Source organism: Candidatus Neomarinimicrobiota bacterium, from assembly GCA_022573815.1.
Classification (GTDB): Bacteria; Fidelibacterota; SORT01; order SORT01; family SORT01; genus JACZTG01.
Map to the genome: position 1 here is coordinate 1 of JACZTG010000015.1, position 53,614 is coordinate 53,614.

A 53,614-nucleotide genomic window follows, 5' to 3' on the forward strand; every position below is an offset into this window, starting at 1 on the left:
TGCGACTATAGAAGAAATGTTCTTAACTCAATGGTCAGATCCTGATCTTGGTGATTTTGGAGATGATTTTGCAGGAAGCGTTCCGGAACTCAGTCTCGGATATACTTACAACTCTTCATCGATAGATGTTGCCTTTAGAGACTTTGGCCTCCCGCCTCCGGCAGTTGGATATGATTTCTTCCAGGGTCCGATTGTTGACTCTCCGGGAGATTCCGCAATATTTAATTTGAAAGTAGTTCATGATAAGAGAAATCTACCAATGTCCTCTTTTGTATTCTTTGCGGCGGGCAGCTCAATCTCCGATCCGCCTCTTGGTACTTATGAAGGAACTATTCAATGGTACAACCTGATGCACGGTTTAATTCCTACGTCGGGTAACCCCTTTGTAGATCCAAATACGGGAATAGCAACAAAATTTACTCTATCCGGTGATCCCAAAACCGGAGAAGGCTGGGTAGATGGTAATCCGTTAGGACCGGGCGATAGAAGATTCCTGCTTTCAGCAGGTCCATTTACAATGGCGTTTCAAGATACACAGGAACTTGTTATTTCTCTAATAGCAGGTATAGGTGGTGATAGAATATCAAGTATTGATGTTTTGAAATTTTATGATATCACCGCTCAAAATGCTTTTGATAACTTGTTTGACCTGCCGACTCCACCGGCAGCGCCAAGGGCTACTGCTATTGCTTTAGATAAACAGATAGTTATTGCGTGGGGTAATGAAGCCGGCAACGTTGAAAATACTGAAGTCAATTCGGATAGTAAAGGATATACATTCGAAGGATATAACGTTTATCAATTGCCTTCTGTGACATCCACATTGGCTGAGGCGACCAAACTGGTGACATTCGATGTTGCAAATGAAATTACAACAATTCTTGATCCGACGTTCGAGCCGGTTAGTGGGCAGATACTGCTTCTTCCTTCCCAAATAGGCAAGAATTCAGGTATTGAAAGGTCACTGATAATTAACACTGACTCAGATGGAAACGGGATAACCAATTATCACGAATATTATTACGCGGTAACGGCGTATAACAATAATTCAAGCGCTGATGTTCCTGTTCATGCGTTGGAAAGTCCGCCTGTAATTCTTACGGTAATTCCACAGCCTGCAGATGCAGGAGTGAGATATGCATTCACTGCAGGTCAGATGCTTACCAGTGCGGGAGATGACTCTTCAATTACACATACCGGAACTGCAAATGCTACCGCAGAAGTCCAGATTCTGGATCCATCCTCGACAATCACCGCTGATTGGACATTAACTATGAATGGTGATGGAGCCGGTTCTTTCTGGTATAATCTTGAAAATCCGGTTGACGGTGTTGTTCTTGGCAATTTGACAAACCTTTCAAGCGATGATGACAGAATTATGCGGAAAGGTATGACTGTAAAAGTATTGGGTAGTTTTGATGCTCCTGTTACATGGTTCGATGATAACACTGTTGGCGCAAACTTAAGCTTCTGGGGCGACTCTCAGTTATTCGGTTCCGCAACAGGTTTCTGGTTTGAATTTGGATCACCAGTTCCAGTACCGACAATTAACCAGGCACAGATTGATCTCGAATACAGGTTCACCGGCGTAGCTTCTGATAATGACAGCCCTGTCACTTCTGGCGGTTCATTTTCCACTCAGTGGCCACGGGATGCATTTGGTGGAACTGGAACAGAACCCAATGTACAACTGCGAATTCCGTTTGAGCTCTGGGACATTGAAAGTAATGACGGTGCCGGAAGACAGTTAGAAGTAGCCGTTATAAACAGAAATGCTGATGCAGGTGCTCCTACTGATTATATTCCTTATGATAGTGGCCAACCCAACAACAATCCCGGAGCATCAGATGGTTTTGGAACATCAGCCAATGCACGCTGGCGGATGGCAGGTAGAGACTATATAGTCGTTCTCAATAGGGATTATCAAGATGACGCAAATTTTGTGCGCTCCATAGTAGATCCATCTGCAACATGGATGCACTTCTTTGAACAAGGTGGCGCGTCTGTCTGGGCAACCGGAGATGTGCATACTATGAATTTTGCTAATCCATTACAGGTTGGTCTGGATACATTTACATTCTCAACCACTGCGCCGGCAGCAACTGATGCGGCACAGGACAAGGATCATAAGGCAATAAATGTTTTCCCGAACCCATATTTAGGAGTTAACAACTTTGAAGTTACAAGGAGTGTTCGTTGGGTGAGGTTTACGCATTTACCAGCAAAAGCAACAATTAGGATATTCAATTTGGCTGGAATACATGTAGCCACAGTAAATAAAAACGATAACTTGCAACACGTTGATTGGAATTTGAATAACTGGAATAGTCTACCGGTAGCTAGTGGCATATACTTAGCCCATGTTTCTTTAGAGAATGGTTTTGAGAAAACTCTAAAACTGATGATTGTTCAAGAGCAACAATTCCTACAGAATTTCTAAGGGTGACCAATAATGAATAAAACCATAGAAATTCTAAAAACAACAGTAGGTAGGAGAAATATTATGAAGGGTAAATTTGTAAATATTTTATCAGCTGGAATTCTGATACTGCTGCTGTCTCAATCGATAGCGTTTGCAGGCGGCAGAGCCAGGGCTGGAACATCAGCTGGCGCTCAGCTCTTGATTCCGGTGGGAGTACGTGGAATCGCAATAGGCGGTTCAAACGTCGCGAGCATTGGCGGAATAGAAGCGATGTTCTGGAATCCGGCCGGTATGGCAGTCAACAACAATAAGACAACCGCGCTCTTCTCACGAATGTCATATATTGCTGATATGGACATGAGTTATGGCGCTATCATGACCAATGTAGCCGGCGTAGGTACGTTTGGATTTAGCCTAAAAAGTCTTGATGTTGGAGATATTGCCGTTACAACCGAAAATAATCCTGATGGTACAGGCGAGATTGAATCTCCCAGTTTCTTTATTTTGGGAGTATCTTTCGCGCGTAATCTTAGTGACCGGGTATCAGTTGGTCTGAATACAAAAGTAATTAACGAAACATTTGCTAATGTAGGAGCTACCGGTTTTGCAGTGGACATCGGTGTTCAATACAGCGGATTAGGCGGTGTTGAAGGCTTGACATTAGGCGTAGTAATGAAGAATTTTGGTACGCCGATGAGCTATTCGGGATCAGGGCTTTTGACAAGAGCGGAGGCTGACGATTTTTCTCGACCAAGTTCTTTATTCGGGATTCAAACACAATCAGATGAATTGCCTTCTACACTTGAATTAGGCACTTCTTATACTCTGCGATCAGGTGAAAATAATACACTGAATTTATCGGCTACTTTTGTTAACGATAACTTCCAATCTGACTTTGGTAGGATTGGCGCAGAATATGTAATGAATGATATGATATCGCTTAGAGGTGGTTTTCAAACAAACATTAGCGAGATCGACGTCGAAAGTGGAGACTCAAATAAAGACATTTTTGGATTAACACTCGGCGCAGGATTGGAGATCGAATCCGGTGGTCTTGATTTGACACTTGGTTATGCATTCAGAGACGTTGATGTTTTTGATGCCAACCATGTGTTCTCATTGGAAATTGGTTTCTAATTTCAGTCTAAAAATATATTAATAAAAATACCCTGCCTAATTTGGCAGGGTATTTTTATTTTCTCGGTCATTATTCAGAATTAATTGGAGAATACCATGAAACAAATACTCTATCTACTATTCTTTTTGTTACTGATTACATCAAACCTGTATGCTCAGAATTATCCCTCGGCGATTCGCAAAGCTAATACCTATTCAATTGTGGCTTATGACAAAGAAAGCAATCAAATGGGTGTGGCGGTTCAATCCCACTATTTCGGTGTCGGATCAATAGTAACATGGGCTAAGCCGGGTGTGGGTGCAGTTGCGACACAATCAATAGTGGAGGTTAGCTATGGACCTCTTGGATTAAGTCTTATGGAGGCGGGTAAAACGGCTGTACAAGCCCTTAGAGGTCTTTTAGCGGCAGATCCAAGCTCCGATGTACGGCAGGTGGCTATGGTGGACGCTAATGGTATCGTATCTGCTCATACCGGGGCTAATTGTATAGCCGAAGCCGGGGATCATATTGGTGAACATTATTCTACACAGGCGAATATAATGCTCAAGAATACGGTGTGGGAAGCTATGGGAAAGGCATACGAGAAGACGGATGGAGAATTTGTTGACAGGTTATTAGCTGCGTTAGATGCTGCTCAATCTGAAGGCGGCGATTTAAGGGGAAAACAGTCAGCTGCTTTGATTATAGTATCAATTGATCCGATTGGAAATGTTTATTTGGATCGGCCATACGATTTGAGGGTAGAAGATTCGAGCGAGCCGCTAAAAGAGCTAAGGCGTTTGGTTTATGTAGCAAAGGCTTATAATCATGTCAGCAGAGGAGATGATTATGCGGCTGAGGAAAAATTTGATGAGGCGTTGGAAGAATACAAATTAGGAATGCAAATGCTGCCGGACAATGTTGAGCTGCGGTTTTGGTATGCAACTACTCTTGTAATGGTTGATAAAGTCAAAGAATCATTGCCGGAATTTAAGTGGGTATTCAAAAGGGAACCAATATGGAAAAAGCTTGTCCCGAGACTTAGCGCCAGTGGATTTTTGCCTGATGATAACAAAATTATTAAAAAGATTCTGAAGCAGTAGAAAAGTCTAGCTAATTTTAATATATAATGCGCTTAACTTAAATATATTGGTAATTATATGAGGTGTGCCGGGAAACAGCTGGATTTTAGCTAAAGCATTGATTCTTACAGTTCGCTCATCCCCATTTTCTAAATAAAAATAATCCCACATTTTGACAGAATTATCAGTCTCATGGAACCATTCGATTTCAACATAGAAAGTATCCCCCGGGTCTAAGGTAATATATGACGAATCAATGTGAGAAGGGATTCCGATCGGAGGGAATTCACTATATTGAGAAAGTAAAAAAGTTTTTCCGACAGAAGGGTCTTCTTCTAACCATATTTCGAAAGTGCCGTTGATTGAATCCGCCAGGCCTTGCAGAGTTTCATCAAATATGTTTATCAACTGTAAATGATATACTATGGGGGGAGGGTGTTTTGTACTTATATTTAAAGGGTCTCGTGTGAAAGTAAATGTTGTTCCGCTGTCAGCAGTCTGGAAAATAGTCTCGAATAATTGAACCGGTGTTGCTTCTCTGGTAGGAAGAGATTCCTCGCAGCTCATTGAAAGAACAGTTAAAGTAAAAAAACTGAATAATATTGAAAAAATAGAATTCATACGATATTTCAACTATTTTTAATGTAAAGGATATGAAGTTGGAGTAATTCGGATACTATTACCGGTAGCTCTCTAAAAAGTTGGATTTTTACTAATACACTTATATTTACAAGTTTAGAGGAACCGTTAACCATTCCCAAATATTCCCATACTTTGTCCGTGCCCTCGACTTCGTGAGGCCAGGAAATTTCGACAAAAAAAGTATCGCCTGGATCAATTGTCAAGAAAGAATTCTGTATCAGAGATGGTGTTCCAGTAGTAGGAAATTCGTTGTCTTTAGTCAATACATACGTATTGCCAGCGAGATTTATATCGTCGGCAATCCAAATATCAACTGAGCCGGTGATATTTTCCGAACTACCCTGTAATGTTTCATCAAATATGTTAATCAAAGCAAACCGTATTCTAACCGGAGCAGGATGTGGAAAATTAAATGCCGCAGGGTCTCTCGTGATAGTGAAAGATGTTCTACCGTCAGCAGTACTAAGATATGTAGAAAATAAATCAACAGGAATTTCATTTCTGCTCGGCAACGATTCCTCGCAGCTGATCATAGTTATGCTTGATAAAAATGAGAGCAATATAATTTTAAGGGATTTATTCACTAAATTGTAAGTGATGAAAATTATAAATCTACAGTGATCCCGATGAAAGATCTTCTGCCAATATTAAACGCTGAAGGGTCATCCAATTCTCCTCCGAGTTTTCCGGAGGAATCTGCCCAGATAGCGTTCTTCGAGTCCAGCAGGTTCCGGGAAGTGAAATAAACCATCACGGATCTGCCTGAAAGTTTGCCTTTAGATCTTGTTAAAATAAATCGTTTGGATAGTTGTATATCGACTATTTTAGAGGAAGGAAGTCTTCTATTATTGGGAATGAATGGTTGATCGGGATTTTCAGCGGTAACTCCATCAGATGAAGGAAAAAACGTGAATGGTCGGCCGGAATGCACCTCCCAGAGAAGTGAAAAAAGGTAATTGTTTGATGTTTCAAATAGAAGATCACCCTTAAAGGTATGTCTTTGATCCCAACTCATAAAATAAATTTGTGAGGGTACTTCAAATCCCCATTGCGCGAAGTTCAGCCCCTGATCAGTGTTTTCGCTCAGACCCTTTGCTCTACCGAGGACATATGATATGTTGCCATTTAGTCTTTTGGCGCCTTTTCTAGAAATGATAAATTCAAATCCCGAAGATTTGGCGAATGGATTATTTACGAATTCTGAAAATCCATAATCTCCTGCGATTCTGCTGTTTGTGGGTATTAAAGTCCGGGAATCAATTTGGTTTGTTGTCTCTTTCTGATAATAAACAACCGAAAAACTTGAATGGGACGGTAGACGATATTTAAGACTGATTTCGATAGCTCTTGTTGTCTCGGGTTCAAGATCCGGATTACCTCTCAAAACACTATTTCCAAATCGGAACTGGGTGTTGGAGAGTCCCGAGTAGAGTTGCTCAAACAGCGGGTTTTGGAAATATTGACCAAAAGTCAGAAACATAACCGCTTTATCGGTCAACGGGGCAGAAAATCCCAATCGAGGACTTATGTTATATTTTACAGATGCGGGAACAAACGAAGAAACATTTTGTTCAAATTCGTTTTCACTTATCGGTATCAATTCGATAGCAGGCCGACTTGCGCGAGGATCAAGAAAATCTAATCGCACTCCGACGCTCACGGTTGACCCGTCGTAACCGGAGACTATCTTATCTTGAATATATATACTTCCGGACCTTGGGCGGTATTCATAACTATTGCTGTAATTAAGTAAATCTTCACCTAATTTCGGTTTACCGAAATAGGTTTTTCTCGGTTCGAGTTTTATGATTTCCGAGTTCACATTGAAGAGATTGAGATTTACCCCCGCTTTGAATAGATGGCGGTCAAAGAGCTTACTCTGGATGTCAGATTTAATTGTGTAGTTTGTTTGATTTGTTTTTTCCCACCAGTTTCGATTACCGGAAATAACGTAACGAAGGAGAATATCATATTGCCACGGCTCTACGCTTAATTGATCGGGACTTCCTTCGCCGATGCGAGACTGAATATCGTAACGCGACAGGGAAATAGTGTATAAGATTCTGTTTGAAAGCGAATGAGACCAAAATAAAGCCAGCCTTAGGGAATCTCTCTTCCGTTTTGGTAAGCCGCTTAGATTAAATCGCCAGCTGAATTCGTAATCACGCCATTTTCTGCTTGAATATATTCCCTGGATAGCTAATGTTTTATTCCTGCCGAAATTCATTTCTAATTTTGATAATAAATTTCCGGCGGATGAAGTTGGTGAATCGAAATATAAATCCATATCCTGCCACCATCTTGTACTTGAGGAGTTAAAATTTCCCGACACAAGATAACTCAAATTAGAATTCCTCAGAGGACCGCTTAAATACAGCTCCGCTTCAGATTCCTTGCTGTGTTCTGTCCCACCCTGAAGGTTATCCGATTTAAATCGAAATGATCTAACAGTTTTATCCTTACTTGTGGATGTTGAAATATTGATTACACCCGAAAGGGCATCGCCGTATTCGGCGTCAATACCACCGGTTTGGAGAGTGTATCTCTCTATGGAACTCTTAGGTAAATCGGTGCCGAGACCTCCGGTTATCAAGTCATTGGCCGGCAAGCCGTCTATTAGGTATAAGACTTCATTTCGTCTGCCGCCTCTGATATAACCATCACGAGTCACTCCTACCTGCAAACCCGCAATTTCTTCGAGTGTATTAACCGGAATATTCTGAATTTTCTCTCTGCCCAATTCATGTAAAGAGCCGGTAATATCCCGTCTGATTAAAGGTGATGCGGCTTCCACTACTACTTCTTCCATTGAAAGTGTTGATTGTTTCAATATTATGTCCAAAGAAGAGATTATATCAGGTAATATAGTAACATTCTGATAGATGACGGCCTGATATCCAATCATAGAAAATCTGATGTCATAGGAGCCGTATTTAATGTTGAATATTAAAAAATTACCTTTGCTGTCGGTTGCCGCACCCATTGATGTGCCTGTCAGTACCACTGAAGCGCCTATAAGTGGTTTCCCATTTTCGTCCTTTATGCTGCCGTTGAGGGCACCGGTATCTCCCGCTGTGGCGAAATCAGGTAATATTAACGACACAAGTAGAAGGGTAAGGGTAACTATAAAAATGTGCCTGATGATATATAGCGACAAAACAGGTGTTTCCCGCTTCACGGTAAAATTTGTGTGATTCAGTAACATCCTACAATCTAAATGCTGGATATATAAAATGTTGACTTTTTTTGCTTTTAATAAATATGTTAAGAAGTCGATATGTTAAGAAATTCACATATGTAAACTTGGTGTTCGGATTATAATAACCGCTTGACAAGTTTTTTAATTGATTATATATTTACTCCGCTGTAAGGGCGATTAGCTCAGTTGGTTAGAGTGCCACGCTCACATCGTGGAGGTCACTGGTTCGAGTCCAGTATCGCCCACGGAAAATGGAATATATGCTTAGAATAATAAAAGGAATTGGAAAGTGAAGTCACCGGGAAATCGGAGACTGATATTTTTACCACTTCGAAAAATAAAATTTTAATATAAATGCCCCTCATATTTAGGGGTATTTTTTTATGCTGTGAAAGTAAACGACGCTATAAAAATATTGAATGATTGGGCTCCGGAAGAAACAGCTCAGGAATGGGATAATGTAGGATTATTGATTGGTTCTGAAAGTGATGATTTATCAGGTATATTAGTCGCATTGGATATTACGGAAATGGTGGTGAAAGAAGCTGTTAAAACGGATTCTAACCTTGTAGTTACACACCATCCGATTATATTTGATCCCTTATTCAAGTTGAAATCAAATGAATATCCTGCTTCAGTAATTATCAATATTATTAAAAATGATATTTCCGTTTACTCAATGCATACGAATTTAGATGCCGTTAAGGGTGGAGTAAACGACCAGCTTGCAAAAAAGTTAAATTTAACCGAAGTGGAACCAATAGGGAGTGATGCCATTGGTCATTTAGGCAGGATAGGAAAAACAGTTGAGAAGATAAAATTAGGTGATTTTCTTGATATGGTAAAAGTCGCTTTAAAAGTGGAAGCGCTTAAATATCAAGGTAATTTGGAGGATAACGTTAAAAGTGTGGCTATCTGTTCAGGCTCAGGGGGGAGTTTCCTTGAAAGCGTGATTGAATTAGGCGCCGATGTGTTTGTCAGCTCCGACATCAAGCATAGTCATTGGCTTCAGGCCAAGAACAGAATAAGTTTAGTTGATGCGGGACATTATGAAAGTGAACAGGTGATTTTAGATTTGATTGTATCGCAATTGAAATCAGGATTAGCGTCATCAGACATTTCTGTTGCAAGGTCTGAAACAGAAACTAATCCATTGAAATTGTTTAATGGTAACTCAGATATAAATTAAATTACATTTTGAATTCAATGTCATTTAGGAGAAAGTAAATGCGGGAATCGTTGGACAGATTGATAGAACTTCAACAAGTAGATTCAAAACTAAGCGAGATAAAAGAACTTCGTGGAAGCCTTCCTCAGGAAGTGGAAAGTCTGAAGTTAGATCTTGAAGAGACTAAAAAAAGTTTAAAAGAAAGTGATGCTCGAATAGAGGAAATAAATAAGAGTATTCGGGATATCGAGGCTAATATCGCACAGGCTAACACAAAACTTAAAAAATATAAAGAACAGCTGTATGCAGTAACTACTAATAAGGAATATGATGCTCTTACACATGAAATAGAGACGCTCCAAAATGCCATTGACGAAAGTGAAAATCAGACTCTTGATTTAATGTCTGAACGGGAGACAAGCGAGGAAGAAAATAAAAATTCACAGGCATTGTCAGAGGAAATACAACAAGATCTTGAATCAAGAACAAAAGAATTGAATAAGAGGATTGACGAAACAAAGAGTGATGAAACCGAGTATCTTAAGAAGAGAGATAAAATTACTCCTAATATCGCGCAATCAATGATTTCAAAATATGAACGGATTCGTGAAGCGAAAAACGGTCGTGCCGTAGTACCGGTTGTCAGAGGTTCATGCGGCGGGTGTTTCCATAGGCTTCCGCCTCAATTAATTGTGGAAGTGAAAAAAATGGATAAAATTATTAATTGTGAATCTTGTGGTCGGGTCCTGATTCATCAGGAAGTCAAAGTTGAAAATTAAAATTAATGTTTCAAGCAGATCGGGCGATCGCCTTTCGCTAATATTAGCGGGGGGAGGAAAGTCCGAACTCCATACAGCAGGGTGCTCCCTAACGGAGAGGTTTCGCGAGGGACGGAAAGTGCAACAGAAAGTATACCGCCGATTTCCGATTTTATCGGAAAGGTAAGGGTGAAAAGGTGGTGTAAGAGACCACCAGTTCCGGGGGTGACCCCGGAAGCTTTGTAAACCCCACCTGGAGCAAGATCATGCAGGAGAGAGCGTGGCTGGCGCGTTTCGGTGCAAACCGATTAATTTCCGGGTAGATCGCTTGAGTGTTGTGGTAACATAACGCCTAGATAAATGATCGCCATCCCGATTTTTCGGGATACAGAATTCGGCTTATAGATCTGCTTGAAGCTTATATTTTTAAATAATGGTGAACAATGAATAAATTATGGTCCTTTCCTGAAATAGATAAGAATAAATCTAAGGCTCTTTCAGCTGAAACAGGGCTTTCAAGAATAATCGTTGAATTACTTCTTAATCGCGGAATTCAAACGCTTAACGAAGCAAAACTATTTTTTAATCCTTCCGAAGAGCATTTTCATGATCCTTTTTTACTGAATGATATGGAGAAAGCGATTGAAATAGTTTTCAAACATATAGAAAAGGATAATCGTATTCTTATTTATGGCGACTATGATGTTGACGGGACGACTTCAACTTCTATTCTATACCTTACTCTCAAAAAAATGGGAGCTCGTGTGACATATTATATTCCGAAGCGTGAGGAAGGATATGGTCTGTCAATAAAAGGTATTGAATCCGCTAAACAGGTAGGCATTAGCTTAATAATTTCATGCGATTGTGGTATCACCGCTCATAAAGAAGTTGAATTTGCAATGAGCAACGGTATTGAAGTTATAATTACCGACCACCACGAAGCCGTTGGGGAATTGCCGAATGCAGCGGCTGTAGTCGATCCTAAAAGACCTGATTCATCATATCCATTTCGTAATCTGTCCGGCGCCGGGGTGGCTTTCAAATTTGTTCAAGCCATACGGAAACATCAAGATAAAGAAAATTGGTATGCAGAAGAATTCTACGATTTGGCGGCGCTCGGTACAGCCGCGGATATAGTTCCCATGACAGGTGAAAACAGAGTAATCGTTTCTCTCGGATTACCTGCCATTTTCAAAGGGGGAAGAGTGGGTTTGAAATCGCTCTTGCGCTCTTCAGGGTTTAAAAAAAACCGTCTCACAGTGAGCGATGTAATATTCAAATTCGGACCGAGAATCAACGCTGTAGGCAGAATCGGGGATGCGCGGGAAGCTGCTGAACTTTTTACTACGAATAATTTCCAGCGTGCAGAGGAATTGGCGAAAAAGTTTGAGATTCTAAATACGGAAAGACGTGCGATAGATATGAAAACATTTAAGGAGGCTGAGGAACAGTTACTTGAAAGATATGATCCTGATCAATTTTCCGGCGCTGTTCTTTATGGGGAGAACTGGCATCAGGGAGTAATCGGCATTGTCGCTTCGAGAATAACGGAAAAATATCATAGACCGGCAGTTATGATTTCGCTCAATAACGGTATTGGGAGAGGATCGGGACGAAGTATTCCGGGATTTAATCTACACGAAGCGCTAAAAGAATGTTCAGATCTTTTAATCGGATTCGGCGGTCACGAACAGGCTGGAGGCCTGACCATAGAAAGGTCAAAGCTACAAGAATTCGTTGACACATTTGATGATGTTGTAGCGGCCAAGCTGACAGACGAAATGATTAAGCCGACCCTCAAAGTAGAAAGCAAAATTTCATTCGGTGAAATTGATAAAAAACTGTTGGAAACTATTCGAAGGCTTGAGCCTTACGGAGTTGACAATGCACAACCGATTTTCGTATCAGAAGGAGTTGAAATAGAGGGAAAACCGCTTATAGTGGGAGATAATCATCTGAAAATGAAGGTCAAACAGGGTGGTATTTTGTTTGATACCATTGGATTCAATATGGCTGAAGATCTGGTAAGGATTCTCAACCCGCCTGAAGCGGGTATTAAATTAGCATATGAAATCGAAGAAAATGAATGGAACGGCAGAAAAAACACTCAACTGGTATTAAAGGATATTCAACTTTAACTTTTAAACGATAAAGAAAAATATCAGATGAAAATTTTTGAATCAAAATTAGATACCAAATCAAAAGAATTTAAAGAACGTAAAAAGTTTCTCAAGATTCTCCTCGAAGAATTGAATTCAAAATCAGTTGAAACAAAAGAGCATGATAAATCGCGCCTTGCTAAACTCGCCGAGAAAGGGAAACAGAGTGCGAGAGAAAAAATAAAGCGTGTACTTGATAAAAACTCACCCGCTACGGAAATTGGATTGTTTGCCGCTGATGGTATGTATGAAGAGATTAAAGGCGGTTATAAATCCGCAGGCGTGGTCACGGTTATCGGCGAGGTTGCCGGTAAAAAGTGCGTCATAGTAGCGAACGATCCGCTTGTTAAATCAGGAGCCTGGGTAGAAATTACATGCAAGAAAAATCTTAGAGCTCAGGAAATCGCAATGGAGAATCATCTGCCCATCATATATATGGTGGATTCAGCGGGCGTCAACCTTGAACGTCAGGCTGAGATTTTTCCTGATAAAGAGCATTTTGGAAGGATATTCAGAAATAATGCCAAGCTTTCGGCGATGGGTATCCCGCAAATATCGTGTGTGTTCGGATTTTGTGTTGCGGGAGGGGCTTATCTTCCCGCTATGTCCAGCGAATTAGCGATGATAACCGGAAACGCTAATATGTTTTTAGCCGGCCCGTTTCTCGTAAAATCGGCATTGGGACAGGATGTCGATATGGCAACATTAGGCGGGGCAGAAATGCATAACGCCGTCAGCGGAGTAGCGGATTACCAATTCGATACGGAAGATGAGGCTTTCGATTGGATACGCAATCAGATGGCTCTTATCGGCGCTCAGAAAAAATTAGGTCTGGCGAGAGAGAAAGCAATAGAACCGAAATTAGATCCCGATGAGTTACTTGGGATTCTCCCCGCTGACTTAGGCGGCAAGTACGATGTGAGGGAGATAATCGGACGAATCGTGGACGGAAGTGAATTGGAGGAATATAAGAAAAAATACGGGAAGACGATAGTCACCTGTTTTGCCAGGATCGGAGGATTTTCTGTCGGCATTGTAGCCAATCAGGGGATGTCGGTAAAAAAAGAAATGCCGCTCGATCATACCGGAAAATCCCAACCCCCGCAAATACAGATGGGAAATGTGATTTATTCGGATTCCGCGAAGAAGGCTGCCAACTTTATAATGCTGTGCAACGAACGGAGGATACCACTCGTTTTTATGCAGGACGTAACAGGATTTATGGTAGGAACAAAAGCTGAGAATGAAGGAATTATTAAGGATGGCGCTCAATTTGTTAATGTTCAGGCAAATTCGGTTGTTCCGAAGTTTACTGTTATCCTGCGGAACTCTTTCGGTGCGGGAAACTATGCGATGTGCGGAAAAGCTTACGACCCCCGCTTGATAGTTGGCTGGCCCACGACTCGACTTGCGGTAATGGACGGCGGAATAGCGGCAAACACGGTCCTATATACAAAGAGGGATTTAAGCGATTCAGAGAAAGAAGAATTTTATGAACGGATTAAAGCAAAGTACGAAAAAGAAATGTCTCCATATTATTTAGCTGCCCGAATGATGTTAGATGCCGTAATTGACCCTCGTGATACCCGAAACTTGTTGATTCAGGGATTAGAAATGGCAGACCATAATCCGGATATGCCCGCCTATCTGACGGGAGTATTAAGGACTTGAGCGCGGATATAATCCGAATTGCCAACGCTCAGGGCTTTTGGGGAGATTCCGTAGATGCTCCTCTGAATATGGTCAGGGGTGGACAAATAGATTACCTGACGTTGGATTATCTGGCTGAAGTGACTATGTCAATTATGCAGAGGCAAAAAAGTAAAAATCCACAGGCTGGTTACGCCAAAGATTTTGTGGATGTAATGAGAGAAATTTTCCCCGACGTATTGGAAAAAGGAATAAAAGTTGTTACGAATGCGGGAGGAGTGAACCTTGATTCCTGTTTAGAGGCGCTGAGAAGTACCGCCAATGAATTAGGAATCTCGGGTTTAAAAATTGGCATCGTAAAAGGTGATGACATATTGGATAGGCTTGATGAACTGTTGGATGATGGGGCACCGCTGTCCAATATGGATACCGGGCTTTCACTGAAAGAGATTAGGGACAGCATTGTCTCCGCTAATGTTTACCTGGGAGCAGCTCCAATTGCGGAAGCGCTTTCGAAAGGCGCTGATATTGTGATTACCGGAAGGGTTACCGATACGGGGTTAACGCTCGCTCCGATGATATATGAATTTGGCTGGAATTCTGATGATTTTAATCTTCTGGCTGCGGGAACGGTGGCGGGTCACATTCTTGAATGCGGGGCTCAAAGCACAGGCGGTAATTACTCGCGCTGGTGGGATGTTCCCGATTATTCAAATATAGGATACCCGATTGTTGAAGCTTCTTCTGACGGTTCATTTGTCATAACAAAACACGATGGGACAGGGGGGCTTATCAACAGAGAATCGGTTAGCGAACAGCTGTTGTACGAAATGGGAGAGCCGACGAATTACATCACACCCGATTGTGTTGTAGATTTCACAAGTATTGCTTTGGAAGAAGAGGGGAATAATCGCGTTCGCGTCACCGGTGTGAAAGGGGGTGCGGCTACTGATACATTCAAAGTATCTATCAATCATTTCGTCGGATATAAAGCGTCGGGAAGTTTAACTATTTCCGGTCCGTTCGCGGTTGATAAAGCAAAAAAATGCGCTGAAATTATTTGGAAAAGGCTCGAGCAAGCCGGATATGAATACGAAGAAACGAATACGGAATTTTTGGGATTGGACTCAAGTCATGGAAAGATAAATCCAATTCCGGAACAGGTCAATGAGGTTGTGCTCCGACTCGGTGTGCGGGATTCAGATAAATCAGCGGTTGAACGATTCGGGAAAGAGTTGGCTCCTGTCATTACTAACGGCCCCCCGGGTATTACCGGATTTGCAGGCGGAAGACCGAAACCACAAAATATTTATGCGTATTGGCCTGCTTTGTTAAGTAAAAAACTGATAAAACCTGAAGTAACGGTGGAATCAATTTAGCTGTGAGAAAAATCAGACTTTTGGATATTGCCCACGCAAGATCAGGTGATAAAGGTAATTCAAGTAATGTCGGGCTAATTGCAAAGAACCGGGAAGCTTATGATATCATCGCAGCTGCGGTGACCGCTGAAAAAGTCAAATCACATTTTGGGGATATTGTGAAGGGAGATGTTGAACGATACGATCTGCCGAATCTTCTTTCGTTGAATTTCATATTGCATGATTCATTGGGAGGCGGAGGTTCACAATCGTTGAAAAACGATGCGCAGGGAAAGACACACGGGCAAGGGCTGCTGCTTATGGAGATCGAAATTCCTGACGAGTTCACTATTGGGATGGATGAAAATCGGCCAAGCAGTTGAAAATGACGACTTTTGTTTCAAAAGACTTTGGATTTAATTGAAATAGCAGAGCTGCGAGATCTATCCGAGAATACTTTCCCCTTGCTGATATAGGCTAATCTGATTAAGTTTATCGTTGTTAATACTTGTTTATTAACGAATATAGGATAATTATTGGAAAAAGAAGATACTCTTTCACTTCTCAAAAAACTAAGCTCGCCATTAGACCTCTCAAAAGGCTCTGTGGGCATCATACTTGCAGCAGGACACGGAAAGCGAATAAAATCCGAAAAGTCTAAAATGCTTCACGAAATCTGGGGTAAACCGACTGTTTTGCGTGTTCAAACAGCTTTGGAGCAGGGACTGGTCAGTTCGGCTCAGATTATCGTGGTCGGCATTAAGGCGAATGAAGTAGCGGATACAGTCAGTAAGAAGGAGAATCTTGCTTTTGTTTTTCAGGAGGAACAAAAAGGAACGGGAGACGCTGTCAAAAGAGCGTTGAATCTTTTAAGCGATGAGGATTTCGATGGGGCTGTTTACATAGTTCCGGGCGATATGGGACTAATAGACAAGGATACTATATCTGATTTTAAAGAATCATTTCAATCATCAAAAGCGGATATGATGGTATTGACGGGACTCTACGAAGGAGATACGAAACGCAATCAATATGGCAGAATTGTTCGAGTACCGGATGGTAAGCATAAAGGTGAGGTGGTTGAGATCATAGAGCATAAAGATATTCTCGCAATGAGCAATGCTCAAGCCTATCAAATAACTCACAAAGGAATGAAATTTGAGGTCGGCAAAAACGATCTTTTGAACATTCGCGAATTTAACACGGGAATATTTGGCTTCAAGGCAAAGTCGTTGAGAGAAAATCTTGGGGAATTAACTACAGATAACGTTCAGGGTGAATTATATCTCACGGATCTGATAAAGATGTACAATGAAGATGATAAGAAAGTCAGCGCGGTAAATGCTGAGAACAGCAGATTAGTAGAAGGATTCAATGAAAAAAGTACTCTATTGGAAATGGAAGCTATTGCAAGGGATAGAGTCTATGAACTGCTGAAAGATGTGATTACCATTGAAGACAGGTATGATTTTTTCATTGCGGAAGAAGTAGTAGAACGGATTTTGAAGCTGGATAATTCAGGGAAATCCGGAGACATAATAATACAAAAGGGTGTATCTCTTGGACCAAATGTGCGGCTCTCGAACGGCGTTGAAATATGCACAAACAGCCAGCTAACAGGCGAAGTGCAAATAGGAGCTAATACTTTTATCGGGAAAAGAGTAACGATGAGTAACTTCCCCGGACAGTCCATAAAAATCGGTGAAGGAACGGAAATTCTTCACGGAAACGAAATTAAAGGGGAGGTAAAGATCGGTGATAATTGTATAATTGAATCGCGCGTATCTATAACCGGCAATGATGAATTTCCTGTAATTATAGAAGACAATGTCCATTTGAGAGGTGTTACATATATATTCGGAAGCAAAATTGAGAAAGGCGTTCATATAACCCATTCGGTGCTGAAACGTAAACATGTGAGAAATTTGGAATCAGAAAGCGGAAATACTTTTAAAATAAGATATGTTTTACCTTCCCCTGAGGGAGAAGAAGCGGTGACAGACATTTGAGCGGCAAGGTCAGATTAAAAAATGATTCTTTCATAGCGGAAATAGTACTCGATAATCCACCTGTAAATGCGCTGGGGTCGGAGACCGTAATCGAACTGTTTGAAGCTACCGAACAAATCAGTGATTGGATCAAGAGTCGTCAAACACGAGTCGTGATTCTTCGGTCAAAGGGTAAACATTTTTGCGCCGGAGCAGACCTTAAAGAGAGACTAAAACTTGATGATTCGGAAGTATCGGTGGCAGTGAAAAAGATACGGAAGGCAGTTGATGGGATTTGGAATATCAGGGTTCCTGTGCTGGCACTTATTCACGGTGTCGCATTGGGCGGAGGGATGGAACTTGCGCTTGCAGCGGATATTCGCCTTGCAGCGGATGATTCGAAAATGGGACTAAAAGAAGTTTCGCTGGCAATAATGCCGGGCGCCGGAGGTACTCAAAGACTGCCGCGGATTGTGGGCATGGGGAAAGCGTTAGAATGGATAACCACAGCAAAAGATATAAGTCCGGAGGAAGGGCTAAAATCAGGGCTGTTAAATGAAATAATGCCGGCAAATATTTTATTGGAGCGAGGACTCGAATTAGCGAAGTCAATAGCAAGTAACGGTCCTATCGGAGTTCAGTCTGCAAAAAAGGCGGTTCGGGATGGATTTGACAGAAAATATGAAGATGCGATGGAAATCGAATGGTCTGAATACTTAAAGACGGTTCCCACTCAAGATAGATTAGAAGGTCTGAATGCATTTAAGGACGGCCGGATTCCGAAGTATGAAGGTCGGTAACACTTTACTCACTTGAACGGAGTGAAGAATATGGATATATTGGTTTAAGCGAAAACTTAAAGGAAAACGAAATTGGATTTTTTTACAGATGATCATAGGCTGCTGCAAGAGACTATAAGGGATTTTGCGCTTAACGAAGTAGCGCCTATAGCAGATGAGATCGACGAAGAAGAACGCTTCCCGCTTGAGACAGTTGCTAAAATGTTTGATCTCGGTCTCATGGGCATACCTTTTTCGCCTGAATATGGCGGAGCCGGAATGGATTATGTATCCTATGCCATCGCAGTTGAGGAGTTGTCAAAAGTATGTGTTTCAACAGGCATAACTTTGGCGGCACATATCTCTCTTGGAGTCGGTCCCATCTATTATTTCGGAAATGAGGAACAGAAGAAAAAATATCTTCCTAAACTTACGCAAGGAGGGAAATTAGCTTCTTTCGGACTGACCGAAGCGAGCGCCGGAAGTGATTCAGGAGCAACGCAAACAACAGCTGTTCAGGAGGGCGACCAGTGGGTGATAAATGGGTCGAAAATGTTCATTACCAACGCGGGATTCGCGGAAACATTTGTGCTGTTGACGGTGACAGATCGAAATAGCGGGAAGCCCGAACTCACAAATTTCATTGTAGATAAGGGGACACCCGGCTTAATTATCGGACCTCCGGAGAAAAAAATGGGGTGGCGAGGATCAGATACGCGCGCTTTAACATTTGAAAACTTAAAGGTTCCGGCTGAAAATATGCTTGGTAAAAGAGGCGAGGGTTTCAAGCAATTTATGCAAACTTTAGACGGAGGAAGAATTTCTGTCGGGGCGCTGAGTCTTGGATTGGCAGAAGGAGTCTATGAGTTATCGCTGAAGTATGCGAATGAACGCACCGCCTTCGGAAAGCCGATATTCGAATTTCAGGGGATAAGTTTTAAATTAGCGGATATGGCGATGAGAATTGAAGCGGCGCGTCATTTGGTTTATAACGCTGCCAGATTACGCGACGCAGGGAAGGACATCAAAAAAGCCTCCGCCATGGCGAAACTTTACGCTTCGGAATTAGCAATGTGGGCAGCAGGTGAAGCAATTCAGATTCACGGAGGCTATGGCTATCTTAAAGATTTTCCTGTGGAACGGTTTTATCGAGATGCGAAGGTATGCGAAATAGGAGAGGGTACGTCAGAAATCCAAAGAATCCTGATTGCGAGGGAGATAAGAAAAGAACTTCACTAAATAATATCCTATGGCAAAAACAGATTCAAAGAAAATTGATTTAATAGTAAGGGTGGGCACTATAGCAGTGCTGTTAACATCGAGTTTATTCTTTTTCCCCCGGGAAAAATCACTCGAATACGCTTACGATGTTGGACAAATTACTACGGAAGAAATAATTGCTCCATTCGATTTTCCTATCTTAAAAATGAAAAAGGAACTTGAAGAGGATAGGGCGGCAGCTCTTGCGGAGATTTATCCTCTTTTTGTGCGAAGAGATGACTTGATGTTGGCTCAGCTGGAGGAGATGAATCAGTTTTTTGATATGCTTCGGAACGTAAGAAGTTCAAAAAGTGAGTACGGCAAGAATCTGGTCGCAAAAGTGTTACGTGGAACGAGTCTCGATTCTGTGTTTATGGCGCAATTAAACGCCGATTCAGCCCAACTGTTTGGTTTAATTGAAAAAGTCGGTGACGATTACGGTTTTGATATATCAAAACCGCTCTGGAATTTTATGACGGACTCTGATAAACAGCCGACCGGCGGCGTTGATGTTTTGGAGGCGTTTAGCGCAAATATAGAGCGTATAGCGCGGGATTTATTCAGGGAAGGTATCCTTGATATGGCACTGGATGATATTAAAAAACAAGAGATAGCCGTATTGGAAAAAGGCGAGGAAATCGTTGGTGATAAAGGGTATTACATGAGTCACCTTGATGTCGGCGGACAAGCGGATATTCGACTGAAGGCAAGCTTGGGGATTGAATCGGGTGAAGAAATAGATGCGGGTGTCCGAATATTAAGGAAATTCATAAAGCCCAATATTATTTATGACGAAATAACAACTACTAATCGGGAACGGGATGTCATTGCATTAGTTCCTATCAGTCGCGATATAGTCCGGCGAAATGAACGAATAGTTGACAGGAATGAAAGAGTGACCCCTGCCATTCAGCAGAAACTCGAATCGATGTTTTCTGAGAAAGCAAGACGGGGAGGAGAAAAGGGAGGAATAGTAACTCTTTTACCCCAAATCGGAAGATTACTTTTAGTATCGGTAATACTCTTTTTCTTCGGCGCTTTTATTGTGGCGTACCGTCCTCAAATTTATAAAGACAACAGGCTGGTACTGCTTATCGGATTGATATTTTTATCTCATATAGCCTTTTCATCATTGGTAATCTATAGATATGGTCTTTCAGAATATTTGATTCCAATAGTCATCGCTTCAATGGTATTTACTATTTTAGTCGATGCCCGCATCGCCTTCATCGGAACTGTGACACTTGCGCTTCTCATCGGAGTGATTCTCGGCAATAAACTCGATTTTGTAATAGTGTCGGTATTCGCGGGAACAGCGTCAATATTTTCCGTTACCCGGCTGCGGACGAGAAGCCAGCTTTTCAAATCTGTAGTGTTCGTTTCGGCTGCATATATTATTGCGATAACGGCGGTAGAATTATTAAAGTTCAGCAGTACGGATGTGTTATTGGAGAGTTACGGCTACGCATTTGCTAACGCACTTTTTTCGCCGATTATCGTATATGGAATTATCGGATTTTTGGAAGTAGCTTTTGGAATTACAACCGATTTAACGCTATTAGAGCAATCTGACCTCAACAGACCGCTATTGAAGCAGTTAGCTATAAAAGCGCCCGGAACCTATCATCATAGCGGATTAGCGGGTAATCTGGCGGAAGAAGCCGCAGACGCTATAGGCGCAAATTCTTTGTTGGCAAGGGTAGGATCATATTATCATGACATTGGGAAAATGAACAAACCGGAATATTTTGTGGAAAATCAGATGGGCGCGGAAAACAGGCATGAGATGTTACGACCGAACTTGAGCGCCCTCATACTTGCTTCCCATGTTCGGGATGGGATTGATCTGGCAAAAAAACATAAATTACCTGACGTGATAACACAATTTATATCCTCTCATCACGGAACAATGCGGATGGAATATTTTTACAAAAAAGCTACTGAACTAGCTGGAGACGAGTCCAAAGTAAATGAAATGGATTTCAGGTATCCCGGTCCGCTACCGGTCTCGAAAGAAGCCGGAATAGTTATGATTTGTGAAGGGATAGAAGCCGCCACGAGGTCTATAAAAGAAAAAACTTCCAACAGAATTACCGATATGGTGGAATTAATAATTCAGAGCAGACTAAACGACGGGCAGTTAGATGAATGTGAACTGACACTCGCTGAAATCGGCAAAATAAAGGAAGCGATATTGCCTATGTTGATCGGCATGTATCATGTAAGGGTTGAATATCCTGATGATACTCAGAAAGATGAGGAAAAACCTTCCGAAAACGGAGACACGGAAAAGGGTTCAGAAAAGACTACCTTAGAAACTGAATCTATTCATGGACATGACGCTTAATGTAGAGAATGCTGAAGATGCGGGAATCCGACCTGATTTAGTGAAATCAGCGGTCAACGAAGTTTTTTCAGGTGAAGCAGTGACTATCAGCTCTATATCCGTACTATTCATATCAGATGATGAAATAATGAAAGTGAATAAAAAATATCTCAATCATGATTTTACAACCGATGTTATTACTTTCCCGCTCGGCGAAGAACCGGATTCTATTGAGGGTGAAATTTACATTAGTATAGATACAACTCGACGAAATTCGGCAGAATATGGAGTTACGCACAAAAGTGAATTACTTCGGGTAGCAATTCACGGCGCATTACATCTTGCCGGATATGATGATTCAACCTCAATATTAAAATCGAAGATGAAGGCCAAAGAAAACTATTACCTGAACCTAATCGGGGAGTTTACGGCTATGGAAGATCATCGGGAGGCGCAGTAACACGCTGGACAATTATTTCTGGTATAAGATAGCAGGTTTGGCGCTGTTGATGCTGATTTCAGCATTCTTTTCGAGCAGTGAAACGGCGTATTTTTCATTGAAAGATAAACGTATCAAGGAGCTTGCCACAGAAGGGGGCAAGCGGAAAAAGAGATTGTCCGCTCTATTAAAAGAACCCCGGAAACTCCTGATAACCATCCTGACGGGCAATACAATTATTAACGTAATAATCGCAAGCCTCTCAACTCTGATCGCTCTTGACATTGCTGTAGAAAAGGGGATCAACAGAAACACCGCGGTATTGGTTGAAGTCATAATTGTAACATTACTGGTTTTGATTTTTGCGGAGGTTTCCCCAAAATTAGCGGCTGTTAAACATTCGGAGGCGATCGCGAAACTTTTCGCGTATCCTCTTTCTTTTGTACACGTTATCCTGCAACCTATCTCAAGAGTTTTATATGGACTGACAGATTTTGTAATGCGAATCTTCGGTATAGAAAAAAGTAGGATTAGTTTTAGTGAAGAAGAAGTTAAAACGTTAGTGGACGTTGGGGAAGAGCAAGGTACTCTTGAAAAAGAGGAACACAAAATGCTTCACGCTGTCATCGAGCTGAGTGAAACAATGGTTAGAGAGATAATGGTTCCCCGGACAGACGTTACAATGATGCACGAGGATACCACAATAGAAGAGGCGATAGAAATAATACGCCAAAACCGCTATTCCCGTATTCCGGTTTACGGCGAAAGTGTAGATGATATCGAAGGAGTTCTTTATACCCGGGATCTGATTCAATTTCTAACAAAGAATCCTAAAAATCTTGTAATATCGGAACAACTCAGACCTGCTTATTATGTCCCGGAAACTAAAATGGTGGACGATCTTTTGAGAGATTTTCAGGAACAACGGAAAAAATTCGCCCTCGTCGTTGACGAATACGGAGGATTGGCCGGTCTTGTCACGCTTGAGGATATACTCGAAGAAATTGTCGGCGAAATACAGGACGAACATGATAACGAGCAACCGATTTTCAGAAGGATAAACGCTAATACTCTTAAAGCGGATGCGAGATGGGACCTTGACGATGTGGAAGATGAGATAGGAATCTCATTCCCAACAGGCGAGGGTTATGATTCTCTCGGCGGATTTCTATTCCATCAATTCGGCGAGATTCCCGCCGAAAATCAGGAAATCAGTTACAGCGGCGTAAAATTCAAAGTGTTAACTGTCAACTCAAACCGCATAATGGAAGTGGAAATTGACAGTACGAATAAAAAAATAATTGAAAAAGACGACTAGACTTTCCATCCATATAACAATCTTTTAATAACAACACTGTAGCAATTCATAAACCCCGTGTGCGCTAAAATGTGACCGGGTATTTCCGCCGGGTTCCCAGCCCGACAATCTGTCTGGCCTGTCAGACAACCAGGCGGGCGGACATTTGTCCTAATAGTAAGTAAGGAATTCCTTTAATCGCTCCATCGCCACTGACCGGTTATGGAAAGCGGTTCTTTAAGTTTGTGCTTGATAAGCATATCTCTAATTTCGCTGTCTGAATAAAGCCTGCCGATCCTTTCCGGTTCGTCCGCAATACGAAGCAGAGTGGTTGCCGCGATAACGGCTGCATTATTCAAAAAAGTCTCGGATGCTTTATCGAACGTATCACCGGCGCTATGGTAATAACGCCACATACTTTCAGGTAAATTAGCTGCAAGACTCATAGCCGGAACTCCCGCTAACATAAACGATTCGTGGTCGCTGTGTAAGCCCGCTTTAGATACAACTTTATCGGGTTCCATACCAAACCCCTGTAAATCCGCTGCAAGATTTTTTAGAAATGGCAGAGCTTCATCGTGACCATATACTTTATAGCTGAACGGATCACCTATCATATCCATATTGAGCATCATTACGATATTGCCTAACTCGGCAGAATGTTGCTTGATATAATTTGAAGATCCGTACAGACCGAATTCTTCTCCCATAAAGAGTATAAAGCGGATTGTGCGTTTTGGTTTTGCTTTCAGTTTTGAAAGAACCCGCGCTGTTTCAAGCAATGTGACGGAGCCGACTCCATTATCAATTGTTCCCTGACCTAAATCCCACGAATCAAGGTGAGCGCCGACTATCACTACTTCATCCGGTAGCTCCGAACCGCGAATTTCTGCAATGATATTATTCGCGTAAGTTTTTTTGGTTTTGTTCTTCATATCAATTTTTACTTTCACATCAGGATGATTCTTTAGATATCTTCTCAGCCAGGTACCGTGTTCGGCAGAGACACCAACTGCGGGAATTTTAACATAGCCGCCTCTTTTAACCGTTCCTGTGCGTGGTAAATTGCCCGGAGCATTAGTTATCAGAATAAATCCTGCCGCCCCATATTTCATTGCGAGTTGAACCTTTTCAGTTCTGTGTACCGAGCGTTTGTCGGGTAAGGTTCCTACTTCAGCGAGTACGATCTTTCCTTTTATGTCATCGGATAATTTTTCGAATTCATCCGGATGCCCAAAGCCGACATCAATAACCATCTCGGTAATCTTTGATTTTGAAGGAGTATTTGCCAACGCTGCGGCAGAAAGTAGTTTTTTATCGGGTGTGGCGACTTCAACTTTTAAAGAACCTCGTTCCCATCCGGGCATTTCAAACCGTTCAAAATGAGGATTTTGTAAACCGTAAGAATTGAACTTATTCAGCGCCCATCTTTCCGCCTCGTAACCGGATTTAGTGCCAGATACTCTTCCACCTATGTTATCAGAAAGTTCACGTAAATTCGAGTAGGCGGCTGAGTTATAAAAAACTTCGCCGAATATCAGATGATAAATTCCTTTTCGTTCGGCATTGACCTGCGCGATGAATCCGATGGCAATAGGCAAAAATGCGAATAGTAAAATGTACATATTTCGATTCATATTATCTCCGTAGTAAAACAGTATTGAGAAAGATATAATTTAGCGAAGTCACAATCAAGTTCTCCAATATTATCGGGATTTTGCGTTGTATGTTGAAATTTTCAGTCTAAAGAGATATATTCAGTTCAGGATGCGCGCTGAAGGGGATTAATTGTATTTCGGCGAAACCATCCTTTTATTTATTTTAAGGAAGGAAGAACACCATAAACAGCTCGAAAAAAGAATTGTACAAAACAGAATTTTCTAACTTGATAGAAATTATGGAAGCATTACGCGCAGAAAATGGATGCGAATGGGACAAAGCTCAGACGCACGAATCTCTAAGACAATATTTGGTCGAGGAAGCATACGAAACAGTTGAAGCGATTGACTCTGGTGATATGACGAGCCTGAAGGAAGAGCTTGGGGATTTGCTTCTGCATGTGGCGTTCCACGCTAAATTGGGAGAAGAAGCGGGAAATTTCGATATACACGAAATTCTGAAGAGCATTAATGATAAGTTAGTGAGACGGCATCCCCATATATTTGACAACGAAAATGTGAATGGTACAAATGCGATTAAGGATAATTGGGAGGAGATGAAACAATCTGAGGGAAGGGAATCGCGGCTTGATGGTACGCCAAAAACCTTACCCGCTTTACAGCTGGCTTACAGATTGCAGGAGAAAGCCGCAAGCACAGGATTCGATTGGGAAGATATTTCGGGAGTGTGGGAAAAAGTCAATGAGGAATTGACCGAACTAAAAAAAGCGACTGAATCTGCCGACCGCCAGGGTGAGGAGGAAGAAATCGGAGATCTGATATTCAGCCTTGTAAATCTTTCCAGATATTTGGATATTAATCCGGAGGACGCTCTACGTAGAAGCATTAGAAAATTTGATTACAGGTTTAAGGGTATTGAAAAAGAGGCTAACAAATCCGGACGTAATTTGAAAGAGATGTCTCTAAAGGAAATGGACGAAATTTGGGATGGGCTAAAGCATAAGAGGATTTTATGAGCGACAAATATTTTTTTAAACAGGAAGAGTATGACGAGCTGATGGCGCAGCTCAAAGAGATGAAAGGACCTGAAAAAACTTCTGTCCAGAAAGCGATCTCCAGCGCCAGAGCGCAGGGAGATTTAAGCGAAAACGCAGAATATCACGCCTCCCGCGAGAGGCTTTCTATGCTTATGACGAAAATTCAGGATTTGGAAGATAAGCTTGCTAATTCGGAAGTTTATGACCCGGCGGATCGTCCGAAAGGTCAGGTCTTTGTCGGTTCGAAGGTAGTAATTGAGAATGTGGATTCAGGCGTAGTTCTTGAAGGGGAAGTTGTATCTATGCCTATGTTTAAAAGTGAGATGATGGAAATTTCCACAAAGTCACCTGTGGGTAAGGCAATCTTGGGTAAAAGCGTGGGGGATGAGGTTACTGTCGAATCCGAGCGGGGTACGAACAGGTGGAGAGTCACAAAAGTCGAATAAGATTACTTGGCTCTTTATTTTCCTAATACCTGCACGACAACTCTCCGATTTCGTGGGCCGTCAAATTCGCAAAGAAAAATCGCCTGCCACGTGCCTAAGCTGAGACGACCGTCCTCCACCGGAATCTGAACGGATGATCCAAAGAATGTTGTCTTCAGGTGGGCAGCCGAATTTCCCTCTAAGTGCTTATATCCGTCTTGAATCGGAACGATTTTATTTATTTCCATTATCAAATCGTCCGCTACATCGGGGTCTGCCCCTTCGTTAATGGTTATTCCAGCGGTAGTATGCGGTACAAAGACCGTGCATATTCCGTTTTTTATTTCAGCTTTGCCGAGCTCATTTTGAACCTGGCTTGTAATATTGACCATCTCTGTGGAAGAACGTGTATTTATAGAAAACTGTGACGGCATTTGGAACCTCAGGTTTTTTGTGGTTTTTTCCGTGCTGCGGGAAAGAGAACATTGTTTAATATCAGCCTGTAACCGGGTGAATTCCGGTGCAGATCAAGATTTGTGGGCGGATCGTTTACGTAGTGTCGCGGGTCCTCCGGATCGTGCCCTCCGAGAAAAGTGAATGTGCCCTTTCCGCTATTTCCGTGAATATATTTTACTTCGTCAGACGATTCCACATCTCCCATAATGACCACGTGATCCTTTATAAGAGACCTTCGGAACGAAGTGGTCTGTCCCATAAATCCCTTTAGCACTCCCACATGGTTTTGTGTTAACATTGTAGGTACAGGATCATGTTTGGCGGAAAATTCAAAGAGCGAAAAATAATCCGTTTCAACGGGACGCGGAGCGGCGCCGCTTCCCGGTACGGCGTCAATGTCGGAAAACTCATAAATCATAGGGTCGGTAACAAGTTTGAAATCTTTGAACGCTAATGTTTTATCATAATTCAATTTAATGTCGGAATCAACCGGGCTCATATCGAATGGCATGCCGACGATGTCTATTCCTTCGGCAGCCAATGCAATGTCATAGCTGTCGGTGGCTGAACACATAGCAAAAAGAAACCCGCCATCTGTTACGTATTCATTAATCGTTTTTGCTACAGCTTTTTTCTCCTCTGAAACACTTGAATATCCAAAATCCGATGCCAATTTTTCATATTGAATTTGTTGCTGTATATACCATGGCGCATTGTGATATGATGCGTAAAATTTACCGTATTGTCCGGTAAAATCTTCGTGGTGGAGGTGAAGCCAATCGTATTTCGATAAGCTTCCTCTGAGTACATCCGGGTCCCAAAGTTTATCGTATTCAATCTCAGCATAAGCGAGAGCGAGGGTCACGGCGTCATCCCAGGGTTGAGCGTTCGAAGGAGTATATACTGCTATTTTCGGCGCTTTTTCCAGGAGAATAACTTCCATATTATTGGCTTCGATATCAGAGTAAATATTGATTATATCGTTAGCGGAAGGTCTTTCGAAGCTGACTCCACGGACTCTGCATTCGCGGGCAATTTTATCCGAATAGTCAAACATAAATGAACCGCCTCTGTAATTCAAAAGCCATTCGACTTCCAAGCCCCTTTCGAGAGCCCAAAACGTTATTCCGTAAGCTTTTAGGTGGTTGGTTTGGGACAGGTTCATCGGTATAAGTATTTTCTGAGCTGAGAGATTCGAGAAACTTATCAGAGCGAATGCGAGTGTAAAAATAAGTCTCATTTTAATTTGCGCGCCTGAGTTGGGTTAATTTTCGGACTTTATTCCTCGCTATCTTGCCGTAAAGACTTCGGGGGTGTTCTATGAGAAGCCGTTCATAATACATAATGGCGCCGTTGGAATCTTTCATTCCCCTTTCGCTTACTTCTCCTGCCGCCAATAAAGCTCTATCGGCTAATTCGGATTCGGGAAACAGAATTAAAAAATTGTCAAATTGACCGAGTGATTCCTTGAATCTGCCCATTATAGCGGACATTTCAGCAGCCTTGAAAAGGGCATTGTCTGAAACAGGCGAATCAGGATAATCCTCCAGCAGCGTAAGGTAAGCCTGCCTTGCTTCCGAACTGCGCCGCCGATGAGATAACAGATCCGCTTTTGCGTATAACAGCAAAGCGTTTTCTGATTCTGCATTTTTACTGTTTCTACTTGATTCAATTAAGATACTAAGTTCGAGAGCGTCGTTCATAAGAGGATCTTCAAAATTTGATTCGAAGATAAAGTCATTTAAATGATATAGCGCGCTGTCGAATTCACCTTTGTAATATTCAATCCGTGAAACTGATAATTGCGCATTAGCACGAATTTCTTTTGATACCGCGGATTCGGAAAGCTGCAAATATTCATTTTCCGCTTTTATCAGGTCGCCCCGCTCAAGGGAAATATCCGCTAATTTAAGCAGTGCAGGCTCAACGATATATAATCCTCCATGGGATTGAATGGATTTTTTAAATGAGGATTCGGCTTCGTCAAGGTTTTGCAACCGGTCAAAGTATATTCTGCCGATATTATAATATGCTTTTGCGGAAATCAGACTGTTCCCGTATATAGTGGCGACCGAATCATACAACAAAATGGATTTAGGAACACCGGGTGACTCGTTTATTTTCTGCATTTCGAATAATGGAAACAGCGGAGAGTAATTAATCTCTGAAAAGGGTGGAGCTGTTTCGCTCAGTTCGGTGAGCTCTGCAAGAAGAAAATGTACTTTAGGGTAATACTTGCCGGCGGGATGGAGAGCCATTAGTTTTCTTGAGGCGAGTATGGCTAATAGATACTGCTTATCCTCTTTTAGATTTTCGATGAAGTTCAAAAGAAGTCTGCCGTCCGAATCATTATTTTCCTCAAGCAGAATAAATTCTTCATACGCCTGACTGAAATTTCCAGTCCTGTAATGATAGTCGGCGACTAAATGCCTAAGATTTTGATTCTCAGGTCGCCTATCAAGTCCTAATTCAAGTCGGCTTAGCACTATGCTTACTGTGACAGAGTCAGTGTTAAACCGTGAAAGTCGGCGACGAACGTAATTATAGTTATTCGGGTCTGCGTCAAGAAACTTCACGAATTCGTCAGTGGCGTTTGAATAGCTCAAACGCGAACTGTAGAAATTTGCCAGATCACGTGTGACTTGAGACGGATTTTTCAAACTTTTTTGAGCGCTTTTGTATATCTTCACAGTTTCATCATAAAGTCTGTTATTGTTCATCACCAAAGCGAGGGTTTTATATACCGAATAGTTATTCGGACGAGCGGCGATTAGCCGATTCGCAAGAGTGATCGCCTTTTCCCGTTTATCCAGCTTCAAATATACATCAACAATTTCAGTTTCTATCCGCCAATTCGCGGGATTAAGCGATAACCCGCGGTTAAGAAGGGAAAGAACTTTGTCATAATCAGCTAATTTGAGATATGTATTTTTTAAAAAATTAGAGATAGCAATATTTGAAGGATAATCATTATTGAGATTTTCGAGTATTGCCACAGCTTCATCGAGTTTCCCTGCACTTTGAAGATCTCTCGCCCGCCGCAGCTGAACATCGGTTTTACCTGTCTGAGCTGATAGAGATAAGGAAAAACTCATTAATAGAAATAAATAGACCGCCAGTCTGAGAATCATTTATTTTCCTGCCCGACTTGATTGCCGCGAAGCAGATCATAATATCCTCTGATAAGCTCTTGATAATCTCTTGAATAGCCTTCGCGCATCGCATTGATGAGTTCACGGTTAAGTAACTCACCCCGTTCACCCAGGTTTTCCGGAAGCCCGAGTGGGCCCTGATGTGCCAGATCAACCGCTGATTTTGATTTTCGTTTTTTGCTCTTGTCTCTTTCTCTCATGGATTTTTGCGAGTCAAGCATACGTGATAAAATCCGCTGTTGCCTTTGGATTGTTTTTCTCGTTACTCTCCGATTCTGAAGCTCTCTGATTATCTCTTCCATTTCGCTTGCAATGCCGTCGAGTCTTCCGGGAACTTCATGCTTGCCTGCCATCTCTTTTCTCATTTTCTCCAAAGAGCGTCTTATTTGCTCCTGACGAGCGGCAAGTCTTCTCATAGCGCCGGAAATGCCGGCGCGTCCCTGCCCTTTACCCTGCATCAGATTGAGAGTTTCAGCGTTAAGCCCGCCCTGAGCGTTAGCCATCTGCTGCATTTGCTGCATATACTGCTCGAAGCCTGTTCCTGAGCCTGAAGCGGAAAGCTGAGACATCGCGCCGCGAAGGGATAATATCGTTTCATTCAATCCGCCCAGCGCATCCTTTTGCGATTTGGAACTACCCGAAACATTTCGCTGACTCAGATTCTCGACTGCCTTGGTCATTGCTCCTGAAGTTTTGCCAATGGAACGAGCCACAGAGGGACTTATTCCAAAAGTCTTATTCGACAACTCAACCAAATCTTCGACAATATTAACCAAATCACGGCGAAACGATTCCTGACGGCTTGCGATCTCGTCAAGATTCGGACTGTTACCTTTCAGATTTTTGCTTTCTAAATTGAGCTCTTCTTGAAATTTCGAGAGTTGAATCGCTTTTTGGGTGATTTTTTGAAATCCTGCCAGAACCTCTTCTAACTGTTTAGCTCGAATTTCCGCGCCGAGTGCGGAAAGTTTTTGCAGCATCTTCTTCATTTCACGGCTTGCGGATTTAGAATCATTTTTCGAAGCGGAAATGTTTTCTTCCGACATTGACCGCCGTGCGTTCTCAAGCTGCTCCGATAGTTCGCCTGACTCCATATCTTTTTGCAATTCTGCGATGGTTGATGTGGGTATTTCGGGGAATTCCTCACTGAGTTTTTCTAATTCTTTCATTACATCGGAGATTTCGCTGAGTTCTTCCGAAACGTTCTTTTCTTTCTGAGCGAGTTCTTTTAGAGAATTCTCATCGCCATTTTTAAGGGAATCTGTCTCCTTAGAAATATTTTCCTGTAGTTCGCTTAGTTTCTCCATCCGTTTGATGATCTCGTCAATTTTCTGCTCGATTTGCACACGCTTGAAAATCTCTAATGTTCTCTCAAGTTCCCTCGCAAACCGTTCCTGAGAAATTTTGAAGTCTTCTATCGCACGCGCCATATCATTCTGGTCGAGGGAGAGCGCCGCTTCCCGCATTTTTTCCATAGCCGCTAACAGCTCGGGTGATGATATATTCTGAAAAAGATTCTGCAGTTCGAGATACATCTCCAAAGTCTCCGGGGAGAGGAGATCGTTATTTTCCGCTTCATCGATAATTTCACCGAGTTTTTCTGAAATAGAAGAAAGTTTCTCTTCTAAATTTAGCTGTTTATTCAGAGTTTCTTCTATTTTTTGCTGCTTCGCCCAATCAATTTCAGGGTTTTTCTTGAGATCATCGCTTAGTTCTTTTATCGCTTCCTGTAATTCCTTTGCTTCACGGACGGTTTCTTCGGCGATTTCCTCAATGTCATTGTTGTCTTCGTCTATACGATTGAATAATTCTGCAAGAGAAGGGAATCGGGCAAAAAATAGTCGTGTTCGTCCCATCTTTGGTCCCGTAACAGCATCGTTATCAAAAGCAAAAGCGTAATATTCCACTATATCGCGTGGAGCTAAATCAATATCGGATAAATTCATCAGGTGGAAAAATTCAAGGCTGTTTCCGGAAACGGCAGGCAATGGAACATCTATCATCCGGAACAATGAGTCGGAAAAATCGGTGAATTCGTTCCTGATTCTAAGGGCGATTCCCGCCTCGTTTATGCCGAAGTCATCGTCAATACGCAGCACCATAGGGATTTGCATTGACGCATCAAGGTCAAACTGCTCGCTTTGTTCGAGCAGTGAAATTACGGGTGTTTCGTCTCGCAATGCCGTAATGCTGTAGTCAATTGGATTTAAGTTGAATATGCCCATTTGATCTTCTAAATCAATATGAAATTCGGAGTTATTGGAGATAGTAAACGATCCTTTAGCGGAACTTCCTTCGATCTTGAGCGATACTCCGCTTCCCCCTGAAAACGAAATGTCGGCAGAGTTGAGCGATTTGCTTGATATAATTGAAACCGATGCTCTTGTACCTTTAAGTGCGGTTATTTCACCTATATTGCCTTCAATAACCCGTGTTTCTATTTTTGCGTAATCAGGGTAATCGAGACGAACTCTAAGATGCTGAATAAAGGGTCTGTTAATCACATTGACGTTATACACATCGGAGGAATAATTCACCCAAGACTTAAGCACTTTAGGGTCTTCGGCGTAGAATCGGTAGCTGAAACTTTCTGCTACTGCGGGAATTTCAAATTGGAACTGATTATTTTCTCCGGCTTTAATCGAATATGATTTAACGCCGAATTTATCTTCTATTTCGATATACATTTCAGATGGAATCAGTGTTCCTGAGGCAGTAGCAGCCAATTGAAGAGTGTCCCCTTTAATAACCTCCAAATCTCCCGGCAACACACTGACTTCGAATGGAAGTACCGGAATAAAACTTTTATTTGGCAATGTGAGCCTTAGAGCCGCTTCGCTCAGCCGCTGCGGCGACAACCAAAAAAACATTCCGATAATCAATGATACAACCATTAAAGCTCTTGCGAGTTTATTCTGAACGGCTTTCTCTATGGAGTTATTCACGTATACTTCTGAAAGCGAATTCTCAACTCTGTTAATTGATTCGTTAACAAGCTCCTTCGAGTATCCGTCTTCATCGGTCAAGCTCATCAGCTGTAACGCATTCAGAAGGTTGTCTTTGATTTGCGGATTATCCGTTCCGATTTTTCTGGCTATATCTTCATCAGAACTGCCCGCAAATTTCCCCTCTTTTGTCTGTTTAAGAATCCTGAATATCACTGCCATCGAAAAAAGTAGTCCGAGAACGAAACTTGTCATAATAGTCCATCTGATCAAGTTTCCGAACCAGAATACGCCCTCAAGGAAGAGGAGGAGAAAACCTGATATGAAAAGCAGGTTTAAAAAAACTAATGTCAATAAACGCAGACGGTTACCCGCTAAATCAGTTCTAAATTCGCTTATTTTCAGTGATATGGCGCTATTTCCGTTCATCGTCTTAATGTGTTAATGCCCATATAATAACATTCGTTCCCATTCTTAAAGCTGCGTCGCGACGTTCCTCGGAGTCACCGTGAACCGAGGCATCTTCCCAGCCGTCTCCAAGGTCACTTTCGTAACTATAGAATAGTACGAGTCTTCCTTCGTGAAAGATTCCGAAAGCCTGCGCGGGTTTATTATCATGCTCATGAATTTTAGGTAATCCGTTTTGAAAATTGTAATGTATCCGAAAGATTCCATGAGATTTCGGAAGTTCAACTAAATCTTTGTCAGGGAATATTTTCTTTATCTCCCTGCGGAAGGACCTGTCCATACCGTAATTGTCATCTGCAAATAGAAATCCGCCGGAGGTGAGATAGTCCCGTAATCTCGCCGATTCGGATTTTGTAAACCTGATGTTTCCGTGACCTGTCATATAAAGAACAGGATATCGGAACAAGTTTTCATTCTCCACCTTGACTCTTACCTCTCTAAAATCTGTTCTCAAAGTTGTATTGGCGTCAATAAACCGCAGTAAGTTCGGAAGGCTGCTTGGGTCGGAATACCAATCACCACCCCCGCCGTATTGCAATCGAGCGATAGTGAACAGTCCGGGTTTTGAGCCGTTAACGATTACCGCTGATAGATTAAAATAGAGAAGATAAGCCAGTGAAATTGTGAGGAATCTTTTCATATTCTAAAAGTAATAAAACCCTACTGTGACGACCATTGCAAGGGCAGTTATTGTTTTCATCGTTTTTCCGCCGACTGCGCCGACGAATGCTCCGATGCCTGCAAGCAACGAACGGTCGAATTCGCGGGAAAGGAAATATTCACCAAGAAATGCTCCGATGAACGCGCCGAGAAAGGCTCCTAATAGAGTGCCGATTACCGGAAAAATCATTGTTCCCCAAATGGCGCCGATCAATCCGCCTGCAATTGCGCCGAATATAGACAACTTTGAACCGCCGAACCGCTTTGCCATATAACCCGATAACGTGGCTTCAAGGATTTCCATCAGGACTGCGAGAACGAATAGAAAAACTATCAACGCCGAATTAAAGCCCTCGAAATCGGTCAGAACATCAAAAATCAAGACAGATACCGCAATAATGAATGTGCCGGGTAACCCGAGAGGAGTAACCGCCACACCCGCAATCAACACGATCCAGAACAGAATCCCAAATAAAATGTTCAATAGTGAACCTAATATTATTCTACACAATTGTCAGTTCAAGTTATCCGATTGGGCAGATTAAATCAAGACCGGCAGGATAAAAGTTGTATATTTTATGTTAAATGCTGATATTACTAAGGATAGGTCGAATAATTAGGGTCAAAGAACAAACAGTGAATCAACGTATTTCCTATATTTTACTCGCTTTAGTTGCTTTTACATTAATTTCGTATTCGTCGGCGAAAGCTCAATTTTTCGGGTTTAAGCGGCACACCTACCAAACACCGTTCACTCTGACGGTGTTTGACTTGAAAGTGGGAGTGGAGAATTTCAACTATTCCAACCCGGTTGGAGTAAGCGGTTCCAGATTGGCTTCTGTATATACGCTCGATTTCGCGAAATTTAATTTTATGAGATATATCTGGAAGCAGAGTATGGTTGATATGCTCACCGGGTTTTCCATCAGCTACATAACGTCATTAGGCTTTAGTGATCTTTCATCTGCGTTTCCTCAACCGACTGTTGATTTCAAGGGAACAGCTGCGCTCTCTCCGAGAGTGGTGGAATTCAACATTAACGAGACATTTAATTATACATTGGGCACCCGGATGATTCTTTACGGTCAGATTTCTTACGGGTTCGCCAACGCTGATATGTATCGCAGTAGAGAAGGTTCTTCGTATTTGAAAGGCTCCGCCAATCCGCTTGGTATCGGATTCGGGGCGCAGCTGTTGCTCAGAAGCCATGAATCGTCCCGGGTAGGCTTGGGATTTGAATTCAAATTCACTGATTTAAGGGTAAAAGACCTTGAAGACCCGGAAGGTATTGCTCGATTCACCGAGTTAGATCTTTCACATTATGGCGTTGCTGTTACACTTGCAATGATATTCGGAGGTAGAAAGTCAGTTGGGGATGATGCTGAAAAGCTATATAAAAGCGGAAGGTTTATAGATTCGAGGAGTAAATATACCGAATTTTTGAGGCTCCACCCAAGTCATCCGAGAGCAGAACGGGCTCGGCGACAGATTACCGAAGCGGACAAGCACATTCCATCCGAGCTTTACGATAAAGCGACTGATTCACAAAGAGATAAAAATTTCGATGGAGCGCTCCGGTTATACGACAGAATAGATGTGCTGAATCAAAGAGATTTTGATTTAGCCCGAAAGGTATCTACACGAAAGAAAGAAATTGCGCAAAATTATTTTGAAATGGGATTAAAGGCGCATGCCGAATGGGATTTCAGTAATTCGGAGAGATGGTTCCTTAGAGCGGAGTTTATAGACAGTAGTCTGTCCGACGCGGCAGGAATCGCTATATCTGAAATGCTGCTGACTAAGTCCAAACTCTTAATTGAAGAGGAAAAAGTACGGGTTGCGGAGGCGATACTGATCAGGGTTATAGAGATGAATCCGGCTCTGAGCCGGGAAGTCGAGATAGCCTACAGCAAGATAGCGAGGATAGCATTTCTGGAAGGAGTAGAGGCGCTCAATAGAAACTCCTACATTTACGCCAAAGAATCGTTCGAGCGAGCGGGAAAATATAACCGTGAAATGCGAAAAAAAGCGGACCTCCAAATCGCTTTCGTGGAAGAAGCAATCGCCAAGGAGAAAATCAGCGCGGGAAAAATACGGCATGCTGAAATAATGGCTCAAAATAAAAGACATCTTACCGACAGGCTAATTGCCGGCGTAGATAAAGAGAGAGTATTACGGCTGTGGGGAATGCCTTCATACAAATACTATGTAACCGACGGGCCAACGAATTATGAGCTATGGGTATATCAGTCCGCCAGAAATCAATACTACTATATTTACTTTGCAGAGAACAGGCTGCACAGCTGGGAGATAGCGGAGTTTTAACTATTCAGACTATTCGGTAACTCTTGAGACTCTTTACCAATTCCTCTATAACTACCTTGAAGATGCTCGTGAGTGGAATAGCAAAAATCAATCCGGTTACGCCGAGTAAACTGCCTCCGATGAGGACAGCTATCATTACTACAAGCGGATGAAGGTTGACGGCATTGGAAACAACGATCGGTGTAATGAATATATTATCGATCAGCTGAACAACAGCAAATAAAAGAGCTATCCAGAGGATGATTGCTAAACCGGCAGGGTGGCTTGTCATCAGGGCGACTATAATTGCCACAGTGGCTCCAATGATCGGCCCCATATAAGGTATCATATTGGTAAGCCCTGCAATAATTCCTACTATATAGAAATAGGGAATCCCGAGGATAGCTAATCCGATTGAACTAAGAATGGCCACTATAAGTCCGTCGAGAAGGACGCCCCTGATATAGCTTCCAAGCTGGTTTTCAATCCTGTAAACCATAACGAGAGACATCTCGAAGAACCTGTTAGGTACCATCCCGATGAGATTCTTTTTTATAATCCGTTGGTCTTTTAGAAAGAAGAACGTCATGAACAGGACTATCAGCGTCGATGTAAAAACAGAAACAAGACTGAACACAATTCCGATTCCTTTTTGCAGCGATGTGGAGAGATAGCTCCCGAGTTTGCTCGTAATCATTTTTGCGTCCAGCATGGGAAAGCGGGATTCTATAAATTCACTCATGTTCTGAAAAACTTTATCAGGTCCCTGTGTCGCAATGGTAGCGCTTAGCGACTCCGCCTCCGCTCTGATTGGAGGTATGATCAAATTAAATACAAGTCCTACCACGAGGAATCCTATTAGAAAAACTATGATTATAGATAATGCTCGGGGTATTCCTTTGCTCTCGAAGTTATTGACAAGAGGTACGAGAAGCGAATAAAGCAGGAGAGAAATCAAGAAAAGAATTATAATATCTTCCAAACGGGGAAGGAAATAAAATAAGGCGGCAATGCTGCCTAAAGTGACAATCAATCGGGTAGTGTATTTTAAAGCTGATTGCTGTTCCGCTACTTGTGGTATCATTTACTTGAATCGCTGTTATTTTCCAATGAGGCTACTATCTCACGAAGTTGCTGAGCATTGGCGTTCGAATGCCTGAGACGTTCACTGACAACCCTGGCAAGATTAACAATTATTTTGATAGCAAGCTTCGGTCGGCGTTCCACAAGTTCATAAAGGTCTGTTCGATAAAAACCGAGGATGCTTGATTCCTCTAAGCTGATTGCTGTCGCTGTGCGCGGCGATTCGTCCAGAAGCGCTATTTCCCCGAAAAAATCACCGTCCTCAAGAGTTGCGAGCGTTTCCTCGGTAGCGCCGCCATGATTTTTTATGATAGAAACCGAACCGTCCATAATGATATACATACCGCCGCCGGGGTCCTTTTCCCGGAAAATATCTTCGTTTAAGCTGTACTGACGCTTATGAATAAGCTTTTCAACCGCCGCAATTTCTTTTTTGGAAAGTGATTCAAAAATGGGAACTTTTCGAATCGCACTGGCTGCCTCGGATTCGCCTTTTCCGAGATTAAAAATGTTACTCCAAACCGAATCATTATTCATTCTGTTTAAACCTCCAATAATGAAGATATTATAATAGTTAGCGGGGATTTTTATGTCAAGCGAAATAGGAATGACACGAATCATCTTTAATTCAATTGAATATCATCGATTGTTAAATTAACTTTAATTTCAATGATCTCAGTGATGAAAAGAATGTTAAAAGTTTACTCTGTCTTAATTATAGCATACGCTTTATTAATCGCGGATCCATTGTATTCCCAATCATCCAATAATATTGAAGATAAGATCTATGACAGGGGAGAGGAATTGGAAGATCTGAGAACTACGATAAATGACCTGAAACAAGAGCTGAGACAAAAAAAATCCACCGAAATAAACGTGTTGCATCAACTTGGTAATCTCGGGAAGAAGCTCGATTACACTAATCGTCTGATAGCAAGACTTGGGCAGGAGATCCAAATCAGAAACAGAGGTGTGACCGAATCGAGAATGGCGGTGAATGCATCAAAAAATCACATTGTTAAACTGAAAAAAAGATTCGCCAAGCGTGCCGTGAAAATGTATAAGACAGGAACTTACAGCGACTTTGAATTGTTATTGACATCAGCCAGTGTCAGCCAGTTTTTCTATCGGCTGAAATATATGAAAATCATCAACGACTATGACAGGAAATTGTATTCTTCAATCGGTGCGGCTATTAAAAATTTAAATGAAAAAGAGAATTTTTTATTAAGGGAGATTAGCGAACGAGAAAAAATTATTGACGAAAATGAGAATGAAAAGCGAAATCTGTCCAAAAACAGAAAAGACAGGCGGAAGTTGCTGAAAAGAGTTCGGAAAGATAAGGGAGCGTTGACGCAACTTGTACGGGAAAAGGAAATTGCCGCGAAACAGGTGGAAGCAATTATTACCGCTTTGGAAGATGAACGAAAGCGGTTAATAGAGCTTGCCCGGTTACGTAAAGTACCTATCGAAGAGCTCACATTTGATGCGGAATTCGCGAGTCACAAGGGGAAATTAATCTGGCCGATAGTCGGAAGAGTAATCGCAAAATTCGGCAGAAGAAGACATCCGCAGCTGAAGACTATTACCCAGAATTCAGGAATAGACATAGCGGGAAAAGACGGTGCGGAGGTTGTATCGGTTCTCAGAGGAAGAATTACGAGTATTACATGGATTAGGGGTTTCGGAAATACGCTTATCATTGACCACGGAGCCGGCTATTATTCAGTTTACACTCATCTCGGAGAGATTTATGTTATTCCGAACGAAATAGTGGCAGCCGGTCAAAAAATCGCCACGCTGAGTGATTCCGGTTTAGAAGACGTTGTAATTCTGCATTTTGAAATCTGGCATAACCGCGAAAAGCAGAATCCTGCGTTATGGCTAAGGAAACCGCTATAATTTTGGATATTAACGCTCACATTTCCCGGAATAAGTCTTTAAAACTTCTCGCTCAAGCATTGCGAAAAGACCGGTTGGCGCATGCCATATTACTTTCAGGAGTTCCGGGCTCGGGTAAAGAAGCCGTCGCTTTGGAAATGGCGAAGATTTTGAATTGTACCGAAGAAGAATATACGGCATGCGGAAAATGTTCTGCTTGCAGGCGAATAGCTTCGTTTGAACATCCCAACTTCCAATTTATATATCCGCTGCCCGGCGGGTCAAAAGACAAAGATAATCCTGCGGCAAGCCTGAAGGACGAAATCCTTGAAATTATTCAATCGGAATTAAGTAAAAAGGCATCAAATCCATATTACAGAATTGAAATTCCCGGCGCAAATTTCGTGCGGATTGATAGCATACGTTACTTAAAGAATAACAGTTATTTAAAAAGCGCCGAACAGGGTAAGCGGGTTATATTGGTTTCACGGGCGGAGAAAATGAATGACGAAGCAGCTAACGCTTTCCTGAAGTTATTAGAAGAACCGCCTGACGATACTTATATTTTTCTCACATCGTCTAAGCCGGACCTGATGGTATCCACCATTCGTTCGCGATGTCAGGAGGTTAAGCTTAAAAGATTGGCAAAAAGCGAAGTAGAAGAAATTCTGGTCTCCGACACACTGTCCCGCGAAGAGGCGGCAGCTTATGCGAAATCCGTAAATTGGGATATCGGGAGTGCGCTTAGACTTATTGACGAAGGTGAGTTTGAGAATCGTATGTCGCTGGCAAATGAGATTGTTACCGTGATAACATCGGGAAAAGCGCTTGATATTTCCGGAATGAACAGGAAAATGGCCATTGTGGCTAAAGAGGGAAAAGAAAAAATAGCAGCTGTTTTTCATCTTGCGCTTAGCTGCCTATTAGAAAAGAAAATCAATGATATTCAACGGATTACGGAGCTGAAAGTCGCTGAATGCTTTGATAAAGCAATTGATTTGGTCGGTCGAAATATTTATATTCCGATGATTTTTTCCTCGTTGGTGTTCGAAACGCGGAATATATTAAAGGGTAAAAAAATCGGGGGCGAGGGATATAAAGTAGTTGGATAATGTTGTAATACTAAAATTTAAAGGCTCTCGAAGAGAATTCTATCAAAATTATCTTGATCTGCCATTCGGTATCGGGGATTATGCCGTCGTTGAAACGGCTAACGGTGAAAATATGGGACTGATTACTCAGAGAAATCTGACCGTGGATAGCGAAAGCATAAAAAAAGAGCGAAAAATCCTTAGAAAAGCCAATTCTGCTGATATTCAGGCATTATTTGATAATGAAATAAAAGAGAAGGAAGCGTATCAGGTTGGAATAGAAAAAGCTTCCAAGCTCGGACTTGATATGAAGATAACCGATGTGGAAATGCAAATCGACAGGAAGAAACTCACCTTTTATTTTACCGCCAAAGAGAGAGTTGATTTCAGACAGTTGGTAAAAGAGCTTGCAAGCAAATACAAGACTCGGATAGACTTACGGCAGATAGGACCTCGGGATGAAGCGAAACGTCACGACGGCTGTGGAGTGTGCGGCATAAGACTTTGCTGCTCCTCATGGATGTCGGATTTCGAGCCTATAAATACGCAAATGGCTAAAGAGCAAGCGCTGCCTATAAATCCGTCCCGGCTTGCGGGTGTATGCGGCAGACTGAAATGCTGCTTGAGATTCGAGCATGATTTTTATAATGACGCCTTAAATTATTTCCCTAAGGTCGGTACAAAGTTGAAGACAAAAGATGGGGTAGCAGAGGTGGCGAAAATTGATATATTCAGCGAAGTTGTTTACGTGCGATATCCGACTCAGGAATGGGCTGCCCTTAAACTTGCTGAATTCAATACAAAATTCAGCGATTTGAGTGTTAACTGAACTGATGGGGGAATTCAAAAGAACTTTAGTCACAGCTGCTCTTCCATACGCCAACGGACCGCTTCACATCGGGCAAATAGCAGGAGCCTATCTCCCTGCGGATATCTTTGTCAGATACAGCCGATTAGTCGGGACAGACATAATATTCATGTGCGGTACTGATGAATACGGTGTGCCTATAACCATTACAGCGGAAAAAACAGGAAAGACCCCTCAGGAAGTTGTGGATTATTATTATGCGGTCATAAAAGATAGTTTTGAAAAATTCGGTATCAGTTTCGATAATTTTTCCCGCACATCGGCTCCGATACATACGGAAACAGCGCAGGATTTTTTCCTGAAGATTTTAGAGCAGGATTACCTCGTAAAACGCGATTCGGAACAGTGGTTCGACACTGATAAAAAGATGTTTTTACCTGACCGGTACGTCACGGGGACGTGCCCTCAATGCGGAAATGAAGACGCAAAGGGCGACCAATGCGAAGTATGCGGTAAATGGTATGAGTCGGTTGATCTTATAAATCCGGTGAGCCAGCTAAGCGGCGAGACACCGGTGTTGAAAAAAACCACCCACTGGTATATGCGATTTGATAAATTTCAGGATAAACTTTCCGAATTTCTTGATTCCCGAAGTCATTGGAAAGCAAATGTCCTGAATTATTGCAGGGGATGGTTGGAAGAAGGACTTGAAGAACGAGCGGTGACCAGAGATTTGGATTGGGGAGTTCCTGTTCCACTTGATGGCGCAAAGGGAAAGAAAATATACGTTTGGTTCGAGGCGGTTTTAGGCTATATCTCGGCGACAAAAGAATGGGCTATACAACAGGGAAAACCGGATTTGTGGGAAGAATATTGGAAAAGTAACGATACCCGCCTGATTCACTTTATTGGAAAAGATAATATATATTTTCACGCTCTTATGTTTCCCGCTATGCTTATGGGATATGAGGGATTTGTTCTTCAGGACAACGTTCCCGCTAATGAATTTCTGAACCTCAAGGGACGAAAATTATCTACCAGCAAAAATTATGCAGTTTGGCTGCATGAATATCTCGAAAATTTTGAGCCTGACCCACTCCGGTATGTCCTGGCTGCCAACGCGCCCGAAGGGAAAGATGCCGATTTTTCATGGTCGGATTTTCAATCAAAGAATAATAATGAATTGGCGGATATATTCGGCAATTTTGTTCATCGGACGATAACGTTTGCCCATAAATATTTTGATGGTAAAGTGCCTGCCGCATCAGAGCTTACTGAAATTGACAGCAAACTTTTGAAGAGAATAGAAGAGTCGGCGATATTGGTGGGAGACGCATATAGCCGATTTAAAGTAAAAGAAGCTCTCCGAAAATTGATGGATTTAGCGAAGGAATGTAATAAATATTTTAATGAAAATGAACCATGGCTGACGCGCAAAAGCGATATTAAAAAGTGCGCGACTACGATTAATATCTCTCTTCAGGCGGTAAAAACTCTCGCTGTGCTGGCTGCGCCGATTCTTCCGACTACATCCGATAAAATACGGCAAATGCTGAAGATTCCGGAAGAATTCAAATGGAGTGATGCCGGTGTAGCTGATTTGAAGGAAGGGGATGAACTTGGAGAAGCTGTTGTTCTGTTCACAAAATTCGATGATGAAATAATTGAAGCAGAGGAGTTGAAATTGAGCGGTAAAGACGTTCCTGAAGAACAAAATAAAATTAGTATTGAAACACTGAAGAGTTTAGGATTGAAGATTGCCACAATCATTGAAGCAGAAAAAATACCCGATACGGACAGGCTTCTGAAGCTGAAAATATCCTTAGGCGAAGAAGAGAGGCAGATAGTGGCCGGTATTGGTGAACAATACGGCACGGAAGATCTGATCGGAAAGAAAATCGTGGTGGTTTCTAACCTTAAAGCGACAAAAATTAAAGGTGTCGAATCCGACGGAATGCTGCTTGCTGCCGAATCAGAGTCGGGCCTCGTTCTGCTAACTGTCAAAGATGAGGTCCCGAACGGCTCACCGATAAACTAACTCCGAGAACGGCTCTATTGCTGCTTGTTGATTCACATATACATCTCGATTCAAAAGTTTATTCCGAAGACTTGCCTCTACTGATTTTCAATGCTAATGCTTCGGGAGTTGATGTTATGATTACTCCCGGTACATCAATTGAATCAAGCAAAAATTGCGTTAAAATCGCAACTGAATATGACAGTGTTTATTCCGCGGTTGGAGTACATCCGCATAATGCGGACAATGCCGAAGACGAATTTATTGTTTCACTGAAAGAACTGGCTAAAGATAAAACTGTCGTCGCAATAGGTGAAATAGGGTTGGATTTTAACAAGAATTATTCAAGTCTCGAAGCACAATCGAAAATTTTTAAGGCTCAGATAAAACTTGCGCAGGAACTCGATCTGCCGATGATAATCCATAACAGGGATTCGGATGAATTGATGGAGGAAATCCTGCTGTCAGCAGGTTATTTTAAGGGTGTGATTCACTGCTATACCGGAGGACCGGAATTCGCAAAAAAACTGGTTGAGATGGGATTTCAGATCGGCTTTACGGGGATAGCCACCTTCGGGAGCAAGGAAATAGAAAAGGTAATAAAATGGATGCCGTTGGATCGAATTTTAGTGGAAACAGACGGACCTTATATGACGCCCGTGCCGCATCGAGGAAAACGAAATGAGCCGTCTTACGTAAGGTATGTAGCAGAAAAAATCGCCGAGCTGAAAGAAATCTCCTTTGAAGAATTGGCTGATATGACCACAAAAAATTGTTTAGACCTGTTTGAGCGAATTAATGTCGCCTCGTAACCAAGGATTTCGTCATAAGAAACGTTTGGGTCAAAACTTTATGATGGACAGGAATGTGGCCGCTAAAATAGTAGATGCCTCGGAAATTGGCGAGAATGATGTAGTGCTTGAGATTGGTCCCGGAATGGGGAGCCTTACAAAGGAGTTATTGAGTGTCGCCAAAAATGTGACAGCGGTAGAAATAGACGAGCGATTAGTTGAAAATTTGAAAGTGGATTTTGAGGATAATGATAACTTTAAAATCGTTCATAAAGATTTTTTGGAATTTGATATTTCCGGTTTCGCCGCTGCAACGGGAAGAAAAATAAAAATTGTCGGTAATATCCCTTATAATATTACGAGTCAAATTCTTATTCATACCTTTGATCATTTCAGCGCTGTCAGCAGCCTCACGGTGACGATGCAGAAGGAGGTAGCCGACAGAATTCTGAGTAATGCCGGAAGCAAGAATTATGGAATACTTTCGGTATATGCAGCGTTGTTTTCTCATCCAAAGAAGCTGTTCAACGTTTCACGCGGCGTATTCAATCCTAAGCCGAAAGTTGAATCGTCGGCGGTTATGTTCAAAATCAAAAATAGACTGCCTGACGATTTATTAGACTTAGATTTGTTTAAAAAAGTCGTTCGCAAGACATTCGGCAAAAGGCGTAAAATGCTTAGAAACAGCCTCAAAGAAATTGGCGAGTGCACAGAATTTCTTGCGGAAAATGGATTTGATCTCCGGAGACGTCCTGAATCCCTTGATGTAGAGGAGTTTATTGAACTTTCCAATGCTATTCATAGGTGGCAAAAGAGCGATAGCGATTCCTAAGTTTATAATTATAGACGGTAAAGAAGGCGGAGATAATCAACTCTGCCTTTTACATTCATTCAAATAAATCTTATTAAATTGATTACAAATGATTTGACTTGGATAGGTGATAATTCTAAATTGATGTTCGTCTTTTTTTCGGACGTGCAAAATTAAATAATGAAGAAAACTTTTGAAATAAATATTGGAGTGATTGTCGCTGGCGGCGTTTTAATACTGTTTTCACTTCTTTTTTATTTTTTACTGATGACCGGTATTCAGCTTCCAAATGATGATGAAGAGTATTACCTCCTGACAATTCCTATGGGAGCGAGTTTGGGTCAGGTGGCAGACAGCCTGTTATCTTTAGGAGTTACCGATTCTCGAAGAGAAGTTACAACGGCGGGTAGAATGCTTGGCGCTGATAAACTCATTAAAGCCGGTAGATATAAACTCAAGGCAGGCTCAAGGCTTTATGAAATATTTAATCTGATAACTTCGGGCGATGTGGAGCCTATCGTAGTGACTCTTTTAGAGGGCTGGAGCGCCAGAAGGATTGCCGAAGAACTGGCTGATAAACTCGATATAAATAAAACGCTATTTAAAAACCATCTGTCGGACTCTGCATATATAAGGAGTCTTGGTATGGATGTTCCTCATTTAGAGGGCTATCTGTACCCCGACACATATCATTTCAGTTTTGGTATGAACGAAAAATCGATGATACAATGGATGGTGACTCTCTTCTTTGAAAAATTCGGTGAGGCGGAAAAAAAGAGAGCAGAAGAACTTTCTATGTCAGTAAGAGAAATTATCACTCTTGCTTCAATTATTGAAGGCGAGGTAGTTCAGGATGAAGAAAGACCGATAGTATCATCTGTATATCATAACAGACTTAACAACGGTATGCGGCTTCAGGCGGATCCGACTATACAATATATATTAACTGACGGCCCCCGAAGGTTGTCAAGAAAAGATCTCTTTATCAAATCACCTTATAATACTTACAGGCACAGCGGACTTCCGCCCGGACCGATAGGTAATCCCGGTTTTCCGTCAATACAAGCGGCTCTCTGGCCGGCAGAAACTGACTTTATTTATTTTGTAGCAACAGGTGACGGTTATCATACGTTTTCCAATACGCTGGAAGAACATAATATAGCGAAACAAAAATTACGGAAATTGAGACAAGAATATGATAGACAGCAGTTGGAGAACACAAAGTGAGCGGGTTAAATCTCCAAGAACTGTTAAATCCGGAACAATTGGCAGCCGCCACAACGGTGGACGGCCCGATACTGATATTGGCCGGCGCCGGGAGCGGCAAAACGAGAGTTATAACTCATAGGATTGCCTACCTTATTAAGGAGGCGGGCGTAAGTCCTGAAAATATTCTGGCTGTAACTTTCACGAATAAAGCAGCGGAGGAAATGCGTGAAAGGATGAAAAAGATTTTAGGCGCGAAAGCGGCGAAAGTGCAGCTAAGCACGTTTCATTCGACCTGCGCAAGGCTACTCAGACAGGAATGTGAGTTATTGGGTATGCCGCGTAATTTCAGCATTTATGACAGCTCGGACCAGATTTCGGTCATCAAAGAGGTAATGGAAGACTTGGGAATCGAGTCCGGCGATTATAAACCAAAGCAATTCAGGTCGGCTATCAGCCGTTCAAAGAACAATATGCTGACTCCGAGAGACTTGATGGAAAAGGGAGGTTACTTTAACGAATTAACCGCAGAAGTACTCTCCGCGTACAATGTAATTTTAAAGAGATCGTCTGCGCTCGACTTTGATGATCTGTTACTCAAACCGTTAGAGTTATTCAGAAACAATGAGGAACTGAAAACAAAATACAGAGATAGATACAAATATCTTCTCGTTGACGAGTTTCAGGACACGAACAGGGCGCAATTCGAGCTGCTGCTCTATCTCACAGGAGAAGATAAAAACCTGTGCGTGGTCGGAGATGACGATCAGTCAATCTATGGATGGAGAGGCGCCGACATCTCCAATATATTGAATTTCGAGAAACACTTTCCTGATACCAAAGTATTTAAATTAGAACAGAATTACCGCTCTACTAAGCACATACTCGGAGCCGCTTCCAGCGTTGTTAAAAACAACAAGAAGAGAAAAAAGAAGAAGCTGTGGACAGATTCCGCTGAGGGTAAAGTGGTGACCTTTATTAAAACTTCTGACGACAGGAGTGAAGCAGCCCAGATTCAGGCGTATATACAGGAAGAAATTTTTAACGAAAAGAGAACTTTCAAAGATTTTGCCATACTTTACAGAACTAACGCTCAAAGCAGGGTTTTGGAGGAAGCGCTTCGGTTGGAAGGAATTGCCTACGTTATAGTCGGCGGTGTGAAATTCTATGATCGTAAAGAAGTCAAAGACCTGTTGAGCTATCTCAGGCTGATTTCTAATCCGAACGATTCGGCAAGTTTGAAGAGAGTTATTAATTATCCTCCCCGTGGCTTAGGTGCGGTGACTTTAAGAAAAATCAAGGAGTTCGCCCTCAGCAACAAACTGTTGTTCTGGGAGGCTTTAGAACGTTTAGATGAGATAGAAATCGGGACGAAACAGAAAAAAAGCTTGACCGGATTTAGAAAACTGATCGAAAAATATACCGAATTAAAAAAGGAACTTCCCCTTGAGGAACTTGTAAGAGTGTTAGATGAGGAGCTTGGGATAAGAAAATTGCTGAAACAGGAAGGCACGGAAGAATCGCTGCAGCGGGAAGCAAATATCAGGGAACTCTTTAACAGCATTTCCGAATTTTGCGAACAGAACCCGGGAACCGATCTTGACGGTTTTTTAGAAAATGTAGCGCTCGTATCCGATATTGACAGTTTAGATTCGGCGCAGAATGCAGTTAAGCTAATGACTCTTCACTCTTCAAAAGGATTGGAATTTCCTGTAATATTTATTGCAGGCTGCGAAGACGGACTTCTTCCCCTTATTCGTGAAGCCGATATAAATGGCGAGAGCGAAAATATCGAAGAGGAACGAAGACTGTTTTACGTAGGAATGACGCGGGCTAAAGAGAAGCTTTATCTTACAAGCGCAGCAGTTCGTCGAACATACGGAAATTTCACTCCGTCCAAAGAATCACCCTTTTTGTCTGAAATTGATGAAAAAAATATTGAAACTGTTCAGCCTGAGTATAGAATTAATCAATTAAAAGCCGCCTCTGTTTCAAGAGCGAGAAAGCCGTATCGTTCCAAGAAAGGAACAGCTGATTCAAAATATAAAATTGTAGCCGGAAATATAGTATCGCATAAACTTTTCGGCAAAGGGAAGGTTTTGGAGGTAACTCCCGATCATGGCGACCTGAAACTCGTCGTGGATTTCGGCGAAGTAGGCACCAAGAATTTACTCGCCGGTTATGCCAAGTTAGAGGTTATTTCATAGCGGAGGCATATTTGAATCGATTCAACTGTTCTCTTATCTTGCTCCTTCTGTTCCTCAATTTCGGGCCTCTTTATTCCCAAACTGATGATAATGAAAAGTTTATTTTCGCTTCCAAACTGTATGAAGATAAACTCTATGATGTTGCCGCTTCCCAGCTGAACGAGTTTTTGGAGAGCTATCCTGATTCCCCGCTTAGAATGAATGCGCTGAGTTTATTAGGAAATTCATATTACAGCCTTGAAAATTTCAGTGACGCCCGGAGAATATATTTTCAGATAGAAGAGGAGTATCACGGTACTCCCGAATCGGAAGAGGCTTTCAAGCGTGCCGCTCTCTCAAGTGAGCAGCTGGGAGACTTTATTCCTGCGGCTGTTACGTTTAAGAAATTCACTGCCTATTATCCCAAGAGTAAGTTTGTCGAGTCGGCATATCTTGCAAGCGGATTCAACTATCTGAAAGGGGGGATGGATGACCTGACCTTGTCAATACTTCAGGAACTCCTCACTCTTAACCCGGAAAGTGAAAACTCTCTGGTCGCCTTGACCGTCCGCGCGACCGTCTATGAAAATAAAGATAGGTATGTTGAGGCTTTGAGTGAGCTTGAGCTCGCAGTAAAGCATACGCATTCGAAAAAACATCTATCTCTCATATTGCATTCGAAAGGGAGAATACAAACTAAATTATCGGATTATAAGGGAGCGGCAAAAACTCTCCAACGTCTCGCCAAACTATCAAGAGATGATGAAGAAGTTCAGAAGGGTTTATTGCTGCTGGGAGACCTGGAATTATCAGGAAGAAATTATAATTCCGCGTATAAAAGATATAAATCCGTTGAGGAATTGACCGGAAGAGAACTGAAAAATGAGGCGTTATTGCGGATGGGCGATGCTAAAACGCTTTCGGAAAATTATGATGAAGCCTTAAAAGAATATCGGAAAATAGACGTGCGATCGTTATCGGAAAATGAAAAGACTTTATTGGATTTTAGATTCGGTTATGCGTCCGAACAAGCGGGAAAGCCTTTAGAGGCGCTGAATTATTATGATAAGGTGCTGCGGCAGGGCTCCGCCGATGATATGAAGTTGAACGAAGAAACACTGAAAAGGCTGGTTGACTTGTCGTTGGAGCTAAAAGACACTCGAGCGGCGCTGAACTATTCTGTCGGCTATCTGAGAAATAATCCTGCCGGAAATGAACGGACATATTTTGCGTTCCGCGCAGGAGAGCTATATCAGCAGCTCGGCGAATATGAATCCGCTGTCACCTATTACAAACTCGTGACTGAAAAATCCGTGAAGAATCCTATGTCCGACGATGCTTCTTTCGGTCTGGCAAAAAGCTATTTCGAGCTCGGATTGATCGAAGAATCGTTGCAAGAACTCGAACGGTTAGCGGCTTTCTTTCCGGGAAGCAGCAGCGGGAAAAATGCTGAAGTCTTATCAACGCACATCGAAGAGCAGATTAGGAAAGAAAGCGAAATTGGTTTTGAGCGGCTCGCCGGGCTGATGGGTGACCTGATAAGCGGTAAGCCGCGCGAGGGTCTTCAGATGGAGCTGGCTTCGATTTATTACGAAGAGATGAAAGATTTCGAGAGGGCGGAGAGGATGCTGAAAAATATATTAAAATCCGCCGCCTCAGATTCTGTTAAGGCCACGGCTCTGTTTATGCTTGGAGATATAAACCTTAAACTTGCCGCTAAAGCAAGCATCGAACAAGATAAGGAAATGGAGAAGTTTTATCATCAGCAGGCTCGATTCGTATTGACAGATCTTTCGCAGAAGTATCCGTTTTATGATAATATTTCTTCCGTTGCGTATTTTCTGGCAACGCTGGTTGACGGCACAGATGCGGAAAAGCTCAGCTCAATGCGGTCGTTTCTGAAAAGATATCCTAAATCAGAATTTATCGGAAAAGCGCTTTTTAAAATTGGAAATTATCAAATGTCTGCCGGCAATTTGAGAAACGCGCGTAAAACGTTTGAGAGGATTCTAAAAGAATTTCCGATGGGTCCCGAATCAGAAAAAGCCTCTATGCGGATAGCGACAATCAGCGCCCGCGAGAATTCGGGAGAGAGGGAAAGACTGGACCTCTCTTATTACCTCAGGCGGTATCCGGGGGGAGCGGATATTGTGAGAGCGAAATACCTGATGGGAAATTCTCTGTTTGAATCGGGAAAGCAGGCAGAGGCGATGAAGCAGTACTCGGATATTATAGAAAATCATTATTACTCTGAATACGTTGACAGCGTTAGCTCAAAACGGGGTATGGTCTATTACAACGCGGGCAAATACGAACTTGCGCTGGAGAATTTTATCTCCGGCGGCGGCGAGCGGTCATGGTTTTCCAATCTGGTGCTGCCTTATAATATTCCGGTGGTGGGAGAGGAATTATATTATGCGGGTTCTTCATCGGAAAAGTTAGGCGATACGCGGATGGCGAAGTCATTCTACAGACGGTATCTCCAATGGAGCGGAGGCGGGGATAATTCCGCTATCGCCGCGCAAGCTCTGATATCTATCTATGAGTCTGAAAACGATCCTCAGAAGATTAAGCCGCTGCTGAAATCTCTGATCAAGAAAAAATGGAAAGCTGATGTCGCGTCAGGTTTTCATGCAAAATTAGCGGATCTGTACTTTGACGCTAAAGATTATCCCCTTGCGCGGAGCGAATATGAAATCGCTAAAAGTCTTCTGCCGGCTGCCAAGAACAAGGAATTCACTCTGAAAATTCTTACCTGCTACTTCCGTGAGGGAAAGATAACCGATGCGGAACGGGTGGAGGCTCGGTTTAAAAACCGTCATCTGAACACGGCGACAAATGATGAGCGCGCGCTGCTTCTGTATGAAAGAGGGATGTATCTCAAGAATAAGAAAAAGAACGCCGCCGCAAAGCGGCACTTCAAGGAAATAACGAAGAACTTTCCCGAAAGCCGATATGGAGCGTCATCCGAATTCGAGCTCGGTCTTTTAGAAATATTAGATGATAAAAAACAGGATGCTTTAATTCGATTAAGCGAGATAGCCGATAACTATCCGGAAAGCGACCTGCTTCCCGAAGTTTATCTTGCTATCGGTAAAATATTTCAGTCGGCGCAGCAGTATAACGACGCTATAGAATATTATAAAAAAACCATCGATCATCCCGAATCAGCTGATTCGAGGGAGAAAGCGTATTCAGGCTTGATAAGAAGTTACGAAGAAGCGGGACTGCTCGAGCCCGCGCTCAGCACAGCGGTTATGTTTTCGGAGAAATATCCATATTCAGAGAACATATTCAATGTGAAGATGAAAATCGGCAGCCTGCTGATGAATATCGGCGACTACGAGCGCGCTGTGGAACATTGGGAGGCGCTGCTTCCGTATGCCGACTCCGAATCGTCCGCGGAAATTCTCTTCTGGCTGGGAGAGAGCTATTTTAACACGGGCGATTACTCACGGGCTATAGCGGAATACCTGAAGGTCTCTTATCTGGGGAAACCGACAAAACTCGACTGGGGCGCGTCCGCCTGGTGGAAAGCGGGTAACGCCTACGAAGAATTAGGCGATTATGAAAAATCGGCTATCCTTTATCGGAAGATAATAAGTGAAAAAGGAACGCAAAGTAGTTTCGGAAAGTTCGCGCAACAGCGAATAGATTCTCTCCTGCAATCAGGAAAAATTTCGGAGGGGTAGGGGTGAGGAGAGAAGAGAAGGATGTGTAGTATTTATATCACGATCCTCAAATAATAATGCTGATCTAAGCAGTAAAGAACCTAATTTATGGAGTAAGTTTAATTCCTCATCTTTATTATTAGTCTCGGTAGCCTTCACTATAAGATTATATAGTTCTTTATAAAACTCAAACTGCAAATCCCATTTTTTTCTTTCCTTATAGATATCATGTTCTTTATTAAGTAATTCAATATTAGCTTTCAATCCTTCTTCTACTTGTTTTGATATGTTTTTTTCATTTGCTTTGGTTTGTAATTTGACTCCAACAAATGCGAATATACCCACAAGTAATGAGCTCAAAAATGAAGCGATAATTGTAGAATCCATATTTACCTCAGGTTTAGAATTTTAATTGAGGCAATCTCCGTGTTCATTGCCTCAATATTTAATTATCATTACTAAATATCAAGCCCAAGTTCTTCTCTCATTAGTTTTAGAGATTTGCCTGTGAGTCTGCCCATATTTCCGTGGAAATTATCTATTGAATCTCCTTCTAGTGCCTTATCGATTATATTTGTTAATTCAGGTAACATTTCATCAAGTGAGTTGCCTCCAAGAGTTAGTGGATTAGATGGCCGTCAACGGTAAGTTCCTATTGTTGATTTAAATATTTTTCCCAATTAAAAATCTAATCCGGTTAACAAGCTGATCTTTTAAATCTTCAATCGTTTCCCAGACAATATGATTATACTGTCGAGTATCAAAATGTAATTTTTTTGTCTCCCCTTTTTTGCATGTCCAAATTACTGGAATATCTAATCCTAACGCAAATCCACTTTCAAAATATACTCCGTGTTTCTGTCCGGAAAAGTCGGCGATTATAAACTTGCTCTCCTTTATCTCAGCAAGAATTTTATCATCAATTTTGTCATTATGTTGTTCGCGGTCAATTCTATATGATCTATACCCTGTACTTTCTATCGCTGGTGCGATACCGTCTTCATATAACTGATCATATTTTTCATCAAAATTCATTGCCACAAAAACCTTTTCAGAGTTAATTCTAGGCAAACTCATCTCATGGACTCTATTCCATCCCTTTACTGTTAATAATACTCTATCACTTTGAGTATCCTTATTTATAAAGTCAGATTCACGTAAATGTCTGTCGTAGTATCCATATTCTCTTTTATTGGCCGCATATGCGAGCGGATAAGCGTTATCCACATCTATTTTAATATTATGACCGGGGAAATTTGACAATCTTGAAAAATTTAACAACAACCTATCAATTTTCTCAGAAACATTTATCGGAGAGTATGTAATCACAAGATCTTCAATATTTTGCGTGGTAAT

The 53,614-nt window shown here is 42.0% G+C and carries 41 protein-coding genes, 1 tRNA gene and 1 other RNA gene; 29 read left to right on the forward strand and 14 right to left on the reverse strand.

Annotated features, from left to right (window positions below):
• The 3 genes from IIB39_07230 to IIB39_07240 form a co-directional block, all read left to right on the forward strand.
• Positions 1-2,440: T9SS type A sorting domain-containing protein (locus IIB39_07230; protein ID MCH8928490.1), on the forward strand; the 2,440-nt coding region annotated here is incomplete at its 5' end.
• A gap of 63 nt (positions 2,441-2,503) precedes the next feature.
• The gene (locus tag IIB39_07235) at positions 2,504-3,559 is read left to right on the forward strand and encodes a PorV/PorQ family protein (protein MCH8928491.1); all 1,056 of its coding nucleotides are present in this window, start codon (positions 2,504-2,506) and stop codon (positions 3,557-3,559) included.
• Positions 3,560-3,655: 96 nt separating this feature from the next.
• A complete protein-coding gene (locus IIB39_07240) occupies positions 3,656-4,642 on the forward strand; it encodes a DUF1028 domain-containing protein (protein ID MCH8928492.1) in 987 nt (328 codons plus the stop codon).
• A 6-nt stretch (positions 4,643-4,648) separates the two neighbouring features.
• Here the strand turns inward: IIB39_07240 and IIB39_07245 are convergent, their stop codons facing one another.
• From IIB39_07245 to IIB39_07255, 3 genes are all read right to left on the reverse strand, one after another.
• On the reverse strand, positions 4,649-5,242 hold the full coding sequence (locus IIB39_07245) for a hypothetical protein (GenBank protein MCH8928493.1): 594 nt from the start codon (positions 5,240-5,242) through the stop codon (positions 4,649-4,651).
• 8 nt (positions 5,243-5,250) lie between these two features.
• Positions 5,251-5,775 (reverse strand): hypothetical protein, encoded by a 525-nt coding sequence (locus tag IIB39_07250; GenBank protein ID MCH8928494.1) that lies wholly within the window; start codon positions 5,773-5,775, stop codon positions 5,251-5,253.
• Positions 5,776-5,867: 92 nt separating this feature from the next.
• Complete coding sequence (locus IIB39_07255; GenBank protein ID MCH8928495.1) at positions 5,868-8,420, reverse strand: TonB-dependent receptor; 2,553 nt, start codon at positions 8,418-8,420, stop codon at positions 5,868-5,870.
• A 213-nt stretch (positions 8,421-8,633) separates the two neighbouring features.
• Between IIB39_07255 and IIB39_07260 the strand changes: the two genes are divergently transcribed.
• From IIB39_07260 to IIB39_07325, 14 genes are all read left to right on the forward strand, one after another.
• Positions 8,634-8,707, forward strand: a tRNA-Val gene (locus tag IIB39_07260).
• Positions 8,708-8,850: 143 nt separating this feature from the next.
• On the forward strand, positions 8,851-9,651 hold the full coding sequence (locus IIB39_07265; protein ID MCH8928496.1) for a Nif3-like dinuclear metal center hexameric protein: 801 nt from the start codon (positions 8,851-8,853) through the stop codon (positions 9,649-9,651).
• Positions 9,652-9,689: 38 nt separating this feature from the next.
• Positions 9,690-10,409 carry a hypothetical protein gene (locus IIB39_07270; GenBank protein MCH8928497.1) on the forward strand — a complete coding sequence of 240 codons (720 nt, stop codon included), beginning with the start codon at positions 9,690-9,692 and terminating at the stop codon, positions 10,407-10,409.
• A gap of 11 nt (positions 10,410-10,420) precedes the next feature.
• Positions 10,421-10,806, forward strand: an RNA gene (gene rnpB / locus IIB39_07275) — RNase P RNA component class A.
• A 25-nt stretch (positions 10,807-10,831) separates the two neighbouring features.
• Complete coding sequence (recJ, locus tag IIB39_07280; GenBank protein ID MCH8928498.1) at positions 10,832-12,529, forward strand: single-stranded-DNA-specific exonuclease RecJ; 1,698 nt, start codon at positions 10,832-10,834, stop codon at positions 12,527-12,529.
• A 27-nt stretch (positions 12,530-12,556) separates the two neighbouring features.
• Complete coding sequence (locus IIB39_07285) at positions 12,557-14,221, forward strand: acyl-CoA carboxylase subunit beta (protein MCH8928499.1); 1,665 nt, start codon at positions 12,557-12,559, stop codon at positions 14,219-14,221.
• A complete protein-coding gene (locus tag IIB39_07290) occupies positions 14,218-15,579 on the forward strand; it encodes a DUF1446 domain-containing protein (protein ID MCH8928500.1) in 1,362 nt (453 codons plus the stop codon). Before IIB39_07285 ends, IIB39_07290 begins: the two co-directional genes overlap by 4 nt.
• A 2-nt stretch (positions 15,580-15,581) precedes the next feature.
• A complete protein-coding gene (locus IIB39_07295; protein ID MCH8928501.1) occupies positions 15,582-15,941 on the forward strand; it encodes a hypothetical protein in 360 nt (119 codons plus the stop codon).
• 153 nt (positions 15,942-16,094) lie between these two features.
• Positions 16,095-17,567, forward strand: a complete 1,473-nt coding sequence (locus tag IIB39_07300; protein ID MCH8928502.1) for an NTP transferase domain-containing protein — start codon at positions 16,095-16,097, stop codon at positions 17,565-17,567.
• Positions 17,564-18,346, forward strand: a complete 783-nt coding sequence (locus tag IIB39_07305; GenBank protein MCH8928503.1) for an enoyl-CoA hydratase/isomerase family protein — start codon at positions 17,564-17,566, stop codon at positions 18,344-18,346. The genes IIB39_07300 and IIB39_07305 overlap by 4 nt, the downstream gene beginning before the upstream one ends.
• Positions 18,347-18,418: 72 nt before the next feature.
• On the forward strand, positions 18,419-19,564 hold the full coding sequence (locus IIB39_07310) for an acyl-CoA dehydrogenase (GenBank protein ID MCH8928504.1): 1,146 nt from the start codon (positions 18,419-18,421) through the stop codon (positions 19,562-19,564).
• 10 nt (positions 19,565-19,574) lie between these two features.
• Entirely contained in the window at positions 19,575-21,932 is a 2,358-nt protein-coding gene (locus IIB39_07315) for an HDIG domain-containing protein (GenBank protein MCH8928505.1), read from the forward strand.
• Positions 21,916-22,371: an rRNA maturation RNase YbeY gene (gene ybeY / locus IIB39_07320; protein MCH8928506.1), complete on the forward strand. Its 456-nt coding sequence runs from the start codon at positions 21,916-21,918 to the stop codon at positions 22,369-22,371. Before IIB39_07315 ends, ybeY begins: the two co-directional genes overlap by 17 nt.
• Positions 22,372-22,420: 49 nt before the next feature.
• A complete protein-coding gene (locus IIB39_07325) occupies positions 22,421-23,668 on the forward strand; it encodes an HlyC/CorC family transporter (protein ID MCH8928507.1) in 1,248 nt (415 codons plus the stop codon).
• 173 nt (positions 23,669-23,841) lie between these two features.
• On the opposite strand, the gene IIB39_07330 is transcribed toward IIB39_07325, so the two are convergent.
• On the reverse strand, positions 23,842-25,284 hold the full coding sequence (locus tag IIB39_07330; protein MCH8928508.1) for a M28 family peptidase: 1,443 nt from the start codon (positions 25,282-25,284) through the stop codon (positions 23,842-23,844).
• A 260-nt stretch (positions 25,285-25,544) separates the two neighbouring features.
• Between IIB39_07330 and mazG the strand changes: the two genes are divergently transcribed.
• Together mazG and IIB39_07340 are read left to right on the forward strand one after the other, a co-directional pair.
• Positions 25,545-26,282 carry a nucleoside triphosphate pyrophosphohydrolase gene (gene mazG / locus IIB39_07335; GenBank protein ID MCH8928509.1) on the forward strand — a complete coding sequence of 246 codons (738 nt, stop codon included), beginning with the start codon at positions 25,545-25,547 and terminating at the stop codon, positions 26,280-26,282.
• A complete protein-coding gene (locus tag IIB39_07340) occupies positions 26,279-26,749 on the forward strand; it encodes a transcription elongation factor GreA (protein ID MCH8928510.1) in 471 nt (156 codons plus the stop codon). The genes mazG and IIB39_07340 overlap by 4 nt, the downstream gene beginning before the upstream one ends.
• A gap of 14 nt (positions 26,750-26,763) precedes the next feature.
• On the opposite strand, the gene IIB39_07345 is transcribed toward IIB39_07340, so the two are convergent.
• The 6 genes from IIB39_07345 to IIB39_07370 are packed head-to-tail and all read right to left on the reverse strand — an operon-like array spanning position 26,764 to position 34,893.
• Positions 26,764-27,162, reverse strand: coding sequence for a YjbQ family protein (locus IIB39_07345; protein ID MCH8928511.1), 399 nt, complete (start codon positions 27,160-27,162; stop codon positions 26,764-26,766).
• Between the two features lie 8 nt (positions 27,163-27,170).
• Positions 27,171-28,424, reverse strand: a complete 1,254-nt coding sequence (locus IIB39_07350; GenBank protein ID MCH8928512.1) for an asparagine synthetase B — start codon at positions 28,422-28,424, stop codon at positions 27,171-27,173.
• A gap of 1 nt (position 28,425) precedes the next feature.
• A complete protein-coding gene (locus tag IIB39_07355; protein MCH8928513.1) occupies positions 28,426-30,315 on the reverse strand; it encodes a tetratricopeptide repeat protein in 1,890 nt (629 codons plus the stop codon).
• Positions 30,312-33,710, reverse strand: a complete 3,399-nt coding sequence (locus IIB39_07360; GenBank protein ID MCH8928514.1) for a hypothetical protein — start codon at positions 33,708-33,710, stop codon at positions 30,312-30,314. The genes IIB39_07355 and IIB39_07360 overlap by 4 nt, the downstream gene beginning before the upstream one ends.
• 4 nt (positions 33,711-33,714) lie before the next feature.
• Positions 33,715-34,389, reverse strand: a complete 675-nt coding sequence (locus tag IIB39_07365) for a DUF4159 domain-containing protein (protein ID MCH8928515.1) — start codon at positions 34,387-34,389, stop codon at positions 33,715-33,717.
• A gap of 3 nt (positions 34,390-34,392) precedes the next feature.
• On the reverse strand, positions 34,393-34,893 hold the full coding sequence (locus IIB39_07370) for a DUF456 domain-containing protein (GenBank protein ID MCH8928516.1): 501 nt from the start codon (positions 34,891-34,893) through the stop codon (positions 34,393-34,395).
• Between the two features lie 101 nt (positions 34,894-34,994).
• On the opposite strand from IIB39_07370, the gene IIB39_07375 reads away from it, so the two are divergent.
• Positions 34,995-36,734, forward strand: coding sequence for a hypothetical protein (locus IIB39_07375; protein ID MCH8928517.1), 1,740 nt, complete (start codon positions 34,995-34,997; stop codon positions 36,732-36,734).
• A gap of 4 nt (positions 36,735-36,738) precedes the next feature.
• Here the strand turns inward: IIB39_07375 and IIB39_07380 are convergent, their stop codons facing one another.
• Both IIB39_07380 and IIB39_07385 read right to left on the reverse strand, forming a co-directional pair.
• The gene (locus IIB39_07380; GenBank protein MCH8928518.1) at positions 36,739-37,797 is read right to left on the reverse strand and encodes an AI-2E family transporter; all 1,059 of its coding nucleotides are present in this window, start codon (positions 37,795-37,797) and stop codon (positions 36,739-36,741) included.
• Positions 37,794-38,333: a cyclic nucleotide-binding domain-containing protein gene (locus tag IIB39_07385; GenBank protein MCH8928519.1), complete on the reverse strand. Its 540-nt coding sequence runs from the start codon at positions 38,331-38,333 to the stop codon at positions 37,794-37,796. Before IIB39_07385 ends, IIB39_07380 begins: the two co-directional genes overlap by 4 nt.
• 144 nt (positions 38,334-38,477) lie before the next feature.
• On the opposite strand from IIB39_07385, the gene IIB39_07390 reads away from it, so the two are divergent.
• From IIB39_07390 to IIB39_07430, 9 genes are all read left to right on the forward strand, one after another.
• The gene (locus tag IIB39_07390; GenBank protein ID MCH8928520.1) at positions 38,478-39,698 is read left to right on the forward strand and encodes a peptidoglycan DD-metalloendopeptidase family protein; all 1,221 of its coding nucleotides are present in this window, start codon (positions 38,478-38,480) and stop codon (positions 39,696-39,698) included.
• On the forward strand, positions 39,677-40,789 hold the full coding sequence (locus IIB39_07395) for a hypothetical protein (protein MCH8928521.1): 1,113 nt from the start codon (positions 39,677-39,679) through the stop codon (positions 40,787-40,789). The genes IIB39_07390 and IIB39_07395 overlap by 22 nt, the downstream gene beginning before the upstream one ends.
• Positions 40,782-41,597 carry a hypothetical protein gene (locus tag IIB39_07400; protein ID MCH8928522.1) on the forward strand — a complete coding sequence of 272 codons (816 nt, stop codon included), beginning with the start codon at positions 40,782-40,784 and terminating at the stop codon, positions 41,595-41,597. The genes IIB39_07395 and IIB39_07400 overlap by 8 nt, the downstream gene beginning before the upstream one ends.
• Positions 41,598-41,601: 4 nt before the next feature.
• Positions 41,602-43,614, forward strand: coding sequence for a methionine--tRNA ligase (gene metG, locus IIB39_07405; GenBank protein MCH8928523.1), 2,013 nt, complete (start codon positions 41,602-41,604; stop codon positions 43,612-43,614).
• Positions 43,615-43,634: 20 nt separating this feature from the next.
• Complete coding sequence (locus IIB39_07410; GenBank protein ID MCH8928524.1) at positions 43,635-44,405, forward strand: TatD family hydrolase; 771 nt, start codon at positions 43,635-43,637, stop codon at positions 44,403-44,405.
• The gene (gene rsmA, locus IIB39_07415; GenBank protein ID MCH8928525.1) at positions 44,392-45,216 is read left to right on the forward strand and encodes a ribosomal RNA small subunit methyltransferase A; all 825 of its coding nucleotides are present in this window, start codon (positions 44,392-44,394) and stop codon (positions 45,214-45,216) included. Before IIB39_07410 ends, rsmA begins: the two co-directional genes overlap by 14 nt.
• A 159-nt stretch (positions 45,217-45,375) precedes the next feature.
• Positions 45,376-46,422, forward strand: a complete 1,047-nt coding sequence (gene mltG / locus IIB39_07420) for an endolytic transglycosylase MltG (GenBank protein ID MCH8928526.1) — start codon at positions 45,376-45,378, stop codon at positions 46,420-46,422.
• Positions 46,419-48,608, forward strand: coding sequence for a UvrD-helicase domain-containing protein (locus IIB39_07425; GenBank protein MCH8928527.1), 2,190 nt, complete (start codon positions 46,419-46,421; stop codon positions 48,606-48,608). Before mltG ends, IIB39_07425 begins: the two co-directional genes overlap by 4 nt.
• Positions 48,609-48,619: 11 nt before the next feature.
• Positions 48,620-52,279 carry a tetratricopeptide repeat protein gene (locus IIB39_07430; protein ID MCH8928528.1) on the forward strand — a complete coding sequence of 1,220 codons (3,660 nt, stop codon included), beginning with the start codon at positions 48,620-48,622 and terminating at the stop codon, positions 52,277-52,279.
• On the opposite strand, the gene IIB39_07435 is transcribed toward IIB39_07430, so the two are convergent.
• Together IIB39_07435 and IIB39_07440 are read right to left on the reverse strand one after the other, a co-directional pair.
• Entirely contained in the window at positions 52,256-52,645 is a 390-nt protein-coding gene (locus tag IIB39_07435) for a hypothetical protein (protein MCH8928529.1), read from the reverse strand. The genes IIB39_07430 and IIB39_07435 overlap by 24 nt on opposite strands.
• 276 nt (positions 52,646-52,921) lie before the next feature.
• Positions 52,922-53,614: hypothetical protein (locus tag IIB39_07440; protein ID MCH8928530.1), on the reverse strand; the 693-nt coding region annotated here is incomplete at its 5' end.

Excerpts from the sequence above, each read along its gene's own strand:
- IIB39_07240 (MCH8928492.1), top strand. The coding sequence starts at position 3,656 with ATGAAACAAATACTCTATCTACTATTCTTTTTGTTACTGATTACATCA.
- IIB39_07390 (MCH8928520.1), top strand. The coding sequence starts at position 38,478 with ATGAAAAGAATGTTAAAAGTTTACTCTGTCTTAATTATAGCATACGCT.
- mltG (MCH8928526.1), top strand. The coding sequence starts at position 45,376 with ATGAAGAAAACTTTTGAAATAAATATTGGAGTGATTGTCGCTGGCGGC.
- IIB39_07270 (MCH8928497.1), top strand. The coding sequence starts at position 9,690 with ATGCGGGAATCGTTGGACAGATTGATAGAACTTCAACAAGTAGATTCA.
- IIB39_07340 (MCH8928510.1), top strand. The coding sequence starts at position 26,279 with ATGAGCGACAAATATTTTTTTAAACAGGAAGAGTATGACGAGCTGATG.
- IIB39_07375 (MCH8928517.1), top strand. The coding sequence starts at position 34,995 with ATGCTGATATTACTAAGGATAGGTCGAATAATTAGGGTCAAAGAACAA.
- rsmA (MCH8928525.1), top strand. The coding sequence starts at position 44,392 with ATGTCGCCTCGTAACCAAGGATTTCGTCATAAGAAACGTTTGGGTCAA.
- IIB39_07315 (MCH8928505.1), top strand. The coding sequence starts at position 19,575 with ATGGCAAAAACAGATTCAAAGAAAATTGATTTAATAGTAAGGGTGGGC.
- IIB39_07380 (MCH8928518.1), bottom strand. The coding sequence starts at position 37,797 with ATGATACCACAAGTAGCGGAACAGCAATCAGCTTTAAAATACACTACC.
- IIB39_07395 (MCH8928521.1), top strand. The coding sequence starts at position 39,677 with ATGGCTAAGGAAACCGCTATAATTTTGGATATTAACGCTCACATTTCC.
- recJ (MCH8928498.1), top strand. The coding sequence starts at position 10,832 with ATGAATAAATTATGGTCCTTTCCTGAAATAGATAAGAATAAATCTAAG.
- IIB39_07350 (MCH8928512.1), bottom strand. The coding sequence starts at position 28,424 with ATGAGACTTATTTTTACACTCGCATTCGCTCTGATAAGTTTCTCGAAT.
- IIB39_07360 (MCH8928514.1), bottom strand. The coding sequence starts at position 33,710 with ATGAACGGAAATAGCGCCATATCACTGAAAATAAGCGAATTTAGAACT.
- IIB39_07355 (MCH8928513.1), bottom strand. The coding sequence starts at position 30,315 with ATGATTCTCAGACTGGCGGTCTATTTATTTCTATTAATGAGTTTTTCC.
- ybeY (MCH8928506.1), top strand. The coding sequence starts at position 21,916 with ATGGACATGACGCTTAATGTAGAGAATGCTGAAGATGCGGGAATCCGA.
- IIB39_07285 (MCH8928499.1), top strand. The coding sequence starts at position 12,557 with ATGAAAATTTTTGAATCAAAATTAGATACCAAATCAAAAGAATTTAAA.
- IIB39_07235 (MCH8928491.1), top strand. The coding sequence starts at position 2,504 with ATGAAGGGTAAATTTGTAAATATTTTATCAGCTGGAATTCTGATACTG.
- IIB39_07330 (MCH8928508.1), bottom strand. The coding sequence starts at position 25,284 with ATGAATCGAAATATGTACATTTTACTATTCGCATTTTTGCCTATTGCC.
- IIB39_07435 (MCH8928529.1), bottom strand. The coding sequence starts at position 52,645 with ATGGATTCTACAATTATCGCTTCATTTTTGAGCTCATTACTTGTGGGT.
- mazG (MCH8928509.1), top strand. The coding sequence starts at position 25,545 with ATGGAAGCATTACGCGCAGAAAATGGATGCGAATGGGACAAAGCTCAG.
- IIB39_07345 (MCH8928511.1), bottom strand. The coding sequence starts at position 27,162 with ATGCCGTCACAGTTTTCTATAAATACACGTTCTTCCACAGAGATGGTC.
- IIB39_07245 (MCH8928493.1), bottom strand. The coding sequence starts at position 5,242 with ATGAATTCTATTTTTTCAATATTATTCAGTTTTTTTACTTTAACTGTT.
- IIB39_07365 (MCH8928515.1), bottom strand. The coding sequence starts at position 34,389 with ATGAAAAGATTCCTCACAATTTCACTGGCTTATCTTCTCTATTTTAAT.
- metG (MCH8928523.1), top strand. The coding sequence starts at position 41,602 with ATGGGGGAATTCAAAAGAACTTTAGTCACAGCTGCTCTTCCATACGCC.
- IIB39_07385 (MCH8928519.1), bottom strand. The coding sequence starts at position 38,333 with ATGAATAATGATTCGGTTTGGAGTAACATTTTTAATCTCGGAAAAGGC.
- IIB39_07325 (MCH8928507.1), top strand. The coding sequence starts at position 22,421 with ATGCTGATTTCAGCATTCTTTTCGAGCAGTGAAACGGCGTATTTTTCA.